This window comes from Nesterenkonia aurantiaca, assembly GCF_004364585.1.
In the GTDB taxonomy this organism is placed as follows: domain Bacteria; phylum Actinomycetota; class Actinomycetes; order Actinomycetales; family Micrococcaceae; genus Nesterenkonia; species Nesterenkonia aurantiaca.
The window spans coordinates 230,687-271,529 of sequence record NZ_SOAN01000004.1 but is presented as its reverse complement, the minus strand read 5'-3'; the positions used below and the strand labels follow the sequence as shown (position 1 = coordinate 271,529).

The window sequence follows — 40,843 nt, the reverse complement described above, 5'->3', positions numbered from 1 at the left end:
TCACGACACCCGTGTGGGCACATCCTCTTGTGGGGTGTGTGTGCGGGGTGTGTGGGTCAGAGACAGAACCCTGCCCCCGGTGTTTGTGGGGGTGGGGTGATAATTGAAGAGTGTTGTTGTGAGTTTAGGTTTACGACACTGGTCGAGTACCCCTCCACAAGTCCCAGAGTGTTCTGGGGTGTGTGGTGGTGTGGGAAAGGGTGCTGGTGTTGTTCTAGAGTTACGGCGGTCATAGCGTGGGGGAAACGCCCGGTCCCATCCCGAACCCGGAAGCTAAGGCCCACTGCGCCGATGGTACTGCACACTGGAGTGTGTGGGAGAGTAGGTCGCCGCCGGACACTATTTGGTAGAGAGGGTTCAAGCCCGGTCCCTTCGGGGACCGGGCTTGACCTGTATTCAGAGCAATTTTGGTCGCGCCGAGGGCTGCGTCATCGTTCTGAGGCGATCGGCCTAGTGCTGCTCAACAATGCGAGCGTTCCTCAGCAACAATGCGTCGCAGTGGTCCATTCATTCGGCCGCCCGGAGAGCTCTTCGGTGCGGCCTTTTTTGTGTTTCAGGGCGCATTCAATTCCGTGTCTGATCGTGCCCGATCCGTGCTTCGCACCCATAACTGCCGCCAGGCCGCCGGTGCCGCTGAAGGCGGTATCCTGGGATGGCCCTGCGCACGTAATCCAAGGAGAACCAAGAACCTATGCATGACGAGTCCTACGGCGACCGCCCAAGGCCCCCGCGCAACCCGCGCGACCTCCGCCGGTCCAACAGCGAGGATCGCACGCGTTCTCCCGAGATCGACGAGGATGTCACCGGCAAAGAGCTGGACCGGGCGGCCCTGTTGCAGCTGCGCACCCTGGACGACACGAACCGTCCCTGGGTGGCCAAGCACCTGGTGATGGCCGGCCGTCTGGTCGACATCGCCCCCGAGGTCGCGTTCCAGCACGCACTCGCCGCCTCCCGCCGCGGCGGACGCCTCGGCATCGTCCGCGAAGCCGTAGGTCTGACTGCCTATGCCGCCGGGGACTTCGCCGAGGCGCTGCGCGAGCTGCGCACCTACCGCCGGATCAGCGGCGACCAGACCCACCTGCCGGTCCTGGCCGACTGCGAACGCGGACTCGGCCGTCCCGAGAAGGCCATCGAGCTCTCCCAGTCCGAGGAGGTGGCCGCGCTGACCGGCCCGGTGCGCGCCGAGATGGCCATGGTCGTCTCCGGGGCGTACACCGATCTGGGGGACCACGCCTCAGCCGTGACCGCGCTGGAGGTCCCAGAGCTCGACATCAACCGGGCCTTCAGCTTCTCGCCCCGGCTCTTCACCGCCTACGCCGCGGTCCTTGAGACCGTGGGTCGGGAGGAGGAGGCCCAGCGCTGGCGCGAGCAGGCCTTCGCCGCAGAACGAGCCCTGGGCTCCGGGGCATTCGAAGATCCCGAGATCCTCGACTTCGACGATGAGCCTGCCGATCTGCCCAAGGTCAAGGACGTCCTGGGCCGTTCCAAGGGTCGCGATCAGGGCAGGGACCAGGACCGCCGGCGCGGAGGGCGTGCATGACCCCGAGTCTCCTCGACTCCTATGACGGAGTGCTCTTCGATCTCGACGGAGTTCTCTACGCCGGACCTCACGCGATCCCCGGGGCTGCACACGCCGTGGAACAGCTGGTGAGCCGGGGCGTGCCTCGCGGATACGTCACCAACAACGCCTCCCGCTCCGCCGAACAGGTCGCCACCCATCTCAACGAGCTGGGCATCCCTGCGCTGACCCATGAGGTCTTCGGGTCTGCCCCCGCAGGGATCGCCCTGCTCAGTGCGGCCCTGGATCCAGGCGCGAGTGTGCTGGTCACCGGCAGCCGGTACCTGCGCACTCTGGTTCAGGACGCTGGGTTCAGCATCGCCGAATCTGCGGCGGATCATCCTGCGGCAGTCATCCAGGGTTTTGACCCCACTCTTGGCTGGGCAGACCTCGCGGAGGCCGCCTATGCAGTGAACAACGGAGCCCAGTGGTTCGCCACCAACCTGGATCTCAGCATTCCCCGCGAGCGGGGGATCGCCCCAGGCAACGGCGCTCTGGTCGAGGCCGTGGGACGCGCCACCGGAAAGACTCCCACCGCGGCCGGCAAACCGGAACCGGTGATGTTCACCCAGGCGGCCGACTCGCTGAAGATGCAGCGACCCCTGGTGATCGGAGACCGGCTCGACACCGACGTGCTCGGCGGGAACAGGGCCGGCTTCGACACCGCGCTGGTCCTGACCGGGATCGACACTGCGGCCGCGGCCGAGCAGGCCCAGGACTCCATGCGGCCCGACTGGATCCTGGCTGAGCTCCGGCAGCTCTTCGACGGGTCCCACCGGGCGCTGCAGGAACCCGCCGGGACATGACCGAGCCGCACCAGCAGCCGCCGCACCACCAGCCGGAGCAGGACCAGCAGCGTTCCGAGGAGCCCACGCTGAGCCTCGACGAGCTCGAGACCGAGATTGCCCAGGCGGAGACCCTGATCCAGGACCTGAACCAGCGGCTCAAGCAGACCGCGGAGGACCGCTGATGAGCGATGCACTCCGGCTGGACAAGGCCATGGTCGCCCGAGGACTTGTCCCCAGCCGCACTCGCGCCGGAGCACTGATCGCCCAGGGACAGGTCACTGTGGACGGAGCCGTCATCCACAAGGCCTCCACCCCCGTGAGGGCCCACCAGCCCATCGCGGTCGCGCACCAAGACCCCTGGGTCAGCCGCTCCGCGCATAAGCTCGACGGCGTCCTCACCGCCTCCCCGGAGATCGACGTTCAGGACCGCCGGTGTCTCGACGCCGGGGCCTCCACCGGCGGCTTCACCCAGGTGCTGCTCGAGCGCGGAGCCCGCGAGGTGGTCGCCGTCGACGTCGGGCACGACCAGCTGCACCCTCAGCTTGTTGCAGACCCCCGGGTGCAGAACCACGAAGGCCTGAACCTGCGCCGGCTCAAACCGGCGGACCTGGGGGAGCCCTTCGAGCTGATCGTCGCGGACCTCTCCTTCATCTCGCTGCGCCTGGTGATTCCCGCCCTGGCCGGACAGGCCGCCGAGGGTGCGGACCTGCTGCTCATGGTGAAGCCGCAGTTCGAGATCGGCCGCGAGCGGCTGGGCCGCACCGGGGTGGTCTCGAGCCCGCTGCTGCGCCGTGAGGCCGTCGAAGGGGTGCTCGCCGCGGCCCAGGCCCAACAGCTGCAGCTGATCGAGATCCACCGCTCCGGCCTGCCGGGACAGGACGGAAACGTCGAGTTCTTCGTGCACCTGCGCCGGGTCGAACATGCGGGGCCCGCCCCCGCCGAGGCGCAGCGGCTCAGGAGCGATAGGCTGGGCTCGGTCGAGTTCGACTGAAGGAGGCTCCATGACCAGAGAGATCCTGCTGCTTGCTCACACGGGTCGGCGCGATGCCGTGGAGGCGGCGGTCACCGTCGCCGAGCGGTTGCACAGCGCCGGACTGCGCCCCGTGATGATGGAGCGGGACATCGCCTCCTTGAACCATGTCATCGGCGACCGGCTGCGCGAAGTGTCGCTTGCAGTGGCCGAACGCGAGGTGGCCCTGGCGGACTGCGAGGTCGGCATGGTGCTCGGCGGTGACGGGTCCATCCTGCGCGCCGCAGACCTGGTCCGCGGAGCCGGACTGCCGCTGATGGGCGTCAACCTCGGCCACGTCGGCTTCCTCGCTGAATCCGAACGCACCGAACTCGACGCCTCCGTGCAGTGGGTGGTGGACCAGAACTACACCGTGGAGCGCCGGATGGCGCTGGACGTGCAGGTCTGGCACGCCGGACGCCACGTGGGCAGCAGCTGGGCGCTGAACGAGGCCAGCATCGAGAAGCAGTCCCGTGAACGCATGATCGACCTGATCATCGAGATCGACGGCAGGCCCGTCTCCGCATTCGGCTGCGACGGGGTGGTCATGGCCACCCCCACCGGCTCCACCGCCTACGCCTTCTCCGCCGGAGGACCGGTGGTCTGGCCCGAGGTCCAGGCCCTGGTGATGGTGCCGATCTCCGCCCACGCGCTGTTCTCCCGCCCGCTGGTGACCGATCCCGATTCGATCATGGCCGTTGAGGTCCTGCAGCGCGAGGACGAACAAGGCGTGCTCTGGTGCGACGGCCGCCGCTTCATGGAGCTGCCCCCGGGCTCCCGGGTGGAGGTCACCCGCTCCGCCGAACCGGTGCTGCTGGCCAGGGTGCACCAGACGCCCTTCTCCGAACGGCTCGTCGACAAGTTCAACCTGCCCACCAGCGGCTGGCGCGGACCCGTGGACCCGGCCAACCAGGTCGAGACCCCCGACGCGTTCCACCGCGGAGAGGTGGCGAAGCGGTGATCGACTACGTCACCATCCGCGACCTCGGCGTGATCGAACACGCCGAGCTCCCACTCAACGCCGGGCTCAACGTGGTCACCGGTGAGACAGGCGCCGGCAAGACCATGGTGGTCACCGCGCTGGGACTGCTGCTCGGTGCTCGCGCCGAGGCCGCCGCCATCCGATCCGGCGCCCCCCAGGCCGTGGTGGACGCCGGGCTCACCGTGCCGGCCAGACACCGCTGCGTGGGACTCGCCCGCGAGGCCGGCGCCTGGCTGCAGACCCCCGAAGACACGGCACAGGCCGACCAGACAGCCGACGGCGCAGGTGCAGCCGAGGCCGCAGGCACAGCCGGCAACACAGATCCTGCAGACGCGGAGGATCCGGCCTCCGCAGACCAACCAGACGCGGCCGATCCAGCCTCCGCAGACCAACCAGACGCGGCCGATCCAGCCTCCGCAGACCAGCCGGGGGAGGTCGAGATCCTGCTCGGGCGCACGCTCAGCGCCAAGGGCCGCAGCCGCGCCAGCGTGAGCGGACGCAACGTGCCCATCGCGCTGCTCGGAGAGATCGGCAGCTCCCTGGTCACCGTGCACGGGCAGAGCGACCAGCTGCGGCTGCGCTCCACCACCGCCCAGCGCCGCGCCCTGGACCGGTACGCCGGGGTCGAGTTCGCCGCCGCGCTCGCGCAGTACAAGCAGAAGTTCACCGGCTACCAGGTCAAGGTCGCTGAGCTCGAGGAGATCACCACCAACGAGCGTGAACGACGCCGGGAGGCCGAGCAGCTCCAGCTCGCCCTGGAACAGATCGACGCCGTGGAGCCGCTGCCCGGGGAGGATCACGAGCTGAAGACCGAGTCGCTGAAGCTGGAGAACGTCGAGGGCCTGCGCGAGGCCGCCCGCTCCGCCCAGCTGGCCCTCTCCGGACCCGATGCCGCCGAGGCGCTGGATGACGTCCCCCACGCGGTGGCACTGGTCGAATCCGCCGCCACGGCCCTGGCCGCAGTGCGGGACCAGGACCAGGAGCTCGGCGAGATCGCCGAGCAGATCTCCTCGGTCTCCAGCCTGCTCAACGACGCCGCCTCCGAACTGGGCATCTATGCCGCGCATCTGGATGAATCCGGACCGGAGCGCCTCGCCGCGGTCCACCAGCGCAGAGCCGACCTTGAACGACTGATCCGGCTCTACGGACCCGACATCGACGCCGTGCTGGTCTGGGCGCAGGAAGCCCGCGCCCGGCTGCACAATCTGCAGTCCGACTCCGACCGGATCGAAGAGCTCAGCGCCGAGCTCGAGGAGCTGCAGGCGCGGCTGTGGACCGAGGCCGAAGAGCTGCGTCGTCGTCGGACCGAGGCCGGAGCGCAGCTCGGAGCCGCCGTCGGTGACGAGCTGGCGGCACTGGCCATGCCGCGGGCGCGGATGGTCCTGGAGGTCACCGAGACCGCCGAGCTGGGACCAGAGGGCGCCGACACCGTCGCGATGCTCCTGGCCCCGCACCCGGGTGCCGATCCGCTGCCGCTGGGCAAGGGCGCCTCCGGAGGTGAGCTCTCCCGGGTGATGTTGGCCCTGGAGGTGGTCCTCGCCGAGGGCTCCGAGACCGAGACCTTCATCTTCGACGAGGTCGACGCCGGGGTGGGCGGCAAGGCGGCCGTGCAGATCGGACGCCGGCTCGCGATGCTCGCCAAGCACCGCCAGGTCATCGTGGTCACCCACCTGCCCCAGGTCGCGGCCTACGCGCAGAACCACATCCGGGTGTTCAAAGCCTCGGTGCGCGATGATTCAGCCTCCGGCGGCTTCACCGCCTCCGACGTCACCGCCCTGGACGAGGAGCAGCGGGTCAGCGAACTGGCCCGGATGCTGGCCGGACAGGAAGACTCCGAATCGGCCCGCGCCCACGCCCGGGAGCTGATCAGCGCAGCCGCTGCGCCCTAGCTCACGTCCGTGGCACTACATCCAGCTCCCGTTCACTGTTAGGATCGAACTCCGTGGTGCAGAGAAACAGTTCCAGGAACCAGACCAGCCTCCCTACTAGTCGACAGATCTTTGTCACAGGAGGTGTGGTCTCCTCCCTCGGCAAGGGTCTGACCGCCTCCTCCCTGGGGCATCTGCTCCGGGCCCGTGGCCTCTCCGTGGTCATGCAGAAGCTCGATCCCTATCTCAATGTGGATCCCGGCACGATGAACCCGTTCCAGCACGGCGAGGTCTTCGTCACCGAAGACGGCGCCGAGACGGACCTGGACATCGGACACTACGAGCGTTTCCTCGATGAGAATCTCGACGGGCTCAACAACGTGACCACCGGTCAGATCTACTCCACGGTCATCGAGAAGGAACGCCGCGGCGACTATCTCGGCGACACCGTGCAGGTCATCCCGCACATCACCGACGAGATCAAGCGCCGGATGCGGCTGCCCGCCGAGGGCAAGGACGCCCCGGATGTGATCATCACCGAGATCGGCGGCACCGTCGGGGACATCGAGTCCCAGCCGTTCCTCGAAGCCGCCCGCCAGGTCCGCCAAGACATCGGCCGGCAGAACGTCTTCTTCCTCCATGTCTCCCTGGTGCCCTACATCGGCCCCAGCCAGGAGCTCAAGACCAAGCCCACCCAGCACTCGGTGGCCGCGCTGCGCTCGATCGGCATCCAGCCCGACGGGATCGTGCTGCGCAGCGACCGCGAGCTGCCCGCAGAGATCCGCGGCAAGATCTCGCGGATGTGCGACGTGGCAGAGGACGCGGTCATCAACTGCGCCGACGCCCCGAGCATCTACGACATCCCGCGGATCCTGCACCGCCAGGCGATGGACGCCTACGTGGTCCAGGCGCTGGACCTGAAGTTCAAGGACGTGGACTGGTCCAAGTGGTCCAAGCTGCTTAACGTGGTGCACAACCCGGACCACGAGATCGAGGTGGCGCTGGTCGGCAAGTACATCGACCTGCCCGATGCCTACCTCTCGGTCACCGAGGCGCTGCGCGCCGGCGGCTTCGCGCACAGCACCAAGACCAAGATCCGCTGGGTCGCCTCTGACCTGTGCGCCTCCGAGGAGGGCGCGGCCAAGGCGCTGGAGGGCGTGGACGCGATCTGCGTGCCCGGCGGCTTCGGCGTGCGCGGACTCGACGGCAAGATCGGCGCGCTGCGCCATGCCCGAGTCCACGGCATCCCGGCGCTGGGCCTGTGCCTGGGTCTGCAGACCATGGTCATCGAATACGCCCGCAATGTGCTGGGCCTGAGCGAGGCGAGCTCCACCGAGTTCGATCCGCAGACGGCCTACCCGGTGATCGCCACCATGGCCGAGCAGGAGGCCATCGTCGAGGGCGCCGGGGACCTGGGCGGCACCATGCGCCTGGGCTCCTACGAGGCGAAGCTCACCGAGGGCTCCGTGGTCGCCGAGACCTACGGCAGCACCGAGATCACCGAGCGGCACCGGCACCGCTACGAGGTCAACAACACCTACCGCGAGCAGCTCGCCGAGGCGGGGCTGGTCTTCTCCGGCACCTCCCCGGACGGCACGCTCGTGGAGTTCGTGGAGCTGCCCAAGGAGACGCACCCGTACTACGTCTCCACCCAGGCGCACCCCGAGCTGAAGTCCCGCCCGACCAACGCCCACCCGCTCTTCGCCGGCCTGATCCGCGCGGGACTGGACCGGCAGCTCGCCCAGGGCGGACGCGGCTAACACCATGGCCGACCAGGACGGTTCCGCCGCTCCTGATCATGCACGGGAACGGCACCTCCAGCGACGCGCGGAGGTGCCGTCCTCGTCTGTGGGGGCCGAGATCGAGGACTACCTCACCCACCTCAGGATCGAGCGCGGCTCCGCGGCGAACACGCTGAGCTCCTACCGCAACGACCTGCTGCGCTACGGGGCGTTCCTTCTCGAGCGCGAGATCACCGCGCTGCGCGCCATCGACGAGACGCTGATCGCGGACTTCCTGCAGCGGCTGAGCACCGGCGACGACGGCGGCTCGGCCCTGTCCCAGCGCTCGATGGCCCGGGTACTGGCCTCGGTGCGCGGAGCACACCGGTATTGGGCCGGGGAGGGCCGGACCACCCACGACCCGGCCAAACATGTCGCCGCACCCAAGCCGCGCCAGTCCCTGCCCAAGGCGCTCAGCGTGGACGAGGTCACCCGACTGCTCGACGCGCCCAGCCGGGACACCGAGCTGGGCCGCCGCGATCGGGCGCTGCTGGAGTTCCTCTACGCCACCGGCGCGCGGATCACCGAGGCGGTGAGCCTGGACGTCGATGACATCCACGAGATCCGCGCCGCTCCGGTCGGTGCTGGCGGCGCCCCGACGACGCCGGGCTCTTCAGCCGAGCCGGGCTCGTCAGCAGGGCCGGGCTCGTCAGCAGAGCCGGGCGGGACGGACGGGCTGGTGATCGTGCGGGTGACCGGCAAGGGCGATAAGCAGCGGATGGTGCCGGTGGGGCGCTATGCCCAGCAGGCGATCAACGACTATCTCACCGCTGGCCGGCCGGGCCTGGCCGCGCGGATCGGACGCCGCGCGCCGTCGCCCGGGCTGTTCCTGAACAAGCTCGGCGGCAGACTCTCCCGGCAGTCGGCCTGGACCGTGCTGCAGAACCACGCCGCCGCCGCAGAGATCACCCAGGAGGTCTCCCCGCACACGCTGCGCCACTCCTGCGCGACCCACCTGCTCGAAGGCGGCGCCGGGATCCGACTGGTCCAGGAGATGCTGGGCCACGCCTCGGTGACCACCACGCAGATCTACACGAAGGTCACCGCCGAGGCGCTGCAGGAGAGCTACGCCACCGCCCACCCGCGCGCCCGCTAGACGCGCGCCCACCGAGGCGCATTCCCGGGCCCACCCGCGTTTATGAGCCAACCCGCGTCTATGGGTCGCTAACGGGTGGAATGACGCCTGCTGCGTGCGCCATTCCACCCGTTATCGCCCCAGGATGGTGGTTCCTCGAGGTGATGCCTCAGAGGTGGCGCTCGTCCGGCCCGTTATAGGCGCTCAGCGGGCGGATCAGCGCGTTGTTCGCGCGCTGCTCCGCGATATGCGCCGTCCAACCGGTGATCCGCGCAGCGATGAACAGCGGGGTGAACATCTCGGTGTCGAATCCCATCAGGTGATAGGTCGGCCCGGTGGGGTAGTCCAGGTTGGGCAGGATGTTCTTGGCCTCGCCCATCGCGGCTTCGAGCCCGTCGTAGAGGCCCATCAGCTCGCCGCGGCCGTAGTACTCCACCATCGCGTCCAGCGCCTGCTTCATGGTCGGCACCCGGGAGTCCCCGGACTTGTAGACCCGGTGGCCGAAGCCCATCACCTTGCGCTTCTCGGTCAGGGCCTGCTCCATCCAGGCTTTGGCCCGGGCCGCAGCATCCTCGCGGGTCTCGGCCGGGTCGATGCCGATCTCCTCGAAGGTATGCATCACCGCCTCGTTGGCACCGCCGTGCAGCGGGCCCTTGAGCGCACCGATCGCCGCGGTGACCGCCGAGTGCAGATCCGCCAGGGTGGAGGTCACCACCCGTGCGGTGAAGGTCGAGGCATTGAAGGAGTGCTCGGCGTAGAGCACCATCGAGACGCGGAAGGCGTCGACCACCTCCTCGGGGGCCTCCTCGCCGAAGGTCATCCAGAGGAAGTTCTGCGAATAGTCCAGATCCTGGCGCGGCTCGACCAGCTCCAGACCCCGACGGCGGCGCTGGTCATAGGCGACCACGGCGGGGAACGCGGCGAAGAGCTCCTTGGCCTTGGTCAGCTCTGCCTCGGGTGAGGAGTCCTCCGAGAGCGGGTGGTTCGCGCCGAGCACCGAGACCGCCGTGCGCCCGACATCCATCGGGTGGCAGTCCAGGGGCAGCAGGTCGATCGCGGAGCGGACCCGGGGGTCCAGCGCGCGGTGGGAGCGCTCGAAGTCGCGGAACTCCTGCTTCTCGGCCGCGCTGGGCAGCTCGCCGTTCCAGAGCAGCAGCGCCACCTCTTCGAAGGAGAGCGCTGCGGCCAGCTCCTGCACCGGGTAGCCCCGGTAGAGCAGCGAGTTCGATTCGGGGTTCACCTTTGAGACGGCGGTGTGATCTGCGACCACACCAGCCAGTCCCTTATAGATCTGCTCGGTCATGCGTGACCTCCTTGGGTCATTGCGGGGTCTCTAGGTGTTCAGCTCGTGCACGTCAGGGACGTCGAAATTGAAGATCCCGGTATCGAAGGCGTTGTATCCCTCGTAGTCGACCAGATCGTAGAGCCGTGCTCGGGTCATCATCTGATCCACTGCGGCCTCCTGGGAACCTTCAGCGGCCAGGGTGTCCAGCGTGCGTTCGATCGCGCCCATCGCCGAGCGCAGCGAGGTCACCGGATAGATCACCATGGCGACCCCGGTCTCGGCGAGCTGATCGCGGGTGAACAGCGGGGACTTCCCGAACTCGGTCATGTTCGCGAGCACCGGGACGTCCACCGCAGCGCAGACCGCGGCGAACTCGCTGAGGTCCTTCATCGCCTCCGGGAAGATCGCGTCCGCCCCGGCGTCGACCAGGGCCTTGGCCCGCTCGATCGCGGCGTCGAGACCTTCGACGGCGCGCAGGTCGGTGCGCGCCATGATCAGGAAGTTCTCATCACGCCGTCCGCGGGCGGCCGCAGCCACCCGCTTCGTGGCGGTCTGCAGGTCCACCAGGTTCTTCCCGTCCAGGTGTCCGCAGCGCTTGGGGTTGAACTGGTCCTCGATATGACAGCCCGCGAGTCCGGCGTCCTCGAGCTCCTGGACCGAGCGTGCCACGTTCATCGGTTCCCCGAATCCGGTGTCGGCGTCGACCAGGGCCGGCAGATTGGTGGCCCGGGCGATCTGCCCGGCCCGCTGGGCGACCTCGCTCAGCGTGGTCAGCCCGATATCGGGCAGGCCCAGCTCGTTGGCCAGGACCGCGCCGGAGATGTAGATCCCGTCGAAGCCCTTCTGCTCGATCAGCGGGGCCGAGAGCGGGGTGAAGGTGCCCGGGAACTGACGCGCCGCGCCGGGGGTGAGCATGGCGCGCAGATCAAGCCGCTTCTGCGCGGGGGTGATGGTGGAATACAGCATGGCCTAGAACAGTCCCTTCGGTGAGGCGGAGGGGTCGATGACCCCGGTGGCCGCGAAGATGTTGAGCTGATCGAGCTGACCGGCCGGGATCGTCTCCAGACCCTCGGCCGCGCCGAGGAAGCGCTCGATCTCCGCCTCGGCGATCACACCCTCCGCCAGGCTGCGGAACTTCGCGATGTACTGCTCCCGAGCGAAGGGCCTCGCGCCCAGCGGGTGGGCGTCGGCCACGGCGATCTCATCGGTGATCACCTCGCCGGTGTGCAGTCGGATCTCCACGGACCCGCCGAAGGCCTTCTCTGCGATATCGGTGGAGTGGTACCGCCGGGTCCATTCCGGGTCCTCCTCGGTGGTGACCTTGTGCCAGAGCGCGACGGTGTCCTCGCGCTGCGCGCGCTCTGGGGTGTAGGAGTCCACGTGATGCCAGGCGCCGTCCTGCAGCGCCACGGTGAAGATATACGGGATGGAGTGATCCAGCGTCTCGCGGGAGGCGGTGGGATCGTACTTCTGCGGGTCGTTCGCCCCGGAGCCGATCACGTAGTGGGTGTGATGGCTGGTGCGGATCAGCACCGAGTCCACCTGCGCAGGGTCGGTGACCTGCGGGTGGGCGTGATGCAGCCGGCGAGCCAGATCGATCCAGGCCTGCGCCTGGTACTCCGCGGAGTGCTCCTTGGTATAGGTGTCCAGGATCGCCCGCTTGGACTCCCCGCGCTCTGGCAGCGGCACCTCGTAGGAGGCGTCCGGCCCGTCGAGCAGCCAGGCGATGACCCCGTCCTCGCCCTCATAGATCGGCACCGGGGAGGTCTGCCCGCGCATCGCGCGATCCACGGATTCCACGGCCATCTTCGCGGCGAAGGCCGGGGCGTGGGCCTTCCAGGTGGAGATCTCGCCCTTGCGGGACTGCCGGGTCGCGGTGGTGGTGTGCAGCGCCTGGCCCACAGCCTGGAAGATCGTCTCGGCGTCGAGATCGAGCAGGGTGCCGATGCCGGCCGCGGCGGAGGGTCCGAGGTGCGCCACGTGGTCGATCTTGTGCTTGTGCAGCGAGATCGCCTTGACCAGGTCCACCTGGATCTCGTAACCGGTGGCGATGCCACGGATCAGCTCCGGTCCGGAGGCTCCGGTGTGCTGGGCCGCGGCCAGCAAGGCCGGAATGTTGTCCCCTGGGTGGGAGTACTCGGCGGCCAGGAAGGTGTCGTGATAATCCAGCTCGCGCACGGCGACACCATTGGCCCAGGCGGCCCACTCGGGGCTGGTCTTCGTCTCGATGCCGAAGATCGAGGCGCCGGAACCGTTGGCGGAGACCGAATGGTCCAGCGCCTGAGCGCGCGCGGCGACGATCGGGGCCCGATTCAGCGAGGCCACCGCCACCGACGCGTTGTCGATGATCCGGTTGATCACCATCTCGGTGACCTCCGCATCCACCTCCACCGGGTCGACGGCGACCTGGGCGATCTTCCAGGCGAGCTGGTCCTGCCGGGGAAGGTTCTCGTCACTGCGGTAGACCCGTACGTTATGCGTGATCATGCTGGTGGTTCCTCTCGATTCGGAGTCAGGCGTCGTTGCTGCTGTGTTGTGCCGTGGCGTGCTGGGCGGTCTCGGGTTGAATTCTCTCGGGCTGGATTCTCTTGTGCTGGGCCGTGATGTAGGCGAGGCTGCGGCGCAGATGGATCAGCATCGCGGCGCCCGCGGTGTCGGGGTCTCCGGAGGCGATGGCGGTGCACACCTCGCGGTGCTCCCGGGCCGAGGCCGCCAGTCGTTCGGGCGCGTGCTGAGAGAGCCGTCGGGCCCGGACCAGGTGGGCGCGCATGCTGCGCAGAGCCAGACTCAGATAGGGATTGGCCACCGCCTCGGAGACCGCCTCGTCGAGCTCCTCGGTGAGCGCGTAGTAGTGCTCGTCGGCCTGGGCCGGATCCCGCTCGCGCTGACGCGCGCGAAGCGTCTGCTCCGCCGCGGTGAAGCGCTCCGCGAGCGCAGTGAACCGAACCGGGTCTCCACGTTCTGCCGCGAGCCGCGCCGACTGGACCTCCAGCGGAAGCCGGAGCTCGAAGAGCAGATCCACGTCTGCCGCCGAGATCGAGCTGACCACCGTGCCCCGCCCTCGGGTCTGGCCGGCGAGGCCGTCGGCGATCAGCCGGGACAACGCCTCACGCAGCGGGGTGCGGGAGAGGCCGAGCCGCTCCGCCTGCTCGACCTCGCCGAGCAGGGTCCCCGGGGTCAGCACCCCGTCGAGGATCTCCTGCCGCAAGGTGTCGTAGGCACGGTCGCTGGCACGCATGACTTGATTGTATACATCGACACGGACTCCAGACAGTGTTCCGGGTGAAAATTCGATGAACACCGGAGATTTGTATACATGGGCCTTTACCTTCTGTGAGGCAGGTCATACCCTGGAAGGTGTCACGCCTCCCCGTCGATGAGCAGGAGCATTCCCATGACCGGTCCGTCCTATCGCGAGCTGCACGCCCGATCGTTGGCCGAGCGCGAGGAGTTCTGGCTCGACGCCGCCGCCCAGATCGACTGGGACCGCGCCCCGGAGCGCGCCCTGGATGACTCTGCGGCACCGATCTATCGCTGGTTCCCCGACGCGAGGCTGAATCTGAGCTACAACTGCCTGGACCGCCACGTCGAGGCCGGACGCGGAGACCAGGCCGCGCTGATCTATGACTCCGCCGTGACCGGGACCGTGCACAGCTACAGCTATGCCGAGCTCACCGCGGAGGTGGCGCAGTGCGCCGGGATGCTCACCGAGCTCGGCGTGGGCGCCGGGGACCGGGTCATCATCTATCTGCCGATGATCCCGCAGGCCCCCATCGCGATGCTCGCCTGCGCGCGGATCGGCGCGGTGCACTCGGTGGTCTTCGGCGGGTTCGCCGCCAAGGAGCTCGCCTCCCGCATCGACGACGCCTCGCCGGACGTCCTGCTCACGGCCACCGGAGGCATCGAGCCCACCCGGAAGGTCGAATACCTGCCCACCGTGGCCGAGGCGCTGCGCCTGGCCACGCACCAGGTCCGCCACGTGGTGGTCCAGGAGCGCGAGGGCTTCGTCCACGGCCTGCAGGAGTTCACCGCAGATTCCGCAGATTCCGCTTCAGACCAGGGGAGCGCGGCGAGCGCGGACCGTGCCGCGGCATGGCACGACTGGGCCGCGCGCTCCGCCCAGGCGCAGCCCGCCGCCCCCGTCACGGTGCGCGCCACCGACCCGCTCTACGTCCTCTACACCTCCGGGACCACCGGTCGACCCAAGGGCGTGGTCCGGGACCAGGGTGGCACCGCCGTCGCGCTGAGCTGGTCGATGCAGGCGATCTACGACGTCGGCCCGGGGGAGACCATGTTCACCGCCTCCGACGTCGGCTGGGTGGTCGGGCATTCCTTCATCGTCTACGGACCGCTGCTGGTCGGGGCGACCACGGTGCTCTACGAGGGCAAACCCGTGGGCACCCCGGACGCCGGCGCGTTCTGGCGGATGATTCAGCAGCACCGAATCACCGCGCTGTTCACCGCGCCCACGGCGCTGCGCGCGATCCGCAAGATCGACCCGGAAGCGGCGCTGGTCGCCGACTACGACATCTCCTCGCTGCGGCACCTCTACGCCGCCGGAGAACGGCTGGACCCGGTCACCCAGCGCTGGATCACCGAGGCCCTGAGGGTCCCGGTGATCGACAACTGGTGGCAGACCGAGACCGGCTGGCCGATCGCGGCCAACCCGGTGGGGATCGAGGCGCTCGCGGTCAAGGAGGGCTCGGCCACCCTGCCGATGGCCGGCTACGACGTGGTGATCCTCGACGCCACCGGGGAGGAGCTGCCGCCGGGGGAGGAGGGCAACATCGCGCTGCGACTGCCGATGCCCCCGGGCACCCTGCCCACGCTCTGGGGTGATGACCAGCGCTACATCGACTCCTACCTCGCGGCGTTCCCCGGGTTCTACGCCACCGGGGACTCCGGCTACCTGGATCCTGACGGCTACCTCTTCGTGATGGGGCGCACCGATGACGTGATCAACGTGGCCGGCCACCGGCTCTCAGCCGGATCAATAGAAGCCGTGGTCGCCTCCCACCCGGCGGTCGCCGAATGCGCGGTGATCGGGCTGCAGGACGAGCTCAAGGGCCAGCGCGCCTCAGGCTTCGTAGTGCTCAAGTCCGGACGCACCGACGATCCGAAGATGCTGCAGGCCGAGCTGACCGCCCTGGTGCGCCGGGACATCGGTCCGGTGGCCGATTTCAAGACGGTCGCGGTGGTCGCCGCGCTGCCGAAGACCCGCTCAGGCAAGATCCTGCGCAAGACCATGCGACAGATCGCCGACGGCGAGCAGGCCCGGGTGCCCTCCACCATCGAGGACGCCTCGGTGCTCGATGATCTGATCCCGGTGCTGCGGCCCCGACGGTAGGCTTGTCGGCGGCGCGTGACCGCGCGCCGGGAGAGTCTCCGCAGCCTGGGCGCCGTGGAGGTGTCACGCGCAGCTGCTCACCGGCTGACGCAGAGGGAGAGCGATGGACCTGGCGCTGTTGGCGGTGGAGCTGCTGGGCACCTTCGCCTTCGCGGTCTCCGGGGCGCTGCTCGCCGCCCGCAAGGGCTTCGACGTCGTGGGTTCGCTGCTGCTGGCCTCCATGGCCGGACTCGGCGGCGGGGTCACACGAGACATCATCATCGGCCAGGGACCCCCGGCCGCCTTCCTGCAGCCGATCTACCTGGCCCCGGTGCTCCTCGCGGTGATCCTGGTGCTCACCGGGCTGCTCCATGAGACCCGGCTGCGCCGGACGCTGCTGGTCTTCGACGCCGTCGGCCTCTCGCTGTTCTGCCTCACCGGCACGGTCATCGCGTTCAACGCCGGGCTCAACGAGATCGCCTGCGTGCTGCTGGGGGTGACCACCGCAGTCGGCGGCGGGGCGATGCGTGACGTGGTGGCCAATGAGACCCCGCAGATCTTCAACCCGCGCGGGGTCTACGCGGTGCCGGCCATGTTCGGGGCCGGGCTGATGGTGATCGTGCTCAGCTACGAGCTGCCGCTGATCTGGGCCGGACTGGTGGTCTCCAGCCTGGTCTTCACGCTGCGGATGATCTCGCTCAAGCGGGGCTGGCGGGTGCCGCTGGCCGGACGCGGCTCCAGCGGCGGCGCGGCCTGAGCGCCTCCGCCGACGCCTGAACCGGCACCTGATCCGACGCCTGAACCGGCGCCTGAACCGGCCGTGCGGTGAACCTTCGAGTGCTACTTCGCCCGCGCATCTTGCCTGGCTCAGGACACGGGGTAACCTGGATAAGTTGTTGTCCGCAGGAGGAAGATGAGGGATCACGTGAGCGAGCCGGGTGCCCGGATGGGCGAAACGCCTGACCGGGAGGTCAACGCGTCGCAGGCCGACCAGCCGACCGAACTCTTCACCATCTACGGCGACGCGATCATGGGCCCCACCGGCCGGCCGAAGCATGACTTCGCCGAGCCCGCCCCGCTGAGCAGCCACGGGCCCGCGCGCGTCATCGCGATGGTCAACCAGAAGGGCGGAGTCGGCAAGACCACCTCCGCGATCAACCTGGGAGCGGCGCTGGCCGAATACGGCCGCCGCGTGCTGATGGTGGACTTCGACCCGCAGGGCGCGCTCTCCGCCGGCTTCGGCACCAGCCCGCATGAGCTCGAGACCACGGTCTACAACGTGCTCATGGAGCGCGAGGTCAAGACCCGCGACGCGATCGTGTCCACCCACGTGGAGAACATCGACCTGCTCCCGGCCAACATCGACCTCTCCGCCGCCGAGGTGCAGCTGGTCAACGAGGTGGCCCGCGAACAGGTCCTGGATCGTGCGCTGCGCCAGGTCCGCAACGACTACGACGTCATCATCATCGACTGCCAGCCCTCGCTGGGTCTGCTCACCGTCAACGCGCTGACCGCCGCCCACGGCGTCGTCATCCCGCTGGAGGCCGAGTACTTCGCGCTGCGCGCTGTGGCGCTGCTGGTGGACACCATCGAGAAGGTCCAGGACCGGTTGAACCCGGACCTGGAGATCGACGGCGTGGTGGTCACCATGGTGGATCTGCGCACCCTGCATGCCCGGGAGGTCATCGCCAGGATCGTCGAGGCCTTCGGCGAGAAGGTCTTCGAGACCGTCATCAAACGCTCGGTGAAGTTCCCCGACGCCACCGTGGCCGCGGAGCCGATCACCGCCTACGCGCATAAGCATGAGGGTGCCAAGGCCTACCGGCAGCTGGCCCGAGAGCTGATCCTTCGAGGTGGATCGCCCTAGTGGCGCAGCCGGCAGCGGGCGCCGCGGCGCGTCCAGATGCCGACGCAGCCGGGGGCCTCGAGCAGCTCGGGACCGACTCCCGGCGCGATTCCACCGGATTCACCGTCTCGCTGACGAACTTCGACGGCCCCTTCGACCTGCTGCTGGGCCTGATCGCCAAGCGCGAGATGGACGTCACCGCGGTGGCGCTCGCCGCGGTGACCGACGAGTTCATCGGCTATGTGCGCGGACTCTCACACCATCAGGCGCTGGATGAGTCCTCGAACTTCATCCTGATCGCCGCCACGCTGCTGGACCTCAAGGCGGCGCAGCTGCTGCCCGGCGGAGAGGTCGAGTCCCAGGAGGATGTCGCCGCCCTGGAGGCCCGCGACCTGCTCTTCGCCCGCCTGCTGCAATACCGGGCGTTCAAACACATCGCCGGACACATCGCCGAGCAGATCCAGGCGCACTCGGACCGCCTCCCGCGCCAGCCCGGGACCCACCCCGAGCTGGCCCAGCTGCTCCCGGAACTGGTCTTCAAGACCACCCCGGAGGACCTGAAGACCATCGCCGAGCGCGCCTTCGCCCGTCCGGCCATGGAGCCGGACCATATCCGGTTCGAGCATCTGCACTCCCACACGGTGGACATCCGGGCCGAGATGGCGGTGATGACTGCGCTGCTGCGTGAGGCCGGCGCGGCCAGCTTCACCGAGCTGATCCGCGAGTCCGAGAGCCGGCTCGTCGTCGTCGTGCGGTTCCTGGGGCTGCTGGAGCTCTACCGGGACCGCGACGTCGAGTTCGAACAGGACGCGCCGCTGGGCGAGCTGCGCGTCCTGTGGTCCGGGCCCGCCAGCGGTGAGATCGCGGCGCTGGACCGGGCGGCCGCGGAATGGGCGGAGCCGGAGTCCGGGCAGTCCCCGAGACCAGCCCCTGAGACGGAGGATGCCGATCATGGCTGAGCCGATCAGCGAGGACCTGCTCGCCGCCGCGGAGGCGGTGCTGATGATCACCGAGGAGCCGGTCACCGCCGTGGAGCTGGCCCAGGTGCTCGAGATCCCCGAACACCAGGTCGTCGCGGTGCTCGATGCGCTGCGCCTGGACCTCGACGGGATCAGCGAGGGCTCCCGGCGCCGCGGCTATGAGCTGCGCGAGATCGCCGGGGGATACCGCTACTACTCCCGCGCCGAGCACGCCGAGCAGGTCTCCGCCTTCGTCCTCGGCGGAGCCACCACCCGGCTCTCCCAGGCCGCACTCGAGACCCTGGCCGTGATCGCCTACCGGCAGCCGGTGGCCCGCTCCCAGGTCGCAGCGATCCGCGGGGTCAACGTCGACGGGGTGGTGCGCACCCTGGTCACCCGCGGCCTGGTGGACACCGCCGGGACCGATCCGCTCACCGGAGCCACCCTGTATGTCACCACCGCGGACCTGCTGGAACGGCTCGGGATCAACTCCGTGCAGGAGCTTCCCCAGCTCTCCCCACACCTGCCCGGCATCGAAGCCGCCGAGGAGCTGGGCCCGCAAGGCTGAGTGGCCGAACCGATTGGACACTCCCCATAGAATGGAGACCATGAATTCTTCGGGCCCAGACCGCCGCGCGCGCGAGGCGCAGCGGCGGGAGCCACGCGCTGCCACGGCAGCCCGCACCCCGAAGGCCGGTCAGTCCGGGGGACCGTTCTCCTCCGAGGACCCGCAGCGGATGATCTCCACCGGTCCCAGCCGGGCCAAGCCCCGCCGAGACGAGGCCGAGGAGAACTTCACCGCGGTCCATGACCCCGAAGGCGTCCGGCTGCAGAAGGTCCTGGCCCAGGCCGGCGTCGCCTCCCGGCGGGTCTGCGAGGCCTTGATCTCCGAGGGCCGGGTCGCGGTGGACGGCAAGGTCATCATCGAACCCGGCATCCGCGTGCGGCCCGAGAACGTGACCATCCATGTTGACGGCGTGCGGATCCAGCTCAGCGTGGAACACCAGTACGTGATGTTCAACAAGCCCACCGGCGTGGTCACCACCATGTCCGACCCGCACGGTCGCCCCTGCATCAATGACTACCTCACCGAGGAGATGCAGGCCGCCCGGCTCTTCCACGTCGGCCGCCTCGACGCCGAGACCGAGGGCCTGCTGCTGCTGACCAACGACGGCGAGCTGGCCAATAAGCTCACCCACCCCTCCTACGAGGTGCCCAAGACCTACGTGGTCGAGGTCGCCGGACCGGTGTACAAAGAGGTCGGCAAGAAGCTGCGCGCCGGGATCGAGCTGGAGGACGGGCCCATTGCGGTGGACGACTACCGGCAGCTGGGCAGCGACGGCCGCCGCACCATGATCCAGGTGACCCTGCACTCTGGACGCAACCGGATCGTGCGCCGGATCTTCGATCACGTCGGACACCCGGTGCTGCGCCTGGTGCGCACCGCGCTGGGCGAGATCACCATCGGCAACCAGCAGCAGGGCACCGTGCGCCCGCTGGGCCGGCTCGAGCTCGGCCACCTGCTCGAGCTGACCAGCCGCGACGCCACCGGCAGTGACGCCAGCGGCAGCGGCGCAGACACTAGCGGCAGCGACTCCAGCAGCAGCGACTCATCCGGCAGCCAGGCCGGCGAAAGCGGCGGCAGCGACGCAGACACACCCGACACCGGGGACGGCCCGCGATGAACCTGCTCACCGCCACACCGGACAGCGTGCGTCAGACCCCGACCGTGCTGATCCGCGGCACCGGGCTGCTCGGCACCAGCATCGGGCTCGGCCTGCGCGCCGACGGGCACCAGGTGCTGCTCTCGGACCCCTCTGCCACCGCACAGGCCATCGCCGCCGACATCGGCGCCGGCATCATCCTGGAGCAGGCCCCTGAGGGGAGCGACCCGGAGATCGTCATCGTCGCCGCACCCCCGGAGGCCACCGCTGCGGAGGTCGCGGCCGCGCTGATCCGGTTCCCCGACGCCGTCGTGCTCGACATCGCCTCCACCAAGTCCGAGATCCTCAGCCTGCTGCTGCACCGCACGCAGGACGAAGCCTCCGCGCTGACCCGGGCTGATCTGGGTCGCTATGTGGGCACCCACCCGATGGCGGGCCGGGAGAAGTCCGGGCCTGTAGCCGCGCGCGGTGAGCTCTTCACCTCGATGCCCTGGGTGATCTGCCCCGCGGTGGACCCGGTCACCGGAGACCAGCTCTCTGCCCCCGAGGCCGTGAAATGGGCCGGCGAGGTGGGACGCCGGCTCGGCGCCACGGTGCACCAGATGGACCCTGCCCGGCACGACGAATCCGTGGCGCTGATCTCACACCTGCCGCAGATCGCTGCCTCCCTGGTGGCCTCCCGGCTGCAGGACGCACCGGTCTCGGCGCTCGCGCTGGCCGGCAACGGGCTGCGCGACGTCACCCGGATCGCGGCCTCCGACCCAGGGCTGTGGGTGCAGATCCTCTCCTCCAACGCCCGTCCGGTGGTGGAGATCCTCTACGGACTCCGCGCCGACATGGAACGACTGATCAGCACCCTGGAGGCCCCGCGCGCTCCGGGCGGGCAGGCCGACATCGCCCAGCTGATCGCCGAGGGCAACTCCGGAGTCACCCGGGTGCCCGGCAAGCACGGCGCCCCACCGCAGTCCTTCACGGTGCTCACCGTGATCGTGGACGACAAGCCCGGACAGATCGCCGCGGTGCTCAATGACGTGGCCACCGTCGGGGTCAACGTCGAAGACCTCCGCATGGAGCACTCCGCCGGCCACCAGGTCGGCATGGTGGAGCTCTCCGTGCTGCCTGGACGGCGTGATGAGCTCGCCGAAGCCATGACGGAATTTGGATGGAAGGTAGTGCTCTCGTGAGTCAAAGACAGCGCCTGATCATTGCAGTGGACGGACCCTCGGGGTCCGGGAAGTCCAGCGTCTGCCGTGCGGTGGCCGGCCGGCTCGGCGCGGCCTACCTGGACACCGGAGCGATGTACCGCGCCGCCACCTGGTACTGCCTGGCCCAAGGGATAGACCTGGCCGACGAGCGGGCGGTGGCTGTGGCCGTGGGGGAGCTGCCGCTGACCATCTCCACCGACCCCGATCACCAGACCATCACCGTCGGGCAGAGCGATGTCACCGCGGCGATCCGCGAGACCCGGATCTCCGAGCGGGTCTCTGAGATCGCGACCAACCGCCCGGCCCGTGCGCTGCTGATCGCCGCTCAGCGCCGGATCATCGACGACTCCGGCTTCATCGTGGCCGAGGGTCGCGACATCACCACTGTGGTGGCCCCTGACGCGCAGGTGCGCGTGCTGCTCACCGCCTCCGCGGAGGCCCGGCTGCGCCGCCGTGGCCTGCAGCTGGGCGGCACTGAGACCGCCGAGGCGCTGCACCGCCAGGTGATCGCCCGCGACGCCCGCGACTCCACCGCGTCGAACTTCACCGAGGCAGCCGACGGCGTCGCCGTGCTGGACTCCTCGGACCTGACCTTTCAGGAGACCATCGACGCGCTGATCCAGCGCGTGGAACAGGCCTCCGACGAACCACTCTCGATCCCATCTGCAGGAGCATCCCGTGGCGAATCACGCTGAGAACAACCCCTCCGAGTCCCCGGAATACATTCCGGCCGTCGAGGACGACCGGTTGGCCGAACGACTGGCCTCCATCACCGAGGAGGAGGCCGAGGCGCGCGCCGCCGCGCTGCGCGCCGGACTCTCCGACTATGAGCTGGCCGAGGAAGACGCCGCCCTCCTGGACTATGACGAGGACGACGAGGACTACGAGCCCTATGTCGCGGCCCCGCCGGCCCTGGCCGTGATCGGGCGCCCCAACGTGGGCAAGTCCACGCTGGTCAACCGGATCACCCGCTCCAAGGAGGCCGTGGTCGAAGACGTGCCCGGCGTGACCCGCGACCGGGTCTCCTATGACGCGGAGTGGAACGGCAAGGACTTCACCCTGGTCGACACCGGCGGCTGGGAGCAGGACGCCCGCGGGATGCACAAGCGAGTCGCAGAACAGGCCGAGATGGCCGTGGACGAGGCCGACGCCGTGATCTTCGTGGTCGACGGACTCGTCGGGGCTACCGCCGTGGACGAAGCCGTGGTGCGGATGCTGCGGCGCAAGAAGAAGCCGGTGCTGCTGGTGGCCAACAAGGTCGACGCGCCCTCGCACATGAGCGAGGTCTACGCGCTCTGGAACCTCGGACTCGGCGAGCCCTATCCGGTCTCGGCGCTGCACGGCACCGGCACCGGTGACCTGCTCGACGCCGCCGTGAAGGCGCTCCCGGAGTTCGCCGAGCATGGCGGGATGATCCCCACCGGCGGTCCGCGCCGCGTGGCGCTGGTGGGGCGGCCCAATGTGGGCAAGTCCTCGCTGTTGAACAAGCTGGCAGGCTCCGAGCGCGTGGTCGTGGACTCCGTGGCCGGCACCACCATGGACCCGGTGGATGAGTTCATCGAGCTCGGCGGAGAGACCTGGCGCTTCGTGGACACCGCCGGCATCCGGCGTCGTCAGCACATGGCCTCAGGCTCCGAGTACTACGCGATGCTGCGCACCCAGCGCGCCCTGGACAAGGCCGAGGTCGCCGTGGTGCTGCTCTCGGTGGAGGAGCCGGTCTCCGAGCAGGATGTGCGGATCATCCAGATGGCCGTGGACTCCGGTCGCGCCCTGGTGGTGGCCTACAACAAATGGGACCTGATGGACGAGGAGCGCCGCTACTACCTCGAACGTGAAGTCACCCGAGACCTGGCGCACATCGCCTGGGCCCCGCGGGTCAACGTGTCCGCACTGACCGGCTGGCACAAGGACAAGCTCGCACCGGCGCTGGACACCGCGCTGACCAGCTGGGGCCGACGCATCTCCACCGGACGGCTCAACGCCTTCCTCGGCGAACTGGTCGCGGCCCATCCGCACCCGGTCCGCGGCGGCAAGCAGCCCCGGATCCTCTTCGCCACCCAGCCCTCCACAAAGCCCCCGCGCTTCGTGCTCTTCACCACCGGCTTCCTGGACCCGGGATACCGGCGCTACATCACCCGCCGGCTGCGTGAGACCTTCGACTTCACCGGCTCACCGATCGAGGTCTCCATGCGCGTGCGCGAGAAGCGCAAGCGCAAGTAGGCCGCGGCGTCCCGCAGGCCTAGCCTGCGGGGAGCACCGGACTTTGGACGAGGTCGCCCGATACTGGATCGCTCAGTACAGGGCGGCCTCGACGTCGCTGGTGATGCTGCTGATCGCGGTCCAGTCCGATCCCTCGGACATGATGGAGAGCACGTAGCTGCCCTGTGGGTGCCGCACGATCGCGGTGTCGTTGAGGTAGCCGTCGATGAAGCCCACCTTGTTCAGCACCGTTCCGGCGCTTCCGGCGCCGATGCCCTCGCGGAAGATGTTGGACTCCAGCGCGCCCAGCAGGCGTGATCGGCTTGCTTCGCTGATCTCCAGCGCACCGGACTCCAACCGGGTCATGAACGCGGTGAGGTCGTTGGCGGAGGTGCGCGCATAGGCCGGGATGAAGTCCGTGGCCGGGCCGCCGGTCTCCGCGGCGATGTCACGCAGTCCTTCCCAGCCGAGCTCCTCGCGGAAGTCATCGGCGCAGGGGTTGTCGCTGACCGAGAGCATATCGGCGAAGCAGGTGGCGCGATCGCGACCGCCGTCGATCGGGTCCGCCCAGTCCAGCTCCCCGGATTCGACTCGATCAAGGATCCCGTACGCGACGAAGACCTTGTAGGTGCTGGCGCTGACCCGGGATTCTCCGCCTGCGGTGGAACCGGTGCGGCCCTGGCCGCCCAGCTCTGCCACGCTGATCGAGATGTCGCCAGGGTAGTGGGCGGCGAGCTCCTCCAGGTAGTCGTCGAGATCACCGGTGAAGCTGGGGGCATCGGCCGGAGCCTCGGGTCTGACCGGCTCGGACTCATCAGGGGATGGTTCTTCGGGGGAGGGAGCGCTCGGAGCGGGATCCTCTTCAATCCCATCCTCTTCAAGGATGTCCTCTGCCCCGGCGTCTTCTGCACCAGCATCTTCCTCGCCGGCGCCTTCTTCGGCAGAGCCCTCCGGAGCGGGCTCGGCGGGGGTGTCCTGTTCCGTCGGCGCCTCAGCCTCGGCGTCGTCCTCACGCTCTTCGGTCCAGCCGTCCTGATCCCGAGCCGCCTCCTGTGCCGCCTGATCCTCCAGGCGCTGCCGCTCGATCTCCGCCTCGGCCTCGGCTTGTTCCGCCGCAAGCCGCGCCTCTTCGGCGGCAAGCTCCTCCTGGTGCTGCTGGTGCGCCGCCTCCAGGGCAGACGCGCCCTCGGCCGCCGCTGTCCGCTGGGACTCCCTGGCGCTCTTCACCTCCGCGGCGAGCGCCGGCAGCGGCGCCGCGTCCTCCCCGTCCTGCTCGGCCTGCTCGGTCGGTTCAGCCTGTTCGGCCTGCTCGGCGAGCGCCGGCTCGGCGGCTGCCTCCTGCGCCGGGGCGGGGTGGAAGACGGCAGGGCTGCAGGCGGTCATCAGGAGCGTGGCAGTGACAAGCCCCAGGGCTCGGTGCCCGAGGCGGCGCCGAGTGGGCCTGCCTCCCTGTCCACGATGGGGAAGGTGTTCGCGGGGAAGCATGGGGCTGATCGTATCCACGCATCATCGTCTGATCTGGGATTTCCGTGGTAGTCCTCGGGTCACGGTTCGGCAACCGGCGCAGCAGGCCCGGGACGCGACAAAGGCCGGGCGCTGGCTCAGGTCGCGCGGAACGGCGATGCTGCGCGGTGCGCCGAGGCCTGTTCCCGCTGCTGAGCCGTCAGTCGCAGCAGCGTCTTTGTGCCGGTGTCGAAGAAGGCCAGTTGGGTCTCGGCGATCACGCACCGGCTGCCGTCCACCCCGTCGCGGATCTCATAGGCCAGGGTCAGCCCCGCACCCTTGAGCTGGGTCACCCAGACATCGATCCGCGCGGGGACATCTCGATACTCCAGGCTGGCCAGGTAGCGCACCCGGTGTTCGACGACGAGCGCCTGAGCCTCGCGGGGGAGCTCGTTGAACAGCGGCGCCAATGGTTCCCCAACGGGGCTGCCGGTATGCGCCGGTGCTCCGAAAGCTCGGATGCGCGCCTCTTCGAGGAGCCGCAGCACCTCGACATTGTTGATGTGGCCATAGGCGTCCATATCGCCCCAGCGCAGCGGCACCTGGGTGCGCAGCCGCGGGCCGGTGTCATCTAGAGCAGGCGCGATCATGCCCGCCAGCCTAACCTGAGCGTGTCACCGGAGGAGCGGCGTGCGCCTCATCCGCGCGAGACTCGGCCGCGCAGCGCCCCGAAGGCCAGCGTGAAGCTCACCGAGCCCACAATGAGGATCGCCAGCAGCCCTGGCCACAGGTCCGCCCAGACCCAGCCCTCGGAGATCAGCGAACGCAGCGTTGCCAGCAGATAGGTGATCGGGTTGTAGTCCGCGATGGCCGCGAGCCAGCCGGTCAGTGCCTCCTGGGGCAGGAAGGAGGTGGTCAGGAAGGCGAAGGGAAAGAACAGCAGGAAGGAGGAGTTCACCGCGGCCGGGCTTCCGGTGCGCAGCGCGATGGCATAGGGGAACCCGGTGAACGCCAGGCCCCAGAGCCCTCCGATGAGCACGAAGGCGAGGACGCCGGAGACTCCCGTGGCGAACTCCACCCCGACGAAGAAGCCCAGGATCAGCACCGGCACACACAGGGCCATCACCAGCACCAGATCCGCGACCATCAGGCCCAGCAGCAGGGCGGTGCGGCTCATCGGTGTCAGCAGCAACCGGTCGAAGTAGCCGCTGCTGATATCGGTCACCAGGTCGCTCGCCCGGGAGACGCCGGTGACGGCGAAGACGATGGCCACCGGAAGCTGGAACGCTCGGAAGTCGGCCACGCCGATGCCTTCTGCCACGGGTTCCAGGGCGCCGATGTTCACCACGAAGAAGAACAGCGGGATGATCAGCGCAGGGATCACCGCGGCGGGATCTCGGGGGATGGCGCGCAGCGCCCTGTAGGAGACGGAGCTGAGGTCGCGCAGAAACCCGGCGCTCTTGGGTTCGATCCGGGTGGCTGGGGGCGTGATCGTGCTGGTGGACGAGTTCACTGGGGCTCCTGGAGATTCTGTGCCGCCGAGGCGCTGGCCATGAACGCGCTGGGGTCGGTGATGTGCTCCCCGGTCACGGAGAGGAAGACATCATCGAGCGAGGGTCGACGCAGGGACAGCTCCATGACCTGCGTGTCAGGGACCTGGGCCAGCGCGACGGCGATCGGGCTGATCGCCGAGGGGCCGTCGATGACGCTCAGGGTCAGCGTCGGCCCGTTGACCTCGACGCGTTCCACAAGCTCCAGCGACTCCAGGGCCCGCCCGGCGTCGGTCGCGTCCCCGGTGACGGTGACGATCACGACATCGGTGCCGATGGTGCGTTTGAGCTGGGCCGGGGTTCCTTCGGCGACCAGCTTGCCCTTGTTGATGATCCCCACCCGGTCCGCCAGCTCGTCGGCCTCTTCCAGGTACTGGGTGGTGAGGAAGACGGTCATTCCCAGCTCCTGGTTGAGTCTGCGCACCTCCTGCCACACCTTCGCCCGGCTCACCGGGTCCAGGCCGGTGGTGGGTTCGTCCAGGAACAGGACCTGCGGGTCATGGACCAGGGCGAGCGCGAGATCCAGCCGCCGCTTCATGCCCCCGGAGTAGGTGCCGATCCGGCGATCGAGTGCGGAGCCGATGTCGACGAGTTTGGTGAGCTGATCCACCCGAGCCTTGGTGGCCTTGGCCGTGAGCCCATAGAACCGGCCCTGCAGCGCGAGCATCTCCGCGCCGGTCTGCTTATCGTCCAGCGCAGCCTCCTGCAGGGCCACCCCGGCGCGGAGCCGCACCTCGCCGGGCTGGGACGCGACGTCGTAGCCGGCCACGGTGGCTCGACCGGCCGAGGGGGTGAGCAGGGTGCACAAGATCCGGGTCAGCGTGGACTTCCCCGCCCCGTTCGGCCCCAGGAACCCGTAGATCTCACTGGCCTTGACCTCGAGGCTGACGCCGTCTACCGCGCGCAGGTCCCCGAACCGGCGCTCCACGCCCTCCGCGCTGATAGCGATCTGACTCTGCGACATGGCGGCTCCCTATGAGGGTGTGAAGCAAAACGTGCCAGCGGTGGCTCACACCTGCGCCAGGCGCCCAGATCTCCGGGTGGACTCAGAATAGGAGCGCGAGCAGGGCACGGCAAGGCCCGTGGATCTGGAGATCTGGCCGGCTCGAGGAACCGGCGAGAATCGCCGGTGTGAGGATGGTCCTTGAAATAGTTGCATGGTGTGACCCTATACTGAGTGTGATCTGTATCACCAAGATACAAAATCAGATGAGCTGTATGAGGGAAAAGGCGTGCAGACTATGACAGCTAAAAATCGAAACCGCAGGTCCCGGACCGGTGTGGTGGGGCTCATTGCGGCCGGCTCGCTGCTGGCCACCAGCTGTGGCGGGGGCGACGCCGCCGGTGACGCGGGCGTAGATGCCGGCGAGCGTGACCTGGCGGCCATGGCTGACTTCGGGGCTGGGGACAGCTTCGTGGCCACCGAGCCCCTGGAGCTCTCGGTGCTCTACCGCAACAACCCCGACCATGGGTTGGACGACGAGTGGATGTTCTTCGAACACCTCGAGGAGAACCACAATGTATCGCTCTCGATCGTGGATGCGCCGCTGAGCGACTTCGAACAGCGGAGATCCCTGGTGATCGGTGCCGGAGACATGCCCGATTTCGTCCCGGTGACCTATCCCGGTCAGGAGGTGCCCTACATCTCTGGCGGGGCGCTGCTGCCGGTGAGCGATTATCTGGATCACATGCCCAACTTCACCGAGAAGCTCGACGCCTGGGATCTTCGTGAGGACTATGAGGCGCTCTACCAGGAGGACGGAAACGCCTACATCCTGCCTGGTCTGCTGGAGGATCCCTTCCAGCACTTCTCGCTGGTGGTCCGAGGTGACATCTGGGATGAGATGGGATTCGAGGAGCCCGAGACCTGGGAAGAGTTCGCGGACCAGCTGCGCGAGGTCAAGGAGGAGTACCCGGATTCGGTCCCGTACTCGGATCGCTGGGAGCTGCAGAGCACGCTGAACTTCGCCTCGGCGAACTTCAACACCGTGGCCGGCTGGGGCTACGGCGATGGCATCTACTTCGACCATGAGGCCGAAGAGTTCATCTACGCCGGAGCCTCCGATGAGTACCGCGAGCTCCTGGAGTTCTTCGCCGGCCTCCTCGAGGAGGGCCTGATGGACTCAGAGACCCTGACGCAGGATGATCGCATGGCCGAGCAGAAGTTCTCCTCCGGGAGCTCGCTGGCCATCGCGGGCAATGACGAGTCCACCCAGATCTACACCCGCGGATTCGATGAGCTCGGCACCGAGGGTGCCGAGGCGCGGCTCATCCCGATCCCCGGCGGCGAGGACGGGGACTTCGTTCACAGCGGAGCACGCTTCGACAGCGGGCTCGCCATCTCCTCCTCCATCGCGGAGGACGATGACTTCCTTGCCAAGCTGCAGTTCATCGACTGGCTGTACTACTCGGACGAGGGCCTGGAGTACGCCACCTGGGGCGTGGAGGGCGAGACCTACACGCTCAACGCCGATGGTGAACGCGAGCTGGACTCGAACATCGACCTCAACAGCCTGAACCCCGAGGCCGAGGAGCACCTGGTGCGGGACTACGGCTTCTCCAACCAGCCGTTCCTCCACGCGGTGGGTTCCACCACCGAGCTGGTGCACTCGACCTTCCGCCCGCATGTGGTCGAGTGGCAGGAGAAGATGCATGACAAGGAGGAGCTCCCGGTGACCCCGCCCTATCCGTTCACCGATCTCGAGCTGGAGCAGGCTGGCCTGCTGCAGACCACGCTGACGGACCATGTGCAGACCGCCTCCTCCCAGTTCATCCTGGGTCAGCGGTCCTTCGAGGACTGGGACGCCTATCTCGCCGAGCTGGAGAACCTGAACATGCAGCAGCTCGTGGACCTGGCGAATGAGGCCTATGAGCGGGCGCAGTGACCCTGAACGGTCGCGGCGTTAGCCTCCCGTAGCTGGGAGGGCGTGAAAAAGGGAAAGCCTCAAACCATCTGATGGTTTGAGGCTTTCCCTTTATGTGGTCGGGCTAGCGGGATTTGAACCCACGACCTTCCGTCCCCCAGACGGACGCGCTACCAAGCTGCGCTATAGCCCGAAATTCTTCCTGCAAACTCGCCGGAAGCACCAGGAAAGTCTACCGCATGATCCGGCTCAAGCGCGCATCGGGCTCAGCGCCCGGTGCTGCATCGAGTCCGAGAACAGGTGCGTGACCTGCAACGGCAGAGTCTGGCGGGTGGGACGCGGACGCATCTGCACCCCACCCACCAGACTCGTGCCTGCGGATCGATCAGCCCTTCGTGCTCTTCCGAGCCGAGCCCCAGATGTCGATGCCGCCGTCGACGGCGTGCTCATCGATCGCCTTCAGCTCTTCGGTGCTGAACGAGCGCTTCTCCAACGCGGCCAGGTTGGACTTGAGCTGCTCGGGCCGGCTGGCGCCGATCACCAGGGAGCTCACGCGGTCATCGCGCAGCGCCCAGGCCAGCGCCATCTGCGCCAGGCTCTGGCCGCGGTTCGAAGCGATCTCGTTGAGCGAGCGGATGTGTCCGAGGTTCTCTTCGGTCAGGAAGTCATCGCGGAACGAGCCCTTGGTCGCTGCGCGGGAGTCCGAGGGCACCCCGTCGAGATACTTATCGGTCAGCATGCCCTGGGCCAGTGCACTGAAGCCGATGACCCCGGCCCCGACCTCTTCGACGGCGTCGAGCAGGCCTTCGGTCTCGATCCAGCGGTTGAGCATCGAGTAGGAGGGCTGGTGGATCAGCAGCGGGGTTCCGAGGTCCTTCAAGATCGCGGCCGCCTTGATGGTGTCTTCCGCCGAGTAGGAGGAGATCCCGGCGTAGAGCGCCTTGCCGGAACGGACCGCCGCGTCCAGGGCGGACATGGTCTCCTCGAGGGGAGTGTCGGCGTCGGGGCGGTGGGAGTAGAAGATGTCCACGTAATCCAGTCCCATGCGGCTCAGTGACTGGTCCAGGCTGGTCAGCAGGTGCTTGCGGCTGCCGGAGGGGCCACCATAGGGGCCGGGCCACATGGTCCAGCCGGCCTTGGTGGAGATGACCAGCTCATCGCGCAGCCCGGCGAAGTCCTCGCGCAGGATCCGTCCGAAGTTGATCTCCGCCGAGCCTGGGGGAGGCCCGTAGTTGTTGGCCAGATCGAAGTGGGTGATCCCATGGTCGAAGGCCAGGTGGATGATCTCGCGCTGGTTCTCCAGGGCGAAGTCGTCACCGAAGTTGTGCCAGAGCCCCAGAGAGAGAGGCGGCAGCACCAGCCCGGAGCGGCCCACGCGGCGGTACTCCGCGTTCTCGTAACGGTCTTCTGCGGGAACGTACATGGTGACTCCTGGAGATCAAAGTGTCAGTGGTGGAAACATCTGGCAGGCCCGCCGGTGGAGACAGCAGGTCGGCCCTTGATCACCTTACGCCTGCGTGGGGGGCTCTTCAGCCCGGCAGCGCCGCTGCGGCGCGGGCCAGGTCCTCGGCGGTCACGGAGTCCCCGAAGCTGAACCGCACGGCCGTCTGGGCGATCTCCTCCGAGTACCCCATGGCCTTCAAAGCGGGGCTCGGCTCACTGGAGCCCGCGGCGCAGGCCGAGCCGGAGGAGCAGAAGATTCCCTGCCGCTCCAGGTCGAGCAGCACCGACTCTCCGCTGCGCCCGGGCAGCACGAAGGACGCGTGTCCGGCCAGCCGCCGGGTGCGATGCCCGGTCAGCTGCGCGCCGGGCACCCGGGCGAGGACCTCGTCGATGAACCCATCGCGACGTCGCGCGATCTCCGCCACGTCAGTCTCTGCGGCCAGTCGCAGCGCCGTCGCCATCCCAACCGCTCCGGCCACGTTCTCGGTGCCCGAACGCAGGTCCCGCTGCTGACCGCCGCCGTGGATCAGCGGTTCGAACGGCGTCCGACGGCGCAGGTAGAGCACGCCGGTGCCCTTAGGTGTGCCGAGCTTGTGCCCGGCCAGGCTCATCGCACTGACCCCGAGAGCTTGCACGTCCAGGGACAGGGTCCCGGCGGCCTGGACCGCATCGGTGTGGAAGGGAACTCGGTGTTCGGCGCAGAGGGCCGACAGTGCGGCGACGTCTTGGACTGTGCCGACCTCGTTGTTCGCGTAATGAACCGAGACCAGCGTCGTCTCGGGGCGCAGCCTCGCGGCCAGCGCGGCGGGGCTGACCACGCCGTCGGCGTCCACCGGAACTGTCTCCACCTCATAGCCCAACCGGCCCAGCCAGGCGGCAGACTCGCTGACGGCCGGATGCTCCAGCGCGGAGACCAGCACATGGCGTCCCCGGGGGTCGGCGAGCGCGATGCCCTTGATAGCCGCATTGTCGGATTCGGTACCGCCGGAGGTGAAGATGATCTCGGCCGGTCGCGCGTTCAGGTGCCCGGCGACCTCGGCGCGCGCGGCCTCCAGCGCTCGGGACGCGGCGGCCCCTGGTTCGTGGACGCTGGAGGGGTTTGCATAACCGGTCAGGTGCGGCCACATGGCCTCCAGCACCTCGCGTTTGACCGGCGAGGCGGCGGACTCGTCGAGGTAGAGCATCAGCCCGAGGTTCCCGGCCCGCCTACGATCAGACCGTCCATGTCCAGCCCGAGGTCCAGGGCACGGGCGCCCTGGGTGAGCGCCCCTACGCTGATCAGGTCCACTCCGGTGCCGGCGATCGCAGCGATGCTCTCCAGCGTCACCCCGCCGGAGGCCTCCACCAGAGCGGCGCCGTTGATCTGCGCCACTCCGCGGTGCAGGTCTGCAAGGGTGAAGTTGTCCAACATGATGGTGTCGGCCCCGCCGGCGAGCACCGGGGCGATCTGTTCGATCCGATCCACCTCGACTTCGATGTGGGTGGTGTGCGGCAGGCGCTCGCGGGCGGTGAGGATCGCTTCGGTCAGCGCCTCGGGGGAGTCGCCCAGCACGGCCAGGTGGTTGTCCTTGGCCATCACCGCGTCGGAGAGTGAGAATCGGTGGTTGTGCCCGCCCCCGCAGCGCACCGCGTGGCGCTCCAGCGCGCGCAGCCCCGGCGTGGTCTTGCGGGTATCGGTGACCCGCACACCGGTGCCGGCGACGGCCGCCACATACTGACTCGTCAGCGTGGCCACCCCGGAGAGACGCTGGATCAGGTTCAACGCGACCCGCTCGGCGCCGAAGATCGCCCGTGCCGGGCCCTGCACGGTGGCCAGGACATCCCCAGGGCCGAACCGTGCGCCGTCGTCGTTCTGAAGACGCACGAGGACGGCGGGATCCAGCGCGGCGAAGGTGCGGGCGAAGACCTCGCCGCCCGCCAGGATGCCGGGCTCCCGCGCCACCAGTTCGGCGCGCGCGGTGGCGTCGGCGGGGACGAATGCGGTGCTGGTGAGGTCCCCGAACGGAAGGTCTTCGGCCAGGGCCAGGGTGATGACCGCGTCGATCTCGCGGGTGGAGAGCTGGGTGTCCACTGGGTCCTTTCAGGCTTTCGGCTTCGCGGCGAGCATCCGGTCCAGCGCGATCTTCGCGGGCACGGAGACCTCGGGCTCGACGCTGATCTGATTGTTCACCCGTCCGGCGACCAGTTCCTCCAGCACCCAGGCCAGGTAGCCGGGGTGGATCCGGTACATGGTGGAGCAGGGGCAGATCACCGGGTCCAGGCAGAAGATGGTCCGGTCCGGGAACTGTGCGGCGAGCCGGTTGACCATGTTGATCTCGGTGCCGATCCCGATGGTGTCCCCGGGAGCGGAGGCGGCGATGAACTTCTGGATCGCGTCGGTGGAGCCTGCCGCGTCGGCGGCGTCGACCACCTCCATCGGGCACTCAGGGTGCACGATGATCTTCACCTTCGGGTCCGCGGCGCGGGCCGCGGTGATCTGGTCCACGGTGAACCGCCGGTGCACCGAGCAGAAGCCGTGCCAGAGCAGCACCTTGGCCTCGCGCAGCTGCTCCGCGGTGTTCCCGCCGAGGGCCTTGCGCGGGTTCCACAGCGGCATCTGCTCCAGCGGCACCCCCATGGCCTTGGCGGTGTTGCGGCCCAGGTGCTGGTCCGGGAAGAACAGCACTCGGTGTGCGCGCTCGAAGGCCCATTCCAGGACGGTCGCGGCGTTGGAGGAGGTGCAGACGATCCCGCCGTGGCGGCCGCAGAAGGCCTTCAGCGCGGCGGAGGAGTTCATATAGGTCACCGGGATGATCGGGACCTTGCCGGCGGCGTCGGGTGTGGTGTTCTCCGGGTCCACACCATAGGTCTCGCAGATCTCCTCCCAGGCGGTCTCCACCGAGGACTCATCGGCCATGTCGGCCATCGAGCAGCCGGCGGCGAGGTTGGGCAGGATCACCGTCTGCTCAGGGGCGGAGAGGATGTCGGCGGTCTCCGCCATGAAGTGGACCCCGCAGAAGACGATGGTCTTGGCCTCGGGCTTGCTGAGCGCGGCATTGGCCAGCTGGAAGGAGTCCCCGACGAAATCGGCGTGCTGGACCACCTCGTCGCGCTGGTAGAAGTGGCCCAGGATGACCAGCTCCTCACCCAGCGTCGCCTTCGCGGCGAGGATCCGCTCATGCAGCTCGGGCTCCGGCATCAGCTGGTAGCGCTCGGGCAGCTGCCCGGGACGCGAGACCGGGTCCGGGAGCCGGTCGGCCTGTGAGGAGCCGGGCCCATAGCCCGGCACGTTGTCGAAGTCCCAGGGCCCGGCGGCCAGCTTGGTGTTGCAGCTGTCCTTCGGGGTCAGGCTGATCAGGTCATGGACCGAGGCGGTCATGGTGTCTCCTGGATGGTGAGGGTGTAGCGGGTGCGGTGGGGGTTGGAACGGTAGAGCCGCGGCGGGCGGTGCGCGGTGCCGGTCATGCGCTCGCCGGTGTCTTCCACGGTGTCCTGCGCGAGGATCTGGCGGCGGAAGTTTGACGGATCCAGCGCCCGGTTCAGGATCGCCTCATAGACCCGGCGCAGCTCGGCGAGCGGGAACTTCTCGGGCAGGAAGGCGTGGGCGATGGGGGAGTAGGCGACCTTCGCGCGCAGCCGGTCCAGCGCGTAGGCCAGGATCACGCCGTGGTCGAAGGCCAGCACCCCGGCCTCCTCGGCGATGTCATCGGCGGGGAACCATTCCAGGTTCTCGCCCTCCACGGCGTCGGTGTCCTCGTCCTGGCGCACCAGGGCCCAGTAGACGTTGGAGACCACCCGGGTGCTGGCGGGGGAGCGGTCGACATTGCCAAAGGCGTAGAGCTGTTCCAGGTGCCGTGGGGCCAGCCCGGTGGTCTCCAGCAGGGTGGCCCGGGCCGAGCTGACCAGGTCCTGCTCGGGTTCCAGGGGGCCGCCGGGGAGCGCCCACTGGCCGAGGAAAGGTTCACGAATACGGCGCACCAACGGCAGCCAGAGCGTGAGCTCCCCGGTCTCCGGGTGCGGGCGCAGCGCGAAGACCACAGTGCTCACGGCGAGCTCGGTCTGCAGGTTCGACGGCGCGGCCATGGTGCGGCCTCCTTAAGGTGACAGTGACACTATGGTGCAGCTCATATGGTCACGTCAACCTGAAGGGGCCTCGTTGTCTGCTGACAGGTTCGTCTCGGCTCTCGACAGCGCCGCCAGGGGCTGGAACGATTGCGCTCATGCGTCAATACGTGGTGGTCGCCTGCAGCGCGGCCGTGGCCCTTGCGGTGAATATCGCGATGGATCTCTCCACCGATGTGCCGATGCTTCTCCGCTGGGCGGTAGTCATCGGGATCGCGATGGTCGTGACGGTGCTGCTCTCGCGCTGGACGGCGGAGCGCACACAGCGAGCCTCAGCCGCGCCTGGAGAGTCTCCAGAGCCGCTCAGCTAGGTCCGCCCTGCGCACTGATCCTTCAGTCAGCCAGTCCCGCTTCAACCTCTTCGAGGAACCCCGGGGTCTCAGTGAGCTGGCGCGCGAACTTGGTCGCGCCCTGAGGTGCGAGATGTATGGCGTCCCGGCTGTCGCCGTCCCCCCACCAGTCGCCGAACTCATCCACGGGGATCAGCTGAACGTCGTGCGGGGCGGTCAGGGCCTGGGCAGCATCCTGCCGGCGGGCGTCATAGTCTCGTCCTGCCTCCTCCAGATTCGCCTGGTGGACCGGGGTGTACGGAATCTCGAAGGCGAGGACCGTCACGCCATGACTGCGCAGCAGCTCCGTGGCGCGTCCGAAGTCGGCGACCGCTTCATCATGCACCGTTGGGAACCCAGGGAAACCTCTCTCCATCCGGGTATCGCTGATCTCCTGGGCCTCTGCGGCGCTGACGCCAGGGTGGATCATGAAGCCGTCGGATCGAAGCCGGCTTCCCTCTTTGATCCGCAGGCTGGTCTGCGCGGACTCACCGTCCTGGGCCCGCGCGATCTGGTCCCCGCCGGCGCGGAACCGGAACAACGGGTCAGCGTGATCGCGCTCGCACCTCGCGACGTCGGCGTCGCCCCAGGAGTCGCTGTGGGGCCGGTCGCATCCCTCCACCATCGATGAGAACGGCGACTTCGCGCCCTCTGTGGTGTAGAAATCGTCCCGCTCGGCCGCCCGGGTCGAGATGCCCATCAGCGCCACCGAGGGGGGATCCTCGAGACTGACCACGTATTGAGCGAGCAGCAGGTTCATGCCCCAACGAGCCCGGCTGCTCGCACCGTTGAACACGGAGACCTCGTCGCCGGTCGCGTCAGAGAGCAGATGTCCCAGTTCGGTGGGATCGAGGCCCTGCTGAGTCATGGAGTCGCCGAAGATGACCACATCCGGCGCCGGATCGGCGGCACGCAGGGCGTTGGTCATCGTCTCGAAGGCGCCGCCATGGGCCGGCGCCACGGGCAGCTGGTCCTGCACCGTCCATTCCTCCAGCTGCGCCGCCGTGACATCGGCGGTCAAGGACTCGTTGAACTTGAGGGTGGGGAAGTTGTCTTCCTCCGGTGCCCCGGTGGCACAGGCCGTGAGCGAGAACAACAGGGCAGCGCCCACGAGGGCAGAACGAGGACTTGGCATGAGCTCAGACTAGCAAGCACCTGACTTGGCCAGCGCTGCCCCGACGCGCTCGGGGAGGACATCCGCGCCGCTCTCGGCTACCCGTTCATAGATGCATGCTGTACACGGCGCGCACAGGAATGGGCCCGGCGAGGTCGTCCGCCACCCGGTGCATGCCGAGCTTCTGGGCGACTCGCTCCGAGGCGCGATTCTCCGGGTGCAGGATCGCCACCAGGTCGGTCTCCTCGGTGTGCTCGCGGGCGAACTCCAGGCAGGCGATCGCGGCCTCGGTAGCGTAGCCACGGTTCTGCCGCTGCTCCCGCACCCGGAAACCGACCTCGAGCTTGGGCGTCCCGTTCACGGACTGCCAGGTCAGCCCACAATCGCCGAGGAACTCACCGTCGAGCGTCTCGATGATCCAGAGGCCGTAACCGTGCTCCGCGCAGCGGCGCTTGTTCCGCTCGATCCACTGTGCAGCCTCCGCCCGTGATTTCGGCGCGGCGTAGTAGTGCATCACCACGGGGTCGCCGAGCAGCGCGGCCATACCATCGAGGTCAGCGTCGGTCATGACCCGGAACCTGAGCCGGGCGGTGTGCGGAGGGACGGGCATAAGGGCAAGAATAGGCGGAGACCTGTCAAAGGAGAGACTGCACATGGTGTTACCAGGATGGCTCGCCGACGGCGTGGCCAAGTTGCTGCAGCGAGCTCCCCGCGGTTCACGGCTGCCACCAGAGGTCGCCTTCGCCGATCTCCCCGCCACCACCGAGGAGATCGCCGTCCCCACCAGGCATGGGACGCTGCGCGCGATCCAATACTCCCCACCGTCCGGCGCAGCCGGGCGCGGGGTCTACCTGAACCTGCACGGCGGCGGCTTCGTGATTCGCCACCCCGAGCAGGATGACGCCCTGTGCCGTTTCATGGCCTTCCACGCAGGCGTCACGGTGATCAACCTCGACTACATCCCCGCGCCACAGTCGCGGTTCCCCGGCCCGGTGGAACAGGTGTACGACGTCGCCACCTGGGTGGCCTCACCGGAACGGCCCTGGGACGGAAGCAAGCTCGCCCTCGGAGGTCAGTCTGCGGGCGGCGCCCTGGCCGCGGCGGCGGCCCGGCTGGCCTTCGAAGAGGGAGGACGCCCGGAGGTCTTGTTGCAGGTCTTGATGTACCCGGCTCTGGACCTCAGCATCCCGGCAGCGCGGAAATGGTCACCGGGCCAAGAGAAGTTTCTGGTGCGGATGGGACCGGTGTTCAACTCCGCCTACTGCCCCGATGTCAGGCTGCGAGCCGATCGGCTCGCGTCCCCGGCCGGGGTCAAGGACACCGCGCCACTGGCGGGCATTGCACCGGCACTCGTGATCTCAGCAGAGCACGACGTCCTTCGCGACGAGGCCGCCAGATACGCGCAGCGGCTGCGCGCGGAGGACGCCTTGATCGACCATCTCGATCTCCACGGGGTGGGCCACGCGTTCAACATGGGCGGTGCCGGGCGCGAGGTCGTGGAGCCGGTGTACGAAAAGATCGCGGAATCGGTCAAGGCGGCGTTCGCCTAGCAGTCCCAGTTCCGGTCAGCTGCTTCGTTCCATCTCGATGACCGCGCTCCAGCCATGCGCTCGGATCGGCTCGCCAGCCTCGATCTGTCGCATCGCTATGCCATGTCCCACCGCTATTTCCGTCCATAGCGATGGGACATGGCATAGCGATGCGACAAATTGCCGCCGGGCTGTGACGGTGCACTCACGGCCTGCCCGGAATTCAACTCTCTACCCGCGGAAGCGTAGAGTCAGAGGCGTGAAGGAAGCAGATACCAAGCAGATCCTGGAGGAGGCCTTGTCTCGCCGCACCATCGCGGTGATCTCGCATCCCGATGCGGGCAAGTCCACATTGAGTGAGGCCCTGCTGCTTCACTCCAATGCCATCACCGAGGCGGGCGCGATCCATGGCAAAGCCGGTCGCCGCGGCACCGTCTCGGACTGGATGGAGATGGAGAAGGCCCGGGGTATCTCGGTGAGCTCCGCGGTGCTGCAGTTCACCGTCGGGGACGCGATCGTGAACCTGGTGGACACCCCCGGGCACGCCGACTTCTCCGAGGACACCTTCCGCGTGCTGGCGGCCGTGGACGCGGTGATCATGCTCATCGACGCGGCCAAGGGCATGGAAGCCCAGACCATGAAGCTCTTCGAGGTCTGCAAGGCTCGCGGTCTGCCGGTGATCACCGTGATCAACAAATGGGACCGCCCGGGCCAGGACGCCCTGGAGCTGGTCGATGAGATCCTCACCCGCACCGGGATGCGCTCGATGCCGCGCAACTGGCCCGTGGGCGACTCCGGGCACATGCTCGGGCTGCTGCACCCCGATGAGATGACCATGAACCGCTACACCCGCGCCCCCGGCGGTGCGAAGAAGGTCCTCGCCGAGAAGCTCTCCGCCGAGATCGCCGAGGCCGAGTACCCGGTCGAGTTCCAGACCGCGGTGGAGGAGTCCTCGCTGCTGGAGCTCGACGACGCGTTCTACGACCGCGAGGCCTTCCTCGCCCAGGAGGCCACCCCGCTGTTCTTCGCCTCCGCCGTGCAGAACATCGGCGTCGAAGAGCTGCTGCAGTTCATCATGGAGCAGGGACCACCGCCGCAGGCCCGCCCGGACGCCGAAGGTGCCCCCCACGAGCTGACCTCTGACTTCAGCGGCTATGTCTTCAAGGTGCAGACCGGCATGGACAAGGCTCACCGCGACCGGATCGCGTTCATGCGCATCTGCTCCGGGGTCTTCGAACGCGGCATGGTCGCCACCCACGCCCAGTCCGGGAAGCCCTTCCCGACCAAGTACTCCCAGCAGGTCTTCGGCCGCGACCGCACCACCGTGGACACCGCCTGGCCCGGCGACGTCGTCGGCCTGGTCAACGCCTCCACGCTGCGTCCCGGGGACACGCTCTTCGCCGGTCAGTCCGTGATGTTCCCGCCGTTCAAGCCCTTCGCCCCGGAGCACTTCCGGGTGGGCAAGACCGGGGACGCTTCCAAGCACAAGCAGTTCCGCAAGGGCGTCGAGCAGCTGGACCGCGAGGGCGTCATCCAGGTGTTCTACTCCGAGCGCCGCGGCCAGCAGCGCCCGGTGCTGGGCGCCGTGGGCCCGATGCAGTTCGAGGTCGTCTCGGCCCGGATGGAATCCGACTTCGGCGCCTCGGTGTCCTTCGACGCGCTGGACTATTCGGTCGCCCGCGACATCGACGCCGCGGCCGCCGAGATCCTCAACGGTCGCCAGGACTGCGAAGTCCTCTACCGCAGCGACGGCACTCCTGTGGCGTTGTTCAGAGACCCGTGGAGGTTGCGCACCGTTCAGCGCGACCATCCAAACCTGCTCCCGGATCCTCCGGGAAGCATCAACGCATCGGTCTCCGCACGGATGTGACCGATCGCCGAGGGCTGCGGGCACCCCATGCAGAACCCTCTTGGAAGGAACACCATGCACGCTGTCACCCGAGTAGAAGTCGTCGAAGCTGTCAAGACCGCATTCACGCTCACTGCTCAACCCACCGTCCCCAGGGATCTCGTCCAAGCCGCCACCGCGTCGGGAGCGCGGCCTGCGGTGGTCACCGTGCTTGCAGGCCTCGATGAAGACCTGCAGTTCCGCAGACTCCGCGAGCTCTGGGAGTACTTCCCTCATATGCCGGTCAACGCGATCGACGCCGGCTGAGGCCTGAGGTCGAGGCGCCTGAGCCGCCGGGGGAGGTTCCACGGCGGCCAGGGGCTGGCAGGCCCGCACCAGCGGCGTAGGCTCGATTCCATGGTCAGGAGTCACAGCACCGCAGCCATCGAACGCACCACCCGACGCGCTTGGGCGCAGTGGGTCACCGCCCTCGACGACGCCGGAGCTGCGGCCCTGCCGCACCGCGAGATCGCCGGGATCGTCTATGACCATATGCCCGAGGACGTGGAGAATCGTGGCTGGTGGGCCCAGAGCGTGGCGGTCGCCTACGAACAGCACCATGCGCTGCGCCGGCCGGGGGAGTCCCGGGCCGGTGAGTTCCAGGCCTCGGTCTCCAAGACCTATCCAGGAGACATGGATGCCGCGCTGCAGGCCTGGATCGGCCTGGTCCACGGACGTGACTCCTTCGGCGGCGTCACGGTCCAGGGCGAACCCGGCACCTCAGCGACGGAGCGCTGGCGATACTGGCGCGCCGGGCTGGTCGACGGCTCCCGGGTCGCGGTGACGATCTCGCAGAAGTCTCTGACGAAGTCCTCGGTGGGGGTCGGTCACACCAAGCTGGGCTCTCCCGAGGAGGTCGAACGCTGGAAGGCGGTCTGGCGGGAGCTGCTGGCTCAGCTCTGACCCGGCCAGCCTCGACTGGGCCGGCTCTGAGCAGAACCGAGCCCGCTCAGAACAGAACCCGGCCAGCTCAGAACAGGTGTGGCATCGCCTCGCGGAGCTTCGCCTCCAGCAACGGCGCCATGGATTCCACGTAG

At 68.4% G+C, this 40,843-nt stretch carries 39 protein-coding genes, 1 tRNA gene and 1 rRNA gene (1 of these 41 only partly in view); 24 read left to right on the top strand and 17 right to left on the bottom strand.

Annotated elements, in window-relative coordinates:
* The first annotated feature begins 221 nt into the window (after positions 1-221).
* The 9 genes from rrf to EV640_RS07170 all read left to right on the top strand — a co-directional run bounded on the left by rrf (position 222) and on the right by EV640_RS07170 (position 9,082).
* Positions 222-338 (top strand): 5S ribosomal RNA (rrf, locus tag EV640_RS07205).
* Between the two features lie 353 nt (positions 339-691).
* Entirely contained in the window at positions 692-1,540 is an 849-nt protein-coding gene (locus tag EV640_RS07200) for a tetratricopeptide repeat protein (protein ID WP_200869326.1), read from the top strand.
* Positions 1,537-2,364, top strand: coding sequence for an HAD-IIA family hydrolase (locus EV640_RS07195; protein WP_051501328.1), 828 nt, complete (start codon positions 1,537-1,539; stop codon positions 2,362-2,364). Before EV640_RS07200 ends, EV640_RS07195 begins: the two co-directional genes overlap by 4 nt.
* A complete protein-coding gene (locus EV640_RS13580) occupies positions 2,361-2,528 on the top strand; it encodes a hypothetical protein (protein WP_166645881.1) in 168 nt (55 codons plus the stop codon). Before EV640_RS07195 ends, EV640_RS13580 begins: the two co-directional genes overlap by 4 nt.
* Entirely contained in the window at positions 2,528-3,337 is an 810-nt protein-coding gene (locus EV640_RS07190) for a TlyA family RNA methyltransferase (RefSeq protein WP_036476516.1), read from the top strand. The genes EV640_RS13580 and EV640_RS07190 overlap by 1 nt, the downstream gene beginning before the upstream one ends.
* A 10-nt stretch (positions 3,338-3,347) precedes the next feature.
* Complete coding sequence (locus EV640_RS07185) at positions 3,348-4,316, top strand: NAD kinase (RefSeq protein ID WP_084479658.1); 969 nt, start codon at positions 3,348-3,350, stop codon at positions 4,314-4,316.
* A complete protein-coding gene (locus tag EV640_RS13845; protein ID WP_133726151.1) occupies positions 4,313-6,226 on the top strand; it encodes a DNA repair protein RecN in 1,914 nt (637 codons plus the stop codon). The genes EV640_RS07185 and EV640_RS13845 overlap by 4 nt, the downstream gene beginning before the upstream one ends.
* 35 nt (positions 6,227-6,261) lie before the next feature.
* Entirely contained in the window at positions 6,262-7,965 is a 1,704-nt protein-coding gene (locus tag EV640_RS07175; protein WP_036476514.1) for a CTP synthase, read from the top strand.
* A 73-nt stretch (positions 7,966-8,038) separates the two neighbouring features.
* A complete protein-coding gene (locus tag EV640_RS07170) occupies positions 8,039-9,082 on the top strand; it encodes a site-specific tyrosine recombinase XerD (RefSeq protein WP_341802710.1) in 1,044 nt (347 codons plus the stop codon).
* A gap of 148 nt (positions 9,083-9,230) precedes the next feature.
* Here EV640_RS07170 and EV640_RS07165 read toward each other — a convergent pair whose 3' ends face one another.
* From EV640_RS07165 to EV640_RS07150, 4 genes are read right to left on the bottom strand one after another with little or no spacing between them, the layout of a single operon-like run.
* Positions 9,231-10,364 carry a bifunctional 2-methylcitrate synthase/citrate synthase gene (locus EV640_RS07165; RefSeq protein ID WP_036476510.1) on the bottom strand — a complete coding sequence of 378 codons (1,134 nt, stop codon included), beginning with the start codon at positions 10,362-10,364 and terminating at the stop codon, positions 9,231-9,233.
* Between the two features lie 30 nt (positions 10,365-10,394).
* A complete protein-coding gene (gene prpB / locus EV640_RS07160; protein ID WP_036476507.1) occupies positions 10,395-11,312 on the bottom strand; it encodes a methylisocitrate lyase in 918 nt (305 codons plus the stop codon).
* A gap of 3 nt (positions 11,313-11,315) precedes the next feature.
* A complete protein-coding gene (locus EV640_RS07155; RefSeq protein ID WP_036476505.1) occupies positions 11,316-12,833 on the bottom strand; it encodes an MmgE/PrpD family protein in 1,518 nt (505 codons plus the stop codon).
* Positions 12,834-12,858: 25 nt separating this feature from the next.
* A complete protein-coding gene (locus tag EV640_RS07150; protein WP_036476503.1) occupies positions 12,859-13,584 on the bottom strand; it encodes a GntR family transcriptional regulator in 726 nt (241 codons plus the stop codon).
* Positions 13,585-13,740: 156 nt separating this feature from the next.
* Here EV640_RS07150 and EV640_RS07145 point away from each other — a divergent pair, with 156 nt between their 5' ends.
* The 9 genes from EV640_RS07145 to der all read left to right on the top strand — a co-directional run bounded on the left by EV640_RS07145 (position 13,741) and on the right by der (position 23,566).
* Entirely contained in the window at positions 13,741-15,693 is a 1,953-nt protein-coding gene (locus tag EV640_RS07145) for an AMP-binding protein (RefSeq protein WP_051501327.1), read from the top strand.
* 103 nt (positions 15,694-15,796) lie between these two features.
* Positions 15,797-16,429: a trimeric intracellular cation channel family protein gene (locus EV640_RS07140; protein WP_036476500.1), complete on the top strand. Its 633-nt coding sequence runs from the start codon at positions 15,797-15,799 to the stop codon at positions 16,427-16,429.
* Between the two features lie 273 nt (positions 16,430-16,702).
* Positions 16,703-17,539 carry a ParA family protein gene (locus EV640_RS07135; protein ID WP_243832257.1) on the top strand — a complete coding sequence of 279 codons (837 nt, stop codon included), beginning with the start codon at positions 16,703-16,705 and terminating at the stop codon, positions 17,537-17,539.
* On the top strand, positions 17,539-18,477 hold the full coding sequence (locus EV640_RS07130) for a segregation and condensation protein A (RefSeq protein WP_243832255.1): 939 nt from the start codon (positions 17,539-17,541) through the stop codon (positions 18,475-18,477). The genes EV640_RS07135 and EV640_RS07130 overlap by 1 nt, the downstream gene beginning before the upstream one ends.
* Positions 18,470-19,045 carry an SMC-Scp complex subunit ScpB gene (gene scpB, locus EV640_RS07125; protein ID WP_036476499.1) on the top strand — a complete coding sequence of 192 codons (576 nt, stop codon included), beginning with the start codon at positions 18,470-18,472 and terminating at the stop codon, positions 19,043-19,045. The genes EV640_RS07130 and scpB overlap by 8 nt, the downstream gene beginning before the upstream one ends.
* A gap of 40 nt (positions 19,046-19,085) precedes the next feature.
* Positions 19,086-20,162, top strand: coding sequence for a pseudouridine synthase (locus EV640_RS07120; protein WP_235181074.1), 1,077 nt, complete (start codon positions 19,086-19,088; stop codon positions 20,160-20,162).
* On the top strand, positions 20,159-21,325 hold the full coding sequence (locus EV640_RS07115) for a prephenate dehydrogenase (RefSeq protein WP_051501323.1): 1,167 nt from the start codon (positions 20,159-20,161) through the stop codon (positions 21,323-21,325). Before EV640_RS07120 ends, EV640_RS07115 begins: the two co-directional genes overlap by 4 nt.
* Positions 21,304-22,041 (top strand): (d)CMP kinase, encoded by a 738-nt coding sequence (cmk, locus tag EV640_RS07110; protein ID WP_051501322.1) that lies wholly within the window; start codon positions 21,304-21,306, stop codon positions 22,039-22,041. The genes EV640_RS07115 and cmk overlap by 22 nt, the downstream gene beginning before the upstream one ends.
* 28 nt (positions 22,042-22,069) lie before the next feature.
* Positions 22,070-23,566, top strand: coding sequence for a ribosome biogenesis GTPase Der (gene der, locus EV640_RS07105; RefSeq protein ID WP_235181080.1), 1,497 nt, complete (start codon positions 22,070-22,072; stop codon positions 23,564-23,566).
* Between the two features lie 72 nt (positions 23,567-23,638).
* Here der and EV640_RS07100 read toward each other — a convergent pair whose 3' ends face one another.
* The 4 genes from EV640_RS07100 to EV640_RS07085 all read right to left on the bottom strand — a co-directional run bounded on the left by EV640_RS07100 (position 23,639) and on the right by EV640_RS07085 (position 27,502).
* Complete coding sequence (locus tag EV640_RS07100; RefSeq protein WP_036476495.1) at positions 23,639-24,928, bottom strand: serine hydrolase; 1,290 nt, start codon at positions 24,926-24,928, stop codon at positions 23,639-23,641.
* A gap of 218 nt (positions 24,929-25,146) precedes the next feature.
* Positions 25,147-25,638: an acyl-CoA thioesterase gene (locus EV640_RS07095; protein WP_051501321.1), complete on the bottom strand. Its 492-nt coding sequence runs from the start codon at positions 25,636-25,638 to the stop codon at positions 25,147-25,149.
* A gap of 47 nt (positions 25,639-25,685) precedes the next feature.
* Positions 25,686-26,501 (bottom strand): ABC transporter permease, encoded by an 816-nt coding sequence (locus tag EV640_RS07090; protein WP_051501320.1) that lies wholly within the window; start codon positions 26,499-26,501, stop codon positions 25,686-25,688.
* Positions 26,498-27,502 (bottom strand): ATP-binding cassette domain-containing protein, encoded by a 1,005-nt coding sequence (locus EV640_RS07085; RefSeq protein WP_051501319.1) that lies wholly within the window; start codon positions 27,500-27,502, stop codon positions 26,498-26,500. The genes EV640_RS07090 and EV640_RS07085 overlap by 4 nt, the downstream gene beginning before the upstream one ends.
* A 277-nt stretch (positions 27,503-27,779) precedes the next feature.
* On the opposite strand from EV640_RS07085, the gene EV640_RS07080 reads away from it, so the two are divergent.
* Positions 27,780-29,423, top strand: coding sequence for an ABC transporter substrate-binding protein (locus EV640_RS07080; protein ID WP_036476493.1), 1,644 nt, complete (start codon positions 27,780-27,782; stop codon positions 29,421-29,423).
* Between the two features lie 95 nt (positions 29,424-29,518).
* Here EV640_RS07080 and EV640_RS07075 read toward each other — a convergent pair.
* The 6 genes from EV640_RS07075 to EV640_RS07050 form a co-directional block, all read right to left on the bottom strand.
* A tRNA-Pro gene (locus EV640_RS07075) sits at positions 29,519-29,595 on the bottom strand.
* Between the two features lie 192 nt (positions 29,596-29,787).
* Positions 29,788-30,825 (bottom strand): L-glyceraldehyde 3-phosphate reductase, encoded by a 1,038-nt coding sequence (mgrA, locus tag EV640_RS07070; protein WP_036476492.1) that lies wholly within the window; start codon positions 30,823-30,825, stop codon positions 29,788-29,790.
* Positions 30,826-30,931: 106 nt separating this feature from the next.
* Positions 30,932-32,029, bottom strand: a complete 1,098-nt coding sequence (locus EV640_RS07065; protein ID WP_036476490.1) for a cysteine desulfurase family protein — start codon at positions 32,027-32,029, stop codon at positions 30,932-30,934.
* Positions 32,029-32,916 (bottom strand): carboxylating nicotinate-nucleotide diphosphorylase, encoded by an 888-nt coding sequence (nadC, locus tag EV640_RS07060; RefSeq protein WP_133726147.1) that lies wholly within the window; start codon positions 32,914-32,916, stop codon positions 32,029-32,031. The genes EV640_RS07065 and nadC overlap by 1 nt, the downstream gene beginning before the upstream one ends.
* 9 nt (positions 32,917-32,925) lie before the next feature.
* Positions 32,926-34,203 (bottom strand): quinolinate synthase NadA, encoded by a 1,278-nt coding sequence (gene nadA / locus EV640_RS07055; protein ID WP_133726146.1) that lies wholly within the window; start codon positions 34,201-34,203, stop codon positions 32,926-32,928.
* On the bottom strand, positions 34,200-34,907 hold the full coding sequence (locus EV640_RS07050) for an NUDIX hydrolase (protein WP_133726145.1): 708 nt from the start codon (positions 34,905-34,907) through the stop codon (positions 34,200-34,202). The genes nadA and EV640_RS07050 overlap by 4 nt, the downstream gene beginning before the upstream one ends.
* 137 nt (positions 34,908-35,044) lie before the next feature.
* Here EV640_RS07050 and EV640_RS07045 point away from each other — a divergent pair, with 137 nt between their 5' ends.
* Positions 35,045-35,257, top strand: a complete 213-nt coding sequence (locus tag EV640_RS07045) for a DUF7987 family protein (RefSeq protein WP_036476486.1) — start codon at positions 35,045-35,047, stop codon at positions 35,255-35,257.
* Positions 35,258-35,279: 22 nt separating this feature from the next.
* On the opposite strand, the gene EV640_RS07040 is transcribed toward EV640_RS07045, so the two are convergent.
* Together EV640_RS07040 and EV640_RS07035 are read right to left on the bottom strand one after the other, a co-directional pair.
* A complete protein-coding gene (locus EV640_RS07040) occupies positions 35,280-36,410 on the bottom strand; it encodes an SGNH/GDSL hydrolase family protein (protein ID WP_133726144.1) in 1,131 nt (376 codons plus the stop codon).
* Positions 36,411-36,495: 85 nt separating this feature from the next.
* Positions 36,496-36,999: a GNAT family N-acetyltransferase gene (locus EV640_RS07035; RefSeq protein WP_036476482.1), complete on the bottom strand. Its 504-nt coding sequence runs from the start codon at positions 36,997-36,999 to the stop codon at positions 36,496-36,498.
* A 43-nt stretch (positions 37,000-37,042) separates the two neighbouring features.
* Here EV640_RS07035 and EV640_RS07030 point away from each other — a divergent pair, with 43 nt between their 5' ends.
* The 4 genes from EV640_RS07030 to EV640_RS07015 all read left to right on the top strand — a co-directional run bounded on the left by EV640_RS07030 (position 37,043) and on the right by EV640_RS07015 (position 40,709).
* Complete coding sequence (locus EV640_RS07030) at positions 37,043-37,939, top strand: alpha/beta hydrolase fold domain-containing protein (protein ID WP_036476480.1); 897 nt, start codon at positions 37,043-37,045, stop codon at positions 37,937-37,939.
* Positions 37,940-38,177: 238 nt separating this feature from the next.
* Complete coding sequence (locus tag EV640_RS07025; protein ID WP_036476479.1) at positions 38,178-39,788, top strand: peptide chain release factor 3; 1,611 nt, start codon at positions 38,178-38,180, stop codon at positions 39,786-39,788.
* Between the two features lie 54 nt (positions 39,789-39,842).
* Positions 39,843-40,073, top strand: coding sequence for a hypothetical protein (locus EV640_RS07020; protein ID WP_036476477.1), 231 nt, complete (start codon positions 39,843-39,845; stop codon positions 40,071-40,073).
* Positions 40,074-40,163: 90 nt separating this feature from the next.
* Positions 40,164-40,709, top strand: coding sequence for a hypothetical protein (locus tag EV640_RS07015; protein WP_036476475.1), 546 nt, complete (start codon positions 40,164-40,166; stop codon positions 40,707-40,709).
* Positions 40,710-40,776: 67 nt separating this feature from the next.
* On the opposite strand, the gene EV640_RS07010 is transcribed toward EV640_RS07015, so the two are convergent.
* Positions 40,777-40,843: the final stretch of an acyltransferase family protein gene (locus EV640_RS07010; RefSeq protein ID WP_166645880.1), read on the bottom strand. 2,018 nt of this gene lie beyond the right edge of the window; 67 of the gene's 2,085 nt are visible here — the last part of the coding sequence; its start codon lies beyond the right edge, outside the window — the gene reads right to left on this strand; it ends in the stop codon at positions 40,777-40,779.

Bases quoted from the DNA above. Each gene is read 5' to 3' on its own strand.
- EV640_RS07045 (WP_036476486.1), top strand. From the start codon at position 35,045: ATGCGTCAATACGTGGTGGTCGCCTGCAGCGCGGCCGTGGCCCTTGCG.
- EV640_RS07185 (WP_084479658.1), top strand. From the start codon at position 3,348: ATGACCAGAGAGATCCTGCTGCTTGCTCACACGGGTCGGCGCGATGCC.
- EV640_RS07145 (WP_051501327.1), top strand. From the start codon at position 13,741: ATGACCGGTCCGTCCTATCGCGAGCTGCACGCCCGATCGTTGGCCGAG.
- EV640_RS07190 (WP_036476516.1), top strand. From the start codon at position 2,528: ATGAGCGATGCACTCCGGCTGGACAAGGCCATGGTCGCCCGAGGACTT.
- prpB (WP_036476507.1), bottom strand. From the start codon at position 11,312: ATGCTGTATTCCACCATCACCCCCGCGCAGAAGCGGCTTGATCTGCGC.
- EV640_RS07135 (WP_243832257.1), top strand. From the start codon at position 16,703: ATGGGCCCCACCGGCCGGCCGAAGCATGACTTCGCCGAGCCCGCCCCG.
- EV640_RS07200 (WP_200869326.1), top strand. From the start codon at position 692: ATGCATGACGAGTCCTACGGCGACCGCCCAAGGCCCCCGCGCAACCCG.
- EV640_RS07120 (WP_235181074.1), top strand. From the start codon at position 19,086: ATGAATTCTTCGGGCCCAGACCGCCGCGCGCGCGAGGCGCAGCGGCGG.
- EV640_RS07085 (WP_051501319.1), bottom strand. From the start codon at position 27,502: ATGTCGCAGAGTCAGATCGCTATCAGCGCGGAGGGCGTGGAGCGCCGG.
- scpB (WP_036476499.1), top strand. From the start codon at position 18,470: ATGGCTGAGCCGATCAGCGAGGACCTGCTCGCCGCCGCGGAGGCGGTG.
- EV640_RS13580 (WP_166645881.1), top strand. From the start codon at position 2,361: ATGACCGAGCCGCACCAGCAGCCGCCGCACCACCAGCCGGAGCAGGAC.
- mgrA (WP_036476492.1), bottom strand. From the start codon at position 30,825: ATGTACGTTCCCGCAGAAGACCGTTACGAGAACGCGGAGTACCGCCGC.
- EV640_RS07020 (WP_036476477.1), top strand. From the start codon at position 39,843: ATGCACGCTGTCACCCGAGTAGAAGTCGTCGAAGCTGTCAAGACCGCA.
- EV640_RS07050 (WP_133726145.1), bottom strand. From the start codon at position 34,907: ATGGCCGCGCCGTCGAACCTGCAGACCGAGCTCGCCGTGAGCACTGTG.
- EV640_RS07095 (WP_051501321.1), bottom strand. From the start codon at position 25,638: ATGATCGCGCCTGCTCTAGATGACACCGGCCCGCGGCTGCGCACCCAG.
- EV640_RS07040 (WP_133726144.1), bottom strand. From the start codon at position 36,410: ATGCCAAGTCCTCGTTCTGCCCTCGTGGGCGCTGCCCTGTTGTTCTCG.
- EV640_RS07115 (WP_051501323.1), top strand. From the start codon at position 20,159: ATGAACCTGCTCACCGCCACACCGGACAGCGTGCGTCAGACCCCGACC.
- EV640_RS07140 (WP_036476500.1), top strand. From the start codon at position 15,797: ATGGACCTGGCGCTGTTGGCGGTGGAGCTGCTGGGCACCTTCGCCTTC.
- EV640_RS07165 (WP_036476510.1), bottom strand. From the start codon at position 10,364: ATGACCGAGCAGATCTATAAGGGACTGGCTGGTGTGGTCGCAGATCAC.
- EV640_RS07030 (WP_036476480.1), top strand. From the start codon at position 37,043: ATGGTGTTACCAGGATGGCTCGCCGACGGCGTGGCCAAGTTGCTGCAG.
- EV640_RS07065 (WP_036476490.1), bottom strand. From the start codon at position 32,029: ATGCTCTACCTCGACGAGTCCGCCGCCTCGCCGGTCAAACGCGAGGTG.
- cmk (WP_051501322.1), top strand. From the start codon at position 21,304: ATGGAAGGTAGTGCTCTCGTGAGTCAAAGACAGCGCCTGATCATTGCA.
- EV640_RS07155 (WP_036476505.1), bottom strand. From the start codon at position 12,833: ATGATCACGCATAACGTACGGGTCTACCGCAGTGACGAGAACCTTCCC.
- EV640_RS07015 (WP_036476475.1), top strand. From the start codon at position 40,164: ATGGTCAGGAGTCACAGCACCGCAGCCATCGAACGCACCACCCGACGC.
- EV640_RS07195 (WP_051501328.1), top strand. From the start codon at position 1,537: ATGACCCCGAGTCTCCTCGACTCCTATGACGGAGTGCTCTTCGATCTC.
- EV640_RS07150 (WP_036476503.1), bottom strand. From the start codon at position 13,584: ATGCGTGCCAGCGACCGTGCCTACGACACCTTGCGGCAGGAGATCCTC.
- EV640_RS07100 (WP_036476495.1), bottom strand. From the start codon at position 24,928: ATGACCGCCTGCAGCCCTGCCGTCTTCCACCCCGCCCCGGCGCAGGAG.
- nadA (WP_133726146.1), bottom strand. From the start codon at position 34,203: ATGACCGCCTCGGTCCATGACCTGATCAGCCTGACCCCGAAGGACAGC.
- EV640_RS07035 (WP_036476482.1), bottom strand. From the start codon at position 36,999: ATGCCCGTCCCTCCGCACACCGCCCGGCTCAGGTTCCGGGTCATGACC.
- EV640_RS07080 (WP_036476493.1), top strand. From the start codon at position 27,780: ATGACAGCTAAAAATCGAAACCGCAGGTCCCGGACCGGTGTGGTGGGG.